Annotated in this window: 38 protein-coding genes and 1 other RNA gene; 22 read left to right on the forward strand and 17 right to left on the reverse strand. The window is 38.7% G+C overall.

From position 1 onward, the window contains the following. Positions 1 to 127: 127 nt before the first annotated feature. Positions 128 to 528: a transfer-messenger RNA gene (gene ssrA / locus K8F54_RS12320) on the reverse strand. Positions 529 to 698: 170 nt separating this feature from the next. Here ssrA and K8F54_RS12325 point away from each other — a divergent pair. Continuing rightward, positions 699 to 1,910, forward strand: coding sequence for an NAD(P)-dependent oxidoreductase (locus K8F54_RS12325; protein WP_290791469.1), 1,212 nt, complete (start codon positions 699 to 701; stop codon positions 1,908 to 1,910). Here the strand turns inward: K8F54_RS12325 and K8F54_RS12330 are convergent. The 3 genes from K8F54_RS12330 to K8F54_RS12340 all read right to left on the reverse strand — a co-directional run bounded on the left by K8F54_RS12330 (position 1,907) and on the right by K8F54_RS12340 (position 6,643). After that, positions 1,907 to 3,883, reverse strand: a complete 1,977-nt coding sequence (locus K8F54_RS12330) for a DUF3857 domain-containing protein (protein WP_290791400.1) — start codon at positions 3,881 to 3,883, stop codon at positions 1,907 to 1,909. The two genes, K8F54_RS12325 and K8F54_RS12330, sit on opposite strands and share 4 nt — an antisense overlap. Before the next feature lie 63 nt (positions 3,884 to 3,946). Next, on the reverse strand, positions 3,947 to 4,321 hold the full coding sequence (locus K8F54_RS12335; protein WP_290791402.1) for a DUF2809 domain-containing protein: 375 nt from the start codon (positions 4,319 to 4,321) through the stop codon (positions 3,947 to 3,949). Positions 4,322 to 4,372: 51 nt separating this feature from the next. Then, positions 4,373 to 6,643 carry a CRTAC1 family protein gene (locus K8F54_RS12340; protein ID WP_290791404.1) on the reverse strand — a complete coding sequence of 757 codons (2,271 nt, stop codon included), beginning with the start codon at positions 6,641 to 6,643 and terminating at the stop codon, positions 4,373 to 4,375. A 708-nt stretch (positions 6,644 to 7,351) separates the two neighbouring features. Between K8F54_RS12340 and K8F54_RS12345 the strand changes: the two genes are divergently transcribed. Next, positions 7,352 to 7,711: a DUF1801 domain-containing protein gene (locus tag K8F54_RS12345; protein ID WP_290791406.1), complete on the forward strand. Its 360-nt coding sequence runs from the start codon at positions 7,352 to 7,354 to the stop codon at positions 7,709 to 7,711. Here K8F54_RS12345 and kdsA read toward each other — a convergent pair. Beyond that, positions 7,702 to 8,520, reverse strand: coding sequence for a 3-deoxy-8-phosphooctulonate synthase (gene kdsA / locus K8F54_RS12350; RefSeq protein WP_290791408.1), 819 nt, complete (start codon positions 8,518 to 8,520; stop codon positions 7,702 to 7,704). The two genes, K8F54_RS12345 and kdsA, sit on opposite strands and share 10 nt — an antisense overlap. 253 nt (positions 8,521 to 8,773) lie before the next feature. Here kdsA and typA point away from each other — a divergent pair, with 253 nt between their 5' ends. The 4 genes from typA to K8F54_RS12370 all read left to right on the forward strand — a co-directional run bounded on the left by typA (position 8,774) and on the right by K8F54_RS12370 (position 13,721). Beyond that, positions 8,774 to 10,567 carry a translational GTPase TypA gene (typA, locus tag K8F54_RS12355; protein ID WP_290791410.1) on the forward strand — a complete coding sequence of 598 codons (1,794 nt, stop codon included), beginning with the start codon at positions 8,774 to 8,776 and terminating at the stop codon, positions 10,565 to 10,567. Positions 10,568 to 10,661: 94 nt separating this feature from the next. Then, positions 10,662 to 10,871 (forward strand): hypothetical protein, encoded by a 210-nt coding sequence (locus K8F54_RS12360; RefSeq protein WP_290791413.1) that lies wholly within the window; start codon positions 10,662 to 10,664, stop codon positions 10,869 to 10,871. Then, positions 10,852 to 12,240: a class I SAM-dependent methyltransferase gene (locus K8F54_RS12365; protein ID WP_290791414.1), complete on the forward strand. Its 1,389-nt coding sequence runs from the start codon at positions 10,852 to 10,854 to the stop codon at positions 12,238 to 12,240. Before K8F54_RS12360 ends, K8F54_RS12365 begins: the two co-directional genes overlap by 20 nt. Continuing rightward, positions 12,237 to 13,721 carry a sulfatase-like hydrolase/transferase gene (locus tag K8F54_RS12370; RefSeq protein ID WP_290791416.1) on the forward strand — a complete coding sequence of 495 codons (1,485 nt, stop codon included), beginning with the start codon at positions 12,237 to 12,239 and terminating at the stop codon, positions 13,719 to 13,721. The genes K8F54_RS12365 and K8F54_RS12370 overlap by 4 nt, the downstream gene beginning before the upstream one ends. A gap of 15 nt (positions 13,722 to 13,736) precedes the next feature. On the opposite strand, the gene K8F54_RS12375 is transcribed toward K8F54_RS12370, so the two are convergent. Next, positions 13,737 to 14,468, reverse strand: a complete 732-nt coding sequence (locus K8F54_RS12375; protein WP_290791418.1) for a glycosyltransferase family 2 protein — start codon at positions 14,466 to 14,468, stop codon at positions 13,737 to 13,739. Positions 14,469 to 15,308: 840 nt separating this feature from the next. On the opposite strand from K8F54_RS12375, the gene K8F54_RS12380 reads away from it, so the two are divergent. The 3 genes from K8F54_RS12380 (at position 15,309) to K8F54_RS12390 (ending at position 19,139) form a co-directional block, all read left to right on the forward strand. Beyond that, positions 15,309 to 16,163 carry a hypothetical protein gene (locus K8F54_RS12380; RefSeq protein ID WP_290791420.1) on the forward strand — a complete coding sequence of 285 codons (855 nt, stop codon included), beginning with the start codon at positions 15,309 to 15,311 and terminating at the stop codon, positions 16,161 to 16,163. Between the two features lie 377 nt (positions 16,164 to 16,540). Further along, positions 16,541 to 17,656 (forward strand): sulfatase-like hydrolase/transferase, encoded by a 1,116-nt coding sequence (locus K8F54_RS12385; RefSeq protein ID WP_290791422.1) that lies wholly within the window; start codon positions 16,541 to 16,543, stop codon positions 17,654 to 17,656. Positions 17,657 to 18,074: 418 nt separating this feature from the next. Beyond that, the gene (locus K8F54_RS12390) at positions 18,075 to 19,139 is read left to right on the forward strand and encodes a sulfatase-like hydrolase/transferase (RefSeq protein WP_290791423.1); all 1,065 of its coding nucleotides are present in this window, start codon (positions 18,075 to 18,077) and stop codon (positions 19,137 to 19,139) included. Between the two features lie 3 nt (positions 19,140 to 19,142). Here the strand turns inward: K8F54_RS12390 and K8F54_RS12395 are convergent, their stop codons facing one another. Both K8F54_RS12395 and K8F54_RS12400 read right to left on the reverse strand, forming a co-directional pair. Next, on the reverse strand, positions 19,143 to 20,288 hold the full coding sequence (locus tag K8F54_RS12395; RefSeq protein ID WP_290791425.1) for a glycosyltransferase family 2 protein: 1,146 nt from the start codon (positions 20,286 to 20,288) through the stop codon (positions 19,143 to 19,145). Beyond that, positions 20,278 to 21,573, reverse strand: coding sequence for a hypothetical protein (locus K8F54_RS12400; protein ID WP_290791426.1), 1,296 nt, complete (start codon positions 21,571 to 21,573; stop codon positions 20,278 to 20,280). Before K8F54_RS12400 ends, K8F54_RS12395 begins: the two co-directional genes overlap by 11 nt. Positions 21,574 to 21,657: 84 nt before the next feature. Here K8F54_RS12400 and K8F54_RS12405 point away from each other — a divergent pair, with 84 nt between their 5' ends. From K8F54_RS12405 to K8F54_RS12415, 3 genes are read left to right on the forward strand one after another with little or no spacing between them, the layout of a single operon-like run. Next, the gene (locus K8F54_RS12405; RefSeq protein ID WP_290791428.1) at positions 21,658 to 22,659 is read left to right on the forward strand and encodes a GNAT family N-acetyltransferase; all 1,002 of its coding nucleotides are present in this window, start codon (positions 21,658 to 21,660) and stop codon (positions 22,657 to 22,659) included. Next, complete coding sequence (locus tag K8F54_RS12410; RefSeq protein ID WP_290791430.1) at positions 22,656 to 23,756, forward strand: DegT/DnrJ/EryC1/StrS family aminotransferase; 1,101 nt, start codon at positions 22,656 to 22,658, stop codon at positions 23,754 to 23,756. Before K8F54_RS12405 ends, K8F54_RS12410 begins: the two co-directional genes overlap by 4 nt. Further along, entirely contained in the window at positions 23,757 to 25,064 is a 1,308-nt protein-coding gene (locus tag K8F54_RS12415) for an O-antigen translocase (protein ID WP_290791432.1), read from the forward strand. Here the strand turns inward: K8F54_RS12415 and K8F54_RS12420 are convergent. Continuing rightward, positions 25,045 to 26,181 (reverse strand): glycosyltransferase, encoded by a 1,137-nt coding sequence (locus K8F54_RS12420; protein WP_290791434.1) that lies wholly within the window; start codon positions 26,179 to 26,181, stop codon positions 25,045 to 25,047. The two genes, K8F54_RS12415 and K8F54_RS12420, sit on opposite strands and share 20 nt — an antisense overlap. Positions 26,182 to 26,231: 50 nt before the next feature. On the opposite strand from K8F54_RS12420, the gene K8F54_RS12425 reads away from it, so the two are divergent. Then, the gene (locus K8F54_RS12425) at positions 26,232 to 27,350 is read left to right on the forward strand and encodes a glycosyltransferase (RefSeq protein WP_290791436.1); all 1,119 of its coding nucleotides are present in this window, start codon (positions 26,232 to 26,234) and stop codon (positions 27,348 to 27,350) included. Further along, positions 27,337 to 27,768 (forward strand): FdtA/QdtA family cupin domain-containing protein, encoded by a 432-nt coding sequence (locus tag K8F54_RS12430; protein ID WP_290791470.1) that lies wholly within the window; start codon positions 27,337 to 27,339, stop codon positions 27,766 to 27,768. The genes K8F54_RS12425 and K8F54_RS12430 overlap by 14 nt, the downstream gene beginning before the upstream one ends. Here K8F54_RS12430 and K8F54_RS12435 read toward each other — a convergent pair. Both K8F54_RS12435 and K8F54_RS12440 read right to left on the reverse strand, forming a co-directional pair. Next, positions 27,739 to 28,686: a glycosyltransferase family A protein gene (locus K8F54_RS12435; RefSeq protein ID WP_290791439.1), complete on the reverse strand. Its 948-nt coding sequence runs from the start codon at positions 28,684 to 28,686 to the stop codon at positions 27,739 to 27,741. The genes K8F54_RS12430 and K8F54_RS12435 overlap by 30 nt on opposite strands. Continuing rightward, entirely contained in the window at positions 28,679 to 29,578 is a 900-nt protein-coding gene (locus K8F54_RS12440; protein WP_290791441.1) for a glycosyltransferase, read from the reverse strand. The genes K8F54_RS12435 and K8F54_RS12440 overlap by 8 nt, the downstream gene beginning before the upstream one ends. Positions 29,579 to 29,730: 152 nt before the next feature. Between K8F54_RS12440 and K8F54_RS12445 the strand changes: the two genes are divergently transcribed. After that, positions 29,731 to 31,152, forward strand: coding sequence for an MBOAT family O-acyltransferase (locus K8F54_RS12445; protein WP_290791443.1), 1,422 nt, complete (start codon positions 29,731 to 29,733; stop codon positions 31,150 to 31,152). A 2-nt stretch (positions 31,153 to 31,154) separates the two neighbouring features. After that, a complete protein-coding gene (locus tag K8F54_RS12450; protein WP_290791445.1) occupies positions 31,155 to 32,084 on the forward strand; it encodes a hypothetical protein in 930 nt (309 codons plus the stop codon). Here K8F54_RS12450 and K8F54_RS12455 read toward each other — a convergent pair. From K8F54_RS12455 to K8F54_RS12465, 3 genes are all read right to left on the reverse strand, one after another. Next, complete coding sequence (locus K8F54_RS12455) at positions 32,081 to 32,764, reverse strand: ATP-binding cassette domain-containing protein (RefSeq protein WP_290791447.1); 684 nt, start codon at positions 32,762 to 32,764, stop codon at positions 32,081 to 32,083. The two genes, K8F54_RS12450 and K8F54_RS12455, sit on opposite strands and share 4 nt — an antisense overlap. Before the next feature lie 67 nt (positions 32,765 to 32,831). Beyond that, complete coding sequence (locus K8F54_RS12460) at positions 32,832 to 34,766, reverse strand: S8 family serine peptidase (protein WP_290791449.1); 1,935 nt, start codon at positions 34,764 to 34,766, stop codon at positions 32,832 to 32,834. Further along, positions 34,766 to 35,239: a tail fiber protein gene (locus tag K8F54_RS12465; protein WP_290791451.1), complete on the reverse strand. Its 474-nt coding sequence runs from the start codon at positions 35,237 to 35,239 to the stop codon at positions 34,766 to 34,768. The genes K8F54_RS12460 and K8F54_RS12465 overlap by 1 nt, the downstream gene beginning before the upstream one ends. Positions 35,240 to 35,528: 289 nt before the next feature. Here K8F54_RS12465 and K8F54_RS12470 point away from each other — a divergent pair, with 289 nt between their 5' ends. The 3 genes from K8F54_RS12470 to K8F54_RS12480 all read left to right on the forward strand — a co-directional run bounded on the left by K8F54_RS12470 (position 35,529) and on the right by K8F54_RS12480 (position 42,026). Beyond that, positions 35,529 to 38,549 carry a tetratricopeptide repeat protein gene (locus K8F54_RS12470; protein ID WP_290791453.1) on the forward strand — a complete coding sequence of 1,007 codons (3,021 nt, stop codon included), beginning with the start codon at positions 35,529 to 35,531 and terminating at the stop codon, positions 38,547 to 38,549. Positions 38,550 to 38,581: 32 nt separating this feature from the next. After that, positions 38,582 to 40,315, forward strand: coding sequence for a TonB-dependent receptor (locus tag K8F54_RS12475; protein WP_290791455.1), 1,734 nt, complete (start codon positions 38,582 to 38,584; stop codon positions 40,313 to 40,315). A gap of 76 nt (positions 40,316 to 40,391) precedes the next feature. Next, positions 40,392 to 42,026: an amidohydrolase gene (locus tag K8F54_RS12480; protein WP_290791457.1), complete on the forward strand. Its 1,635-nt coding sequence runs from the start codon at positions 40,392 to 40,394 to the stop codon at positions 42,024 to 42,026. Positions 42,027 to 42,112: 86 nt separating this feature from the next. Here K8F54_RS12480 and K8F54_RS12485 read toward each other — a convergent pair whose 3' ends face one another. Then, positions 42,113 to 42,892, reverse strand: a complete 780-nt coding sequence (locus K8F54_RS12485) for a membrane metalloprotease (RefSeq protein WP_290791459.1) — start codon at positions 42,890 to 42,892, stop codon at positions 42,113 to 42,115. Between the two features lie 47 nt (positions 42,893 to 42,939). On the opposite strand from K8F54_RS12485, the gene K8F54_RS12490 reads away from it, so the two are divergent. Further along, positions 42,940 to 43,482 carry a DUF2059 domain-containing protein gene (locus K8F54_RS12490; RefSeq protein ID WP_290791461.1) on the forward strand — a complete coding sequence of 181 codons (543 nt, stop codon included), beginning with the start codon at positions 42,940 to 42,942 and terminating at the stop codon, positions 43,480 to 43,482. Here K8F54_RS12490 and K8F54_RS12495 read toward each other — a convergent pair. Next, the gene (locus K8F54_RS12495) at positions 43,472 to 44,173 is read right to left on the reverse strand and encodes a class I SAM-dependent methyltransferase (RefSeq protein WP_290791463.1); all 702 of its coding nucleotides are present in this window, start codon (positions 44,171 to 44,173) and stop codon (positions 43,472 to 43,474) included. The genes K8F54_RS12490 and K8F54_RS12495 overlap by 11 nt on opposite strands. A gap of 29 nt (positions 44,174 to 44,202) precedes the next feature. Here K8F54_RS12495 and K8F54_RS12500 point away from each other — a divergent pair, with 29 nt between their 5' ends. After that, the gene (locus tag K8F54_RS12500) at positions 44,203 to 44,697 is read left to right on the forward strand and encodes a YkgJ family cysteine cluster protein (RefSeq protein ID WP_290791465.1); all 495 of its coding nucleotides are present in this window, start codon (positions 44,203 to 44,205) and stop codon (positions 44,695 to 44,697) included. Here K8F54_RS12500 and K8F54_RS12505 read toward each other — a convergent pair whose 3' ends face one another. Continuing rightward, positions 44,698 to 45,984 (reverse strand): DUF1343 domain-containing protein, encoded by a 1,287-nt coding sequence (locus K8F54_RS12505; RefSeq protein ID WP_290791467.1) that lies wholly within the window; start codon positions 45,982 to 45,984, stop codon positions 44,698 to 44,700. It lies immediately after the preceding gene. A gap of 151 nt (positions 45,985 to 46,135) precedes the next feature. Between K8F54_RS12505 and K8F54_RS12510 the strand changes: the two genes are divergently transcribed. Beyond that, the coding region (locus tag K8F54_RS12510; protein WP_290791468.1) for an ABC transporter permease at positions 46,136 to 46,803 on the forward strand (668 nt) is incomplete at its 3' end.

Consider the following 46,803-nt stretch of genomic DNA (forward strand, 5'->3'; position numbering starts at 1 on the left):
TGGAGCCGGAGAGGACCGAGCGTTAAAAAAATACCCGGTGGGTATTTTTAGCGAAGGGGCCAGCTTGCCGCGTTGGCTTTCGAATCCCGAAGGCGGAATGCAAAAAACCACCCGTGGGTGGTTTTTAAAGTGGAGCCGGAGGGAGTCGAACCCTCGTCCAAACGCGTAACAATACTACTTTCTACATGTTTAGTTTTCATTTCGGTTTTCGTGGATTTGCCGGTCGAAAACTACCAACGCACCCCTTAGCTTCAATTTGGGTTTCGCAAGTGTATCAAAGCCCTACACAAGCTAGGTTTACTTTTACGAAGTCACTATATCAAAAACCGCAAACCAAGGTGTTTGAGTGACTTCCTGCTTGTCCGCCTTGCGGACCGAGGCATTATCCTACTGTAATTCGGATTATGCAGCTAGGGCGTAGTTATTCTCGCCGTTTAAAAAGTGTGAATCATGAGATTTACGAGCTGTGTTCCAGCGCTCGACATGCTTACAGTACCATTAGACCCGCTGTCAAAACCAGTCGGCCCCTGTATTTTCAAAGATCATTTGGCGGGTTCTCGTTGCTTTCGCAACGCGACCGGGCTTTCGGCTTTACACGGTAAATTGCCTCAATCCCTACCCGAAATGGAACGCAAAGATACACTAAAAACACTATCTTTGCCGCCAATAAAAAGCAACAAAAAGTATTCCAAATGGCTATCACCTTCGCAATTATCAAAGAACGTAAGAATCCGCCCGACCGTCGTGTCGTTTTTTCACCCGAAAAGTGTCAAGAAGTCATACATCAATTCCCCAATGCCAGAATCATTGTGGAAGCTTCAGATATTCGGGTTTTTTCGGATGAAGCCTATCGAGCAGCCGGATTTGAAGTGAAGGAAGATGTTTCGGAAGCCGATGTAATGCTAGGTGTTAAAGAAGTGCCCGTTGAGGCACTAATTCCGAATAAAAAATATTTCTTCTTCAGCCATACCATTAAAAAGCAACCCTATAATCGAAAATTGCTAAAGGCAATTCTCGAGAAAAAAATTGAATTGTTCGATCACGAAACCATCGTTAAGCAGAATAATTCTCGTTTAATAGGTTTTGGTCGCTATGCCGGATTGGTAGGAGCCTATAACGCCTTTAGAGCACTGGGCTTACGGGATACGCTTTTTACCCTGCCTAAAGTAGAAACGCTAAGCGATTTGGATGCTGTTAAAACACAATTAGATAATATTGAGTTGCCAAAAGGATTGAGGATTATTTTATCGGGAACAGGAAAAGTGGCCAAAGGAGCGAAAGAAATTCTGGACCATTTAAAGATTAGAGAAGTTACCGATGCAAACTATCTTTCAAAAACTTTCGATGAACCCGTGTATTGTCTTATCGATGTGACCGAATACAATCGCAGAAAAGACGGCGGAAAGATGGTCAAGCAGGAATTCTACAAAGACCCGTCGGGGTATGAAAGTGATTTTATGCGTTATGCCAAAGTGAGCGATGTATTTATCGCCGGACATTTCTACGGAAATGGAGCACCTTATTTGTTCACGCGAGAAGATGCCAGACATCCCGATTTCAATATAAATTTGGTGGCCGATATTTCTTGCGACGTAGACGGACCTGTGGCGAGTACGATACGTGCCTCAACCATCGCCGATCCCTTTTATGGATACGACCCAAAAACTGAAACAGAAACGAAATTCAATACTCCGGGAGCTATTGCAGTAATGGCGGTGGATAACCTTCCCTGCGAGTTGCCAAAAGATGCTAGCGAAGGCTTTGGAAATATGTTTTTGGAAAATGTGATCCCGGCTTTCTTTGATGGGGATAAACGCGGTATCCTTGAACGCGCCAAAATGACAACCAGTGATGGAACGCTTACCGAGCGGTTTGCCTATTTACAGGATTATGTGAATCAGGGAAATTAACCTGCTTTCTTTTTTAACACTATAGGTTCCTTGGTTTGAATATCAATAATATTTGAAAAGTACGATTTTAAAAGATCGTAGCTAGCTGCGGTGAATCGACATTCGGACAATTTAATATTTAAACGAATATTTATTTTTCCATCTACTTGCGAATACGCTATAGAATATTCGCCGGTCTCTTCGGGGAGTTTTAATACCCTACTCTGAGGCAGTTCTAATACCTCGTAAACTTCAGCCAAATCGATTGATACCAAATAAGTATTCGTAAGCGGGAATCCAAAATCCAGGGGATACTTTCGCTCTTTTAATGTAAACGGATTTTCAGTAAAATAGGTGGGCATAAAAAAGGGGTATAAAAATGTTTTTCCGCCCACAACTTCGGTTTCTACTAAAACATCATAAGATTCTTTTAAGGAGGCATCTATATCATCTCTATTTTCAAGCATTAAATTACTAATTTCTATATTGGTTTTTGAGTTGTGCTTAGCGTTGGCATAGTTTTCTAATGATTGGTCTATAAGCCTTTTTCTTGTATTCATGGAAATATAACCGGTGGATACTTCATTCACTTTTCCATTGAAATCACCATTTGAATCGGCCGCAATCTGTGCATTGATATAATAAATGTTTTTATTAAAAGGATCGATAGGGTGCCAGTAGCTACCTTCTTTAAAGTCCATAACCCTTCCCTGTACGTTTAGCACTTTAAACGGAACCATGCCAAAAGGAACCAGCTTGTCCGTCGCATCCAAAATGATTTTGACTCCACCAATAGTCACGACCGCCACTATATAATCAAAGTCAGTCAAAACAGGATATAACAAAGTTGGGAGTCCGTTCTCTCTTGTGGACAGCAGCATCATTTTAGCATCGAGTTGGGCTGCTTCCATAGCATTTATTAAGGCAAGGTTAATTTCGGAAATCGTGCCGGTTTTCTCTTCAAAAGCTTCCTTAACCCGGGCTTCCGAATACATTCTGTAGCTTCCATTCCAGGTAAAATGTTTTTGAATAAATGTATAGACGGCTTTGGCGCGTTCTAATGGATCTGGAATTAAGAGTATGGCACTTGGAAGATGTTCCTCGAAAAAGTTTGCATACTTCAATTGACGCCCAATGTCCTTGTCGTATCGAAATTCCTTATCCACATCTTCCCATTTCTTAGTAAAACTTTCCCTTTGTCCATCGAAGCTTGTCCAGTCCCTCAATTCATAGGCCACCCTAGCCAGGTAATTTTTCTTTGCAAGCATATAACTTTCTTCTTTAAAGGCTGGGACATCTTTCATCGCATATTGCGCTACTTCACAATCGGCCATGCCTGAAGAAGCACTCACCGAAAAACAATTGGGTTTGATATACACATCACTTTTATCCAGCGTTTCATAGCCGTAAAGTGCTCGGTTATATTTAAAATTTCCCGGGAGTTCAGAATTAAATTCAGAATATATTTTTGGTAAATTCCCTTGAAATTCCCAACCTCCAAAAGTGAAAAAGTACGGAGAGACTATACGATAGGTATATTCTAAAATACTTCCTTCTTTAATGTTGGGGAACGTAAATTTTTTTACGGAAAGATTTGCGTTTAAATTCACATCGAAAACAGATTCTTCAAGCACATAGGTCTTCAAACTTCCATTGTGGGTTAATGCCTGTAGGTGTTCAATACGTTCACTTCTATTGTTTTCACGGTAGTAATAAATTTCTACAGTGCCATTGTTAAACGTTGCCGGATCAAAGACCTTGATTTTCCGGTGCACCTCTTTAATTAACCGTATGTTATTGTCTACCAACTCAACATAATTTTTACCGCGCTCATATAATACTACACCGTTGGCCAGAGGGTCTTTCGGATAGTTTTTGAGCGCTAGCTCTGATTGGGAGGGTTTTCCAAATTCGGCCTTTTTCTTATGTTGTGCGTTAAGTGTAGCAATAGAAATTAAACACAGTCCTAAGGTGATTTTTTTAAGCGTATTCATACAAATGCTGTTATCTATATTGACGATCCCAAAATACATTAATTTGTGAGAAACTGGAAGCGTTTAGAAATCATTATTTTGAAACATACGCTCAAAAAGAATTATTAAAAGAAAGCCAATAATATAGGCAACTATGTCCCACCAATCGAATACTGAACCAATAACGGTACGAAGTATTTTAGATTGAATTTCAAACAACTCAACTGGTTTAAAAAGTTGTAGGACTTCAATAAAAAATGCAAATCCCAGTACATATAAGGCGATTTTAGTCGAGTTCGTTTTTAAGAATATTTTCAGGAAGCTATAAATTAAAAGGATGACGAGCACATCCCCTACAAAGCCTCTAATGACAGGATGAAAGTTGAAAACAGCAATACCGATTTCTAAAGTGAGAAGTAAAATAAAGGCTGTAGCATACCTAATTGAGCAGTTTCTCATAAACAGATAAGAAGTTCGGTTAGCGTTTGCATTTAGTTTCCATTTATTATACTAATGCGACATGGAGTGCTGCATTTTCGGAAAGGAAAAAGACTTCCTTTCTTGTTCTAAAAAATTGGGTTGTCCTTCAACAATTTTGATAAAGACTCCTGTTTTTGAACTGCCGTAATCAATAAATTCAAATATTCCATTGGGCCAGTTTACCGCAATGCTGGTAATGGATTTACAATTACCTAATCCAATTTCAGCCTGTAAACTATTGGCGCCGAAACTCCCTCCCGAATTCAGGGTATTGTAAATATGTCTTGTGGCTCCGTTCTCGTCTTTCACAGTGACCCTAATGCGCGCTCCAATGGCCGATCGATTTGAAGCAGTTCCTTGTAATTGGATGGTGATCCACTGATTGTTATTTCCGGGGTTCTCGAATAATGCATTCTGAAAAATATCCCCTGAAACCGAACCGCCCATGACGGCATAAATATCCTGGTCACCATCGTTGTCCAGATCGGAAAACCCAATCCCGTGCCCTTTTTGGATATGGCCAAAATTACCTGCATAGGTAACATCTTGAAATGTTTTTCCCGCATTGTTTCGAAACATACGGTTGGGAACAATAGCCCTGTAATCGGGTGCTCCGGTTCCAATATAAAAATCTAAATATCCGTCATTATCCAGATCGCCATAATTACAACCCATGGCGGGTAGGATATGGTTTAACTGTGTGCTTGCAGTTACATTGGTGAAGTTTCCGGCACCTGTATTCTTGTACAAACGAGGAAGATCTGCCTTTGGTTGCTGACCAAGATAGTCTGCGGCAACTTCAAAGGCTTGTTGTCCTAAGGAATATCCATCAAAACAGGTCACAAAAATATCTTCCCAACCGTCGTTGTCATAATCGAAGAACCAAGTTGGAAAACTTTCCAAGGGTTCTGCGACGCCTGCTTTTTGTGTTATATCTTCAAACTTCCAGCTTTCTATGGATGTCCCACCTCGATTGACCAATAGTTTATTGGGACCATTGAGAATTGAAATGTACAAATCCATCAACCCATCATTATTTATATCACCGCTGTTTACTCCTTTGATATATTCCGTAAAATTGAGTCCTAGTTGTGGTGCTATATCTTGGAAGGTTCCATCTTTTTTGTTCAGAAAAAATTGCGCCGGATTTAGTTCTTTTTGGGAATGCGTTTCATTACCGACAAATAAATCAAGCCAACCGTCGTTGTTAAAATCAACCCAAACTGCCGACTGAGTTGGGTTAGGGGCATACATACCGGATGCTATCGTAACATCGGTGAATGTGCCATCTCCGTTATTCTTTACCAGCGAATTAGGTAGTTGACCCATCCAATCAAATCCGCTCCACGCACTGCGAAGAATATAGAAATCTAGAAACCCATCATTGTTATAATCGGCTTGAATTAAATTCAATCCCCCGGTCAAATCTTGTAATCCCGAAGGCTCTGTTTTTTCCGTGAAAGTACCATTGCCGTTATTTTCGAAAAAATGTAGTTTTCCATATAGCCCCCAGGAGGAGACCAAAATATCTAAAAATGAATCGTTGTTGAAATCGTCAACGATCACGCCTCCGGCCAATTCATTTACGTCCAATCCTACATTCATAGAAATATTTTCGAAAACCGGTAAATCGTATTCTGGTTTAAACACGTTGGGTGAAATCAGTTGCCCGGCTGGGACGCCTTTGGGGTATTCATCCAGCGTCATATAGGCCAGGTTTAACAACCACCGGCTTTGCAGGTCGTCCGGAAAAACTTTTAAGATTTCTTTATAAATGGCGATCGCTTTTTCTGAACCCTGTCTGTCGGTGTGTATTCCCGATCCTTTTATGGGAAACAGACAAGATTCGGACGAGTGATTATCACGACAATTGACTTGTTCCCCTAATCGCATATAGGAAATTGCCAATGCATCGTGCAACCCCTTGGTGGTTGGAGTGATCACTTTATTTTCGGGCAATTTGTCGAGTAAGGTTTCAAAGACATCGATGGCATCTTGAGATCGCCCTGCATTCAGTAAGGTCTTGCCGTATTCAATATAAAGTGCGATCGTTATTTGATTATTTGTTTTTGCCAAGGTAACTTCTTGTTCGACACGCTTCAATTTTTCGGCGCTTTCGTAGGGATGGTTTCTGAAATTGACAGCTCCTTTGATGGCTCGTATGCTATCCATCATTTGAAGCGTCTCCATCCTAAAAGGCTTTTCCTCGGAAGAAATTTCAGAAATATTTATTTCTTTTGAAGGATTATTACAGGCCCATAAAAGCAGGAGAATTATGCTATATCTTATGTTTAATGCCATTTAGATAAATTGAAGAATTGATATATGACAATGTAAAACTAAATATACAGGATTTCAAAACGAAATATAAAAGAATGGACGGGTATTTTGAAAACAAAGAAACCCCCTTCTAAAAAACAGGGTTTTCCCCCTTGTACGTTGTTTATTTCTATCGCATCTTTGTTTAGCTTAATTAATTGAGGAGTTAAAAAGCAAATAAAGGGGTTGTTCATTTTTGAGCAACCCTTTTAGTTTTTAACAACGAAAAGGCACTGTAGTGAACAAATAGGAAAAACCCCGTTTTAATTACAGGAAAAATCCTGTTGTATTACATATTGGATAAGTTGCATCTTTGAGTGTCTTACGGAAATGATCTATTCCGGCCATAAGGCACTACAATTAATCGTTATATAAATTAATTGGGGAGTTAATGAAAAACGATTGTATAAAAGTTGCTCGTTAAGGGCAACTTTTTTTTACAGCCATTTGTAAATACAGGAAAAAACCTATTCAGAAAGGGTGATATGCCCCTTGTTTTGAGCCCTGATTCTTTTCATCTTTGTATAGCTTAATTAATTGGGGAGTTAAACAAAGCGATTATAAAGGACTATTCTTGATTGAGTAGTCCTTTCATTTAAAAATCTAATTGAATGTAGCCAAGTTCTCATTAGTAAAAAGCCTTGTCAACAATATTGACAAGGCTTTTTTTATTTATGTATTTTAGCCGTGATGAAACCTGCCGAAGCCTACATATTAAAACAATCCGAACCTTTTCGATCTATCTTATTGCAGCTACAGCTTATCATTGAATCGACAGTGGATGATGCCGAATTGCTGTATAAATGGGGGCTCCCTTTTTATTATATCGATGGGAAGCAACCTTTCTGTTATATGAATTGTTCAAAAGGCTATGTGGATCTGGTGTTTTGGCATGGCGCGCATCTTACACTACATCTGGATTCGCTGGTAGGTGGTCGCAAGCATTTCAAATCGTTGCGCTACACCTCTTCGGAAGCATTGGATGAAGAAATAGTAATTGAACTTTTACAAGAGGCCTATTCGGTACGAGATAGAGAGTACTACAAATGATTGATCGCCTTTCGAATCGCAACCAGATCGGTGAGTAATTTTTCCAGTTTTTTTAGATCCAACATATTGGCGCCATCACTTTTGGCATTGGCAGGATCGAAGTGTGTTTCTATAAAAAGGCCGTCTACCCCGGTGGCAATTCCTGCACGGGCAATGGTACTGATCATTTCGGGTCGTCCACCGGTAACTCCCACCGATTGATTGGGTTGTTGTAAACTGTGGGTGACATCGAGTACCACAGGGGCGTATTGCTTCATGGTAGGGATGCCTCTAAAGTCCACAATCATATCTTGGTAGCCAAACATGGTTCCTCTGTCGGTAATCATTACCTGATCATTTTTACAGTCGGTCACCTTTTTTACGGCGTGTTGCATGCTTTCCGGACTCATAAACTGTCCTTTTTTAAGATTGACCACCTTGCCCGTATTTGCCGCTGCCACCACCAAATCGGTTTGACGTACTAAAAAAGCCGGGATCTGTAGGACATCGACATACTCGGCAGCCATGGCGGCGTCACTTACTTCGTGAATATCGGTCACCGTAGGAACATCGAAGGTCTCTGAAACCTTTCTAAGAATCTTCAAGGCTTTTTCATCCCCAATTCCTGTAAAGCTGTCTATCCGACTTCGGTTTGCCTTCTTAAAACTTCCCTTAAACACATATGGGATTTGAAGTCGGTTAGTAATGGCCACAATCTTTTCGGCAATGAGCATCGCCATATCTTCGCCTTCAATGGCACAGGGGCCTGCGAGCAGAAAGAAGTTGTTGGACTGCGTGTGTTTTATCTTTGGAATTAATTCTAATTGCATACCGTTATGTTAAGAATACAAAGATATGGAATTAAAATGGTGGAGGAATTTTATTTGGGATTCCTATAACTATGCTTTCGTTTTAAAATCTTTGCGTTAGGGATAGTAGCGGCATCCCCCAATTGGATTGGGGATACAGCGGATAGCCCGCCCCGCCATTGGCGGGAACGCCCAAAAAATAATTAACGCTTTGTTATGCTTTAATCGGTTGAGAAACACTACTTTTGCACCCGCCTTAAGAAAGAGCACTATTATGAAGATTAAAAACATCGCTATCATAGCACACGTTGACCACGGAAAAACCACCTTAGTGGATAAGATCATGCACCATTGCAGTCTGTTTCGTGCCAATGAACATACCGGAGACCTTATTTTGGACAATAACGATCTGGAACGTGAGCGAGGTATTACCATTACGTCTAAGAACGTTTCGGTGGTGTATAAGGATACGAAGATCAATATCATCGATACGCCAGGTCACGCCGATTTTGGAGGTGAGGTAGAGCGTGTATTGAACATGGCCGATGGTGTGTTGTTGTTGGTAGATGCTTTTGAAGGGCCTATGCCGCAGACACGTTTTGTATTGCAAAAGGCGATTGACTTAGGATTGAAACCTTGCGTGGTCATCAATAAGGTAGATAAGGAAAATTGTACTCCCGATGAGGTACACGAAGGTGTTTTCGACTTGATGTTTGAATTGGGCGCTGAAGAATGGCAGTTGGATTTTCCTACGGTATACGGATCGGCAAAGCACAATTGGATGAGCGAGGACTGGAAAAATCCTACCGACTCTATAGAACCGTTGTTGGATATGGTGTTGGAACACGTTCCGTCCCCAAAAGTTTCGGAAGGTAACGTACAGATGTTGATTACTTCTTTGGATTATTCATCGTTTACGGGTCGTATCGCGATAGGACGTTTGCAACGAGGAGTGCTAAAGGAAAATATGCAGGTGACCTTGGTAAAGCGTGATGGCAGTACTACAAAATCGAAAATTAAAGAATTACATACGTTTGAAGGTCTTGGCCGTTTAAAAGTGAGTGAGGTACATGCAGGAGATATTTGTGCTTTGGTAGGTTTGGAAGGTTTTGAAATTGGCGATACTGTTGCCGATATTGAAAACCCGGAGGCCTTGAAAACCATTGCTATCGATGAGCCTACCATGAGTATGTTGTTTACGATTAACGATTCGCCTTTCTTTGGAAAAGATGGAAAGTTCGTTACGTCAAGACATATCAGAGAGCGTTTGGAGCGTGAACTAGAAAAAAACCTAGCGTTGCGTATGCAGCCTACCGATAGTGCCGATAAGTTTATGGTGTTTGGTCGTGGGGTACTGCATTTATCGGTTTTGATAGAAACTATGCGTCGTGAAGGGTACGAGTTACAAATAGGTCAGCCACAGGTAATCATCAAGGAAATTGATGGTGTAAAGTGCGAGCCGGTAGAAGAAATGACCATTGACCTCCCTGAGGAAGTAAGCGGAAGAGCCATTGATATGGTGACGCTTCGAAAAGGGGAGATGTTGAGTATGGAGGCCAAAGGAGATAGAATGATCTGTAAATTCAATATTCCGTCACGCGGAATTATTGGGTTGCGAAATCAGTTGTTGACAGCAACGGCCGGGGAAGCTATAATGACGCATCGATTTTTAGAATACCAACCTTTAAAGGGAGGAATTCCTGAACGACAAAACGGAAGTTTGGTCTCTATGGAAAATGGTGCTGCCATTCCGTATTCGATTGATAAATTACAGGACAGAGGACGTTTCTTTGTACACCCTAACGAAGCTATCTACGAAGGGCAGGTAATTGGAGAGAATACGAGACAGGATGATATGACGGTGAACATCACCAAAACCAAAAAATTGTCGAATGTACGTTCTTCGGGAGCCGATGATAAGGCGCGGATTATTCCGGCCATTAAATTCTCCTTGGAAGAAGCCTTGGAATATATTCAAAAGGATGAATATGTGGAGGTAACTCCTAACCATTTGCGATTGCGTAAAGTATTCTTAAAAGAAGTAGACCGCAAGCGTAATAAACTATAAATATTATTGATGATTGTTTCAATAAACTCTGTGTTTTTTAGTTTATTTGTAACTGTTTTGTAAAGAAATCATCATTTTAAAGTAATATAGCGACATGAACTATTTTTTGTATTTCGACCCGGGTTTAGGAGCCATGATCGTTCAGGCTGTTGTGGCTGTGGCGGCAGGGGTGTTATTATTTTCGAAAAATGTGATGTATAAGGTGAAAGCTTTTTTTGGATTACTGAAAAAAGATGATGATACTTACGATTCAATTGATATTGAAGAGCAAGACACCGACACACATGACCAACCACAAAAATAACATACATCAAGCTTCTTTTAGGGATCCTTCCGGATATATGTTTCACGATGGGAAAACCCTTCGTAGGTGTATCAATCCCATTTATTTTCCGCAGTATAAAAAACTAACCGAAAGCGGTTTTTTTAAAACCCTTATCGATAATGGATTGTTGATTCCTCATGTTGAGACTTCCGCTTCAGAAGAAAAAATTGTAATCACTCCCGAAGAAATCCCGTTTATCACCAATCCCTACGAGTGGAGTTTCGAACAATTTAAACATGCAGCCTTACATACCTTAAAAATTCAGAAATACGCCTTGTCCAAAGGATTTATCCTGAAGGATGCTTCGGCCTATAATGTAACTTTTCACAAAGGGAAACCTATTTTTATCGATACGCTTTCCTTCGACTTTTACGAAGAGGGTACTCCTTGGCGAGCTTACAAACAATTCATAACTCACTTTTTTGGACCTTTGGTATTGGCGAAATATCACGGCACCGAAGTCTTTAAAATGTTGCAAACACATATAGATGGGATACCGGTAAAACTCATCGCTTCCATGCTTCCGGGCAAGTCCAAATTAAGTTCTACGCTGTTCACCAATATACATCTTCTGGCGAAGATGGAAAGCAAGCACAGCGAAGACTATAAGGCCGAAACCAAGGTGGCAAAACTTTCCAAAAAGGCACAGAACAATATTCTGGAAAGTTTGTTCGATTATATCAAAAAACTGGAAATCAAAGAAGCTTCGGAGTGGGGAGATTATTATAACAAAACGAACTACGAGACAGCAGCATTTCAGGCTAAAAAAGAATTGATAAAGGCTTGGGTAGCACCATTGCAACCACAGAAACTGATTGATGTAGGGGGAAACGACGGAACTTTTGCAAGAACCGTTTTAGACAAAGTACCGCATATAATTGTAACCGATATTGACAGTAATGCGGTGGATTATAATTACAAACAAATTCAACAGAACAAGGAGACGAATATGCTGCCCTTTGTCTGTGATGTTTTGCAGCCCGCACCCGGAATTGGCTTTAATAATACCGAACGTAGCTCGCTTATTGAACGCCTTCAGGAGTATGCACCCGATGTGACCATGGCACTGGCTTTGATACATCATATTACACTTTCGGGAAATGTCCCTTTTGAAAAATCGGCTGAGTTTTTCGCCAAATTTTCTGAAAATCTAATTATCGAATTTCCCACTCGGGAAGATTCTTGGGTAGTATCGTTATTGGTTCGGAAACGGGAATTTATAAATCATTTCGATTTTTACAATGAGGCTAATTTTGAAGCAGGGTATAAAAAATTCTTTCATTTAGAAAAGAAAGAAGCGGTTTCCGGAACAAAGCGAGTGCTGTATTTGTTTAAAAAGATGAAATGATGTCAACGCAAAAAAAAAACGTCCGTCATTCATTTTTTATCAGGTATAAGGCCACACTGATTGCGGCTATCGCTTCGGGACTCTATCCTGTGCTATTTTATTACACCAATAATTTTTCGTTAATCAACTCGTGGAAGCATTTGGGCTTCTTTATTTGTTTTTTTCTTTTAGCGCCTATAATCACCTTTATAGGAGCCGATATGCTGTTTAAAAGGCCATCACTGCAAAAATGGAATAAACATATCGTTCCCTTTTTAAATGTCTTTGCTTTTTTACTTTTTATACAGTTGTGCATATATGCCAAGCTACAAGTATGGTTTACTCTTGGGATTATATTGATTTCCTTACTGTTTGCTAGATTCCTGTATCGTCTTTTAAGCAAGCTAGTTGTTATTCAGTTTTTGTTGGCAATCATTAGTTTATTCTGGTTGTTTCCAATCGTCAAAAATCAACTCATGTATTCAAGTACTTGGATGCAGCAACCCGATAATATTGAGGCAGTTGTATTTAAAAAACGCCCCAATATCTATTATATTCAACCGGATGGATATGTCAATTTTTCAGAAATTGACAAAGGGTATTATCGACTAGATGACGATGATTTTAAAAATTATTTATTGGAAAGTAAGTTCACTTTGTACCCAGGTGTTCGGAGTAATTATACTTCTACATTGGTGTCAAACAGTGCAACGTTCGCTATGAAGCATCATTATTATAATAATGGATTTAATTTTAGCGAAATCGCCAATGCAAGAGAGGTGATTGTTTCGGATAATCCCGTCTTACGGATTTTTAATAATAATAATTACAAAACGCATTTTTTGGCTGAATGGGGATATATTCTTACCAACTTCCCAAAGATGGGGTATGATGTTTGTAATTTCGATTACAAGGAAATGTCTTTTATTTCTGAAGGGTTTGAGACGGAACAAGATGTGATGGCACCGCTAGAAACCTATATTCAGGAAGATCCGGATCGTCAGAAATTCTTCTTCATCGAAATCTTTAAACCTGGACATGTAGAGTCGAAAAAGCATAAAACGACAGGGATTGTTGCCGAAAAAGAACTTTATATAAGTAATTTAAAAATGGCGCATGAAAAATTGAAGAATGTTATAAACCTAATTCAGGAAAAGGATCCCGACGCTTTGATTATGATTATGGCAGATCACGGCGGCTATGTTGGATTTGAATACATGCTCGAAATACGAAAAAACACGACTGATCGGGATAAATTATATTCTGCATTCAGCACCAATCTCGCCATTAAATGGCCTGAGGGAATGCCACTTGAATTTGACCCTAATTTCCAAACAGGAGTGAATGTGTTTAGAACTCTTTTTTCATATTTAAGTGAGGATACAAGCTATTTAGAACACCTACAAGATGATGGAAGTTATACCATTATTAACGAAGGGGCTCCGAAAGGCATATATAAGGTTATAGATAGTAATGGAAATATCACATTTAAAAAACAATAATCGTCGCTTAGATTTTTATTTTTTGGAAAAATAATTAAGAAGATTATATTTAAGGATACACCAGAGTGCCCAAACGCCGTCTTTCCAGTTTATTTTTTTTCCTTCAGCATAGGTGCGGCCATAATAAGAGATTCCCACTTCATAAATTCTAATGTTAGGTATTCTTGAGATTTTGGCAGTCACCTCGGGCTCAAAACCAAATTGTTTTTCTTTTAAATTAATCCCTTTTAAAATCTCCGCCCTGAATAGTTTATAACAGGTTTCCATATCGGTAAGATTGAGATTGGTGAATAGATTGCTTAGAAATGTTAGAAATTTATTCCCTATAGTATGCCAAAAAAATAAGACGCGATGAGGGTTTCCTCCCATAAATCGGGAGCCGTAAACTACATCTGCTTTTCCGTCGAGCATTGGTCTTAATAATAATCTATATTCATTAGGGTCGTATTCAAGATCTGCATCTTGAACAATAATAAAATCCCCGGTCGCCATCGCAAATCCCTTATGCAATGCGGCTCCCTTACCTTGATTTTTAGTAAGTGAAAATAGTTTAATATCTATGTCTTTATGTTTTTCAATAAATCCCTCAATTAAACTTAGGGTATTGTCTCTAGAACAATCATTTACAACAACGATTTCTTTAGCCATGTCATTTGGTAAAATAACCTGATCAAGTGTTGTCAATATTTCGATGATCGTATTTTCCTCATTATACGCCGGAATTACTATAGAAAGAGTCTGTTTCATACAAAATAATTGGCCGTAAATATAAGTATATCTATTAAAAGGACTCTTGTCAATTTATTAATAGCCGAAAATATTGTTGTCGCTTCTATTATTCTGAACATTTGTATTCGTCCAAAAATGAAAATTGCCTAATCTTTCTAGTTTTATAAGAATTACAATTTGTTAAAAAAGGCTATTTTTGAAGGACGTACAATGAAGGAAAAATTGTTAAATTTCGTGATTGCCTTACTAGGTTTTTTGCCATTGGCAATATGGAGTTGTCATTATATTAACTTCGATTTGTGGTACGATGAAGTGTATTCTTTAGAACACTTTACCTTGACTGATTTTAAAACAACCTTGTTTTATTATCCAGCACCTAACAACCATATTTTTTTTAATTTAACGAGTCAATTAATTTCAAGAGTGATTGGTATGCGGGACATTTTTGTGATCGCAGACCATGTGTATATTTTTAGGTTGTTCCAGTTGCTAATAACACTACTTACTGCTTATTTTTCTATGCGAATTGTAAAGCGGTATTTTAATTGTAACAGCAGTATATTGATTTTTGTGGTTTTGTTTACTACAATTCCATTACTTAATTTTTCATTACAATTGCGAGGATACAACATGAGCTCTTTGTTTTTGGTTATGCTAATCTATTTTTCATGGAATTATATTGAGAACAAGAAGCGATTGTCGGGAATTGTAGTGCTAATTTCAAGTTTTTTACTTTTATATACCATTCCTTCCAATGTTTATTTTTTAGCGACTTTTTGGATAGTGATATTTATTTTTTGGGTCTATTATTATAAAAGGAAACAGGGAGTTCTCGCAAAAAAATTCAGAAACATTTTAATGTTCATTGCCGCAGGTAGCTTGCTATCAATGGCATTGTACTTGCCAATAATTGACGATGTTATTTTTAATAAATTTTCGAATAGAGAGGCTCAAGGGGCCTTTTATTCATTTAAAATTCTCTTTGAAGTGATCCCAGCATTTTTAACGAAAAGATATTTGTTATTGCCTTTCATGGCACTAGGGCTTTTTGTTTTGTATAAAACTACAGATACAAAAGAGAAGCTATATTTTGTTTCGTTAATTACTTTATTTTTTATCCCTTTCATACTTTCTTTTTTGCATCAAAAGGCACCTTTTTCAAGAGTGTTTATAACACTCGCGCCTGTTTTTGGAATTTTGACAACTATCCTAATTGCCAAGTTTATTGACGCACAAGTACATTTTAAATACACTCGAATAATTCAAATTGTCATTACTGTATACTGTGTTTTTATTTTTGTAAACGAATCGGAAAGGAATCATTTTATCATTGCAGAAAATTTAGTAGAAAAAGGCAAAGTGGATCAAGGACTTTACAGGAATTATTATTTAGGAAATTTCTATGCGCAAGACAGTACGATGAAATACTTGAAATCTGTCTATAGGGGCGATCCTGTTTTTAAATTAAATCAGTTAGATCAGCCATCCACCGATATGTATCTAAATAAATATCAAATTCCTTTCACAACCGTTGATTCTATTGGCAATATTACATCCCAGCTAATAGCGCAAAGGCCTGTTTATATTCTTACTACTTTTAGAAAAAACACCCTTGACGATTTAGAAAAGCTATCAGGGATAACCTTCGAAGTTTTAACAAACGATTATACATTTACTAATATCATTCGAGTCATACAGACTCCTGTTAGGTAGCATAATAAAAATTAAAATATCCTTATATGAAACGTCTTTTGCAGAAAACTAATCGTCGATGTTGGTTTTTTGGTATAGCTGCAGGATTATATCCGATGCTTTATTTTTTTTCGAGAAGACCGGATATTCTTACTTCTTGGGATCATTACCTTTTCTTCGTACTCGCATTTATTTTGTTGCCAACTGGGACATTTTTTATTCTTGAAAAATATATTAAGTTTAAAACCGAGGTGAAGAAACAAAGGACCATATCATTTGTTTGCGTTTTTTATTTTCTTTTTTTTCTTCAACAAATAATCTTTGTTCAACATCATAAGAAATTAATATTTGGGGCAATAATAGTTGCTATTTTAATAGGCTATTTTCTATACCAACATTTGGCTAAGATAGTACTGCTTCAGTTATTTTTGGCGATAATTACAATGCCTCTTTTGGTCGAAACCATTTTGATAAGAAGTTCATATTCTAATTCATGGACAACTCAGAATGATACAATAGAAGAGGTGCTATTTCAGAAAAAACCAAATGTATATTTTATTGAACCTGACGGCTATTCAAATTTTTCTGAATTAAAAAAACCAACCTATGATATTGATATCAGCAGTTTTGAAAATTTTCTACAGAAAAGAGGATTTTCCAATTATCCAGAATTCAGGAGTAATTATACATCAACCTTAGCATCGAACGCCTCTTTTTTTTCGATGAAGCATCACTATTTTAATAATGATTTAAAAAGTGACGAGGTTCAGAATGCACGGGATATAATAATGTACGATAATCCGGTGCTTCGAATTTTTAAGAACAATGGGTACAAAAACTACTTTGTATCGGATTCTCCATACCTATTGGCAAATAGACCAAAAACGCTCTTCGACGAAACAAATTTTAAATTTTGGGATTTGTCCTATATCGATAATGGGATTAGAAAAAACAGAAAGGATGTGGTGTCCTCGTTTAAAGAAGTTTTTAATAAACAAGACAGCGAACCTCGATTTTTCTTTATTCAATTTATCAAGCCGTGGCATATTAGCGGCAAGGAGGGAGGTTCAAAAGGAGTGGATCGAGAACGCGAATTGTGGACAGAACGTTTGTTCGAAGCCAATAAAATCCTACGCCAGATTATCGATGAAATCTTGGCAAAAGACCCACAGGGACTCATTGTAATAATGGCAGACCATGGAGGATATGTTGGCTATAATTATAGCGATGAAAGTCGGACAAAGACATCAGATCCCAATTTAATTACTACCATTTTTAGCAGTAATTTATCAATCCATTGGCCGGATGGAATTGCACCAAGTTTTGAAAACGAATTAGACTCCTCGGTGAATATATTTAGAATTTTATTTTCTTATTTGTCCAATAACGAAGCGTATTTATTACATATGGAAGACGATAGTAGTTATATTCTTTTGCGAAAAGGGACCGAAGAAGGAATCTATTCATATATTGACGATAGCGGCAACCTTGTTTTTAAAAAGCTTCAATTATAATCCTTATCTCTTGAAAATATTTGCAAAATACAGTTTAAAACTACCAGTCATAGCAGGGATTGCTTCTGGACTATACCCTGCATTATTTTATAACTATAAGAATTATACCTTAGTTAATTCTTGGGAACACCATCTTTACTTTTTATTTGTTTTTATTTTACTCCCTATTGCTGTATTTACAGTGGCCGTTAACCTATTTAATAATAAAAAATTAGTTAAATATAAAAAGTACGTGCTGCCTTTTTTGAACATCACTTTCTTCTTATTTTTTCTAAAAATTTGTCTGTATGCAGGTGTTCAAAGAAAAATTATTGTCGGAATTTTATTAATAGCAGTCATCGTCGCTTATTTTTTATACCATCATCTCAAAAAAATACTTGTTTTACAGTTTTTAATCGCTTTGGTTGGCTTAGTATCTTTGCTATTTAAACTCTACAGTTATAGTACTATTTCGAATGATTGGAAAATACAGCCCGACGCAATCGCTGAAGTACAATTTAAAAAAACCCCTAATGTATATTACATCCAGGCCGATGGCTATGTGAATTTTTCTGAAATGGACAAGGGTTTTTATCAGTACGATAACTCACCATTTAAGTCGTATCTTGAACAGAACGGTTTTAAAAATTATGCAAACTTCCGAAGCAATTACCCAACCACGCTTGAGTCGAATGCCTCTACCTTTATGATGAAGCATCATTTTTTTAACAATTCACTAATTACAGGAGAAATCTATAATTCCCGAAATACAATTATATCAAAAAACACAGTATTGGATGTGTTCAATAATAATGGATATAAAACCTATTTTGTTTCAGAAACCCCTTATATGTTGCTAAATCGACCCAAGATGGGATACGACGTAAGCAATATTGCATATAGTGAAATTGCCTATTTGAATAACGGAATAGGCAAAAGAAGGGATATTGTTGAACCTGTATTGAATCTAGTTTCTCAAGAAATAAATTCGCCTAAGTTCTTCTTTGTTCAAATCTTAAAACCATGGCATATTCACAGTAGAAAACGACATACCTTATACAAAGAAAAGGAACGACTTGCTTGGCTTGAAAGTTTAGAAGAAGCCAATGTAATTTTAAAGGAATTAGTTTCAGAAATACTAAAAAAGGATCCTGATGCTTTGCTCATTATTACGGCAGATCACGGGGGATATGTTGGAATGGACTATACAGATCAAACGATTGCCAAATCTCAAAACCGAGATTTTATTTACTCTATTTTTAGTAGTCAACTATCTATAAGATGGCCAAATAATGAAGCACCTACGTACGATGCTCACTTCGCATCTTCGGTGAATCTCTTTCGAATTCTTTTTTCATATTTATCGAATAATGAAGCGTATTTGGAATACCTACAAGAAGATAGCAGTTATACCATAATTAGAGAAGGTGCACCCGAAGGGATTTATAAATATATTGATCACGATGGGCATATAGTGTTTGAAGGTATAAATGCGACCGACTAGCTATTATTTTTTCAACCCAAGTATGCTAAAGAAAATGCTAAACAAAATAATTTGAACCCCTAATAACATGCTTGTAATCGCAGGAATCACAACGCGTAGTGTGTTCGAATTATTGATATCCCCAAAGTTAAGTTCTTGCCAATAACTATAAGCAACTACACTAAGCACAATTCCAATAATTACAAACAATGCGCCAACGATTAAACCTTTTTCCAAATTCAGTAATTTAAATTGCTTGTCGTAATTTCTCGACTTTGGAAGCAATCCGTTTTCCACGGTAAATACCTTTGTCAATCCGTAAAAGAGTATAAATTGAAATCCAATAAGTAGACAGGCTGTTGTAAATAATAGGGTATGGACATCAAAAGTGATTGTATTGATAGTCACAGGTTGTGCAATCAATATGATTGAAGTAATTAAACCAAAGAGCATTAGAATTAATCCAGGAATAAAAAACAACCATTTGGGGCTGTACAATAGTAAAAATCGTAAATGTCTCCATCCGTCACGCCACGTATTCAAATGAGGCGGTCGTGTTCTTCCGTCTGGGGAAAGAATGGTAGGCACTTCTGTAATCTTAAGGTTGTTCAAGCTTGCCTTTACGATCATTTCACTGGCAAATTCCATTCCCGTTGTTTTCAGATCCATCTTAAAAAAAGCTTCCTTACTAAACCCTCTAAGACCGCAATGGAAATCACCAATTTTTACTTTAAAGAACAGTCTACCAATAAAGGACAAAACGGGGTTGCCTAAGTATTTATGTAAAAAAGGCATAGCACCTTTTTTAATGCCACCTTTAAACCGATTCCCCATAACAAGATCAAAGCCTTCCCGTAATTTTAAAAGATACGGCATCATATTGCTGAAATCGTAACTATCGTCTGCATCGCCCATCATAATGTAGGTCCCTTTGGCTGCTGTTATGCCACCAATAAGGGCATTCCCGTATCCTTTATCAACCACATGTACAACTCTGGCGTCGAGGTTTTCTGCAATTTTTTGAGACCCGTCTGTGCTACCGTTGTCGGCTATTACTACTTCTCCGTGTACCCCTTCCCTTTTAAAGAAAGCCTGTGCTTTTTCTATGCATACCGCGAGGGTTTCGGCTTCGTTGAGACAGGGCATTACGACGGATAATTCAGGTTTCATTTTTCGGAATAAATTTTTTCAAAAGTATAATTAATATTAAGAGCCCGAAGAAATAATTGTAAAATAAATACCGCATAATGGAATGTGAAGCAATCGCAACCACCATTGCATTAGACAGAATGAGTAATGTGGCAAGTAGTACAAAGCCATTCCGAATGCTGAACTCCCGCAAGGTTTTCCGGAAACTAAGTAGTGCCACTACCATAACAAAGCACAAGATAAAAACCGATTTAAAGCCATGAATAACTCCGGTTATATAGAGAGAAAGCCATTCGTAAAAATTCTTAGAAATGAGCGTAGGAAACATCTCCTTACAGGCCGCTTCTATTTTAAAGGTTTCGTTGGGTGGGCTAACTCCCTGGTCTCTATAATATGCCATACCATATTGGTGTATGTTCTGGTTACAAATTTTCGGAAAATTATCATGGAATACCTTGTATTTATCTTTGTAGCTACCCTCAATCTTTGAACTAAGTAAATTCATACTATCCAGTCGACGATAGGAAGATTTATAGATTTCCTTGTGATCTTTATCTGTTAGAAAGTGAAAATCATTGGCTCCTGAAACAAATAGGGGTAAAGTAATCGCATTCACATAACTGTATGGTGTTGATTCAAAAAAGCCGTAGAAAATAAACCGATAAGTTTTATCCAGTGTGCCAGCGATAATGGGCAGCATCAGTAATAGTATCAAATACATAAAGCGTCCTTTCTTCAGAAGCTCCTTTTTCATCTTCAAAAAATATAAAAATGCTATGATGGGTGCAAAAATTATAAATTGCCCTCGTGTAAGTGCCAATAATAGAAATGTGAAAGATAGGTGCACAATTTTTATTTGTTGATTTCTGAATAGAAAATCGATCCCAAACGAAATTGCAAATAAGTACAAAGGATATGCAATACCTTCGGAAGTAAGGTTCACCGCAATTTCTATTGGGTAGAAATAGGGGAAGAGCAATACTACTATTAAAAGAATCTTAAAACCTGCCGAAAGTGAAAATAAGGTGCTGCAATTTTTAAAAATTACATAAATTGCACTGAAACCAAAGACCAAATGACCGGCTATCGCCATAATATCGAAGAGATCCCCAAAGACAAACTTGAGTGATCTTAAATAGATAATATACCCGGGAAATCTGGTGATATCAGCACGTAGATAGCTATACGTATCGGGAGAATAAACTGGCTCCTGAAAGATAAAAAATAGGAACGAAAGTGTAAATGCAACTAAGAGAAACTTGTTTTCAAGTGGTATTTTTCTTGGTAATGAAAAAAGTTTACTCAATTTAGAATATTTTTAAACGTTATAGTATTCCAGATAAATGTAAAAATAATTTTAGTTTTACACTTGGGAACCAACAACTGTTTTTTGAAAAACACAACCGCCAAAAGCACACCTGAAATTCAGGTTCGAAAATATACTCCACAAGATAGATCAGCTTGGGATAACTTTATAAATCAGGCTAAGAATGCCACCTTCTTGTTTCAACGCAGATTTATGGAATATCACAGCGATCGTTTTGAGGATCTTTCCTTATTGGTTTTAAAAAACAACAAGCTCGTGGCCTTACTTCCTGCCAATTGCAGTGGTGATATATGTTATTCACATCAAGGACTTTCTTATGGAGGTCTGGTATTAACCAAAAAAGCCAAGTTCAAAGAGTCACTAGATTATTTTAAGGCAGTACTCACTTTTTTGGCTGCTGAAGGCATTTCAATATTGCAGTTGAAGTTGTTGCCGAAAATATATCACTCACTACCTGCAGAGGAACTGGAATACCTTCTCTTTTTAACAGAAGCCAAGTGTGTGCGGACCGATATTTCGAGTACAATCGACTTGAATAGCCCAATAAAAATTCAATCCAATAGGCTGGAAGGAGTAAAAAAAGCTCAAAAAAATAGATTGACCATTGAAGAAGGAACAAATTTTGAAGTTTTTTGGAACGAGATTTTAATTCCGAATTTACAGGAACGACACGGCGCCTTGCCTGTACATTCATTGGATGAAATTACTCAGCTTACCAATTATTTTCCGGAGAACATCGTACAATTTAATGTCTTCAAAGGAGACAAAATCGTTGCCGGAGCTACGATTTTTGAAACCGAGCAAGTAGCGCATGTACAGTATATTTCGGCGAATGCCCAAAAACAACAATTGGGAAGTTTAGACTTTTTGTTTCATGAACTAATTACCCAGAGGTATAGACATAAGCGTTATTTCGATTTTGGTATCTCAAATACCAACCAAGGGAAAAATGTGAATGAAGGTTTGTTGTACTGGAAGGAATGTTTTGGAGCACGGAGTACGGTCCATCAATTTTATTCCATCGAAACATCGAAGTATTCCAACCTTGAAAATGTATTTATATGATCCCTTTTCTTGATTTACATAAAATTAATCAGCGTTTTGAAGCCTCCTTTAAAGCACGTTTTCAAGAATTTTTAGATTCGGGCTATTATATTTTGGGGAATCAAGTAAGTGCGTTTGAATCTGCTTTTGCAAATTATTGTGAAGTAAAACACTGCATTGGTGTGGGAAATGGTTTGGATGCCCTGCGATTGATACTGGAAGGATATAAGGTACTAGGGAAGTTGGCTGAAGGTGATGAAGTGTTAGTAGCCTCGAACACGTTTATTGCAACCATACTCGCCATCAAACAGGCTGGATTGGTCCCGGTACTGGTGGAAGCAGAGGCCGAAACCTTTAACTTCGATATTGAAAAACTGGAGAAGGCCGTCACGAGCCAAACCAAGGCCGTCATGCCGGTTCACCTTTATGGGCAACTAGCTCCGATGAATGCAATACATACAATTGCTTCTAAGTTTGATCTTTTGGTTATTGAAGATGCGGCGCAAGCGCATGGCGCCAAAGACGAAAATGGAACAAAAGCCGGAAATTTGGCGGATGCAGCAGGCTTTAGCTTTTATCCTACAAAAAATTTAGGTGCTCTGGGAGATGGTGGAGCTGTCACGACCAATGATGATGCATTGGCAACGGCAATTAGAAAGCTTCGAAATTATGGAACTACTTCAAAATATGTAAATGAGTTGGTTGGCTTTAATTCCCGACTTGATGAAATACAAGCCATATTTTTGATCTGTAAACTCCCCACATTAGATTCAGACAACGCGATTCGTAGGGAAATAGCGAGGCGTTATATTTCAGAAATAAAAAATAATAAGATCGTATTGCCAAGATGGCGAGTTTTAGAAGACCCTGTTTTTCATTTGTTTGTGGTCCGAGTGAAGGACCGATTGAAATTTTTGAAATATTTAAAGGAAAACAAAATAGGCTGTTTGATTCATTACCCCATCGCGCCACATCAACAGGAGGCACTTGTTGAATTTTCGGGAGTCACTTTTCCGGTTTCAGAACAGATTCACCAAGAAGTGGTGAGTATACCTATGAGTCCGGTGATGACTGAAGATGAGGTAACGACTGTCATTTCGGTCTTAAACGCATATTAATTGAAGCTACCTGAATTTATACGGTCGAATGTCCTGCTAAAGATGACCTCTTTGAATGCTGTTGTGATTAGTATTCGGCTGGTAATTGGACTATTCATTCAAAGATTGATGGCCGAATTGTTAGGAGAGGTAGGATATGCTCGCACAGGGCAAATACGTAGCCTATTGCAGATGCTTACCTCTATTACATCGCTGGGGGTATTCAATGGTGTGGTAAAATATGTTTCCGAATTTAAGGAAGATCGGGAACAACTTCAAAAATTATTTTCCACATCCTTTGTCTTTGTAGCAATAGGCTCTGTTTCTTCATGGGTCGTACTCTTCTTTTGGTCCAATACCATTAGTGAGTATCTATTCAACACCATCGAGTTTGGCTATATTATAAAGCTGATGGCTTTTGTGGCACCTATTATTGGTTTTCAAAGGATATTTAACGGCGTAGTAAACGGGCTGTCCCAATATAAGAAATTTGCCAAGATCGAATTAGGCGCCTATCTGGTGAGTGCCGTTGTGATGGTGGTTTTGTTATACAAGCACAATATTGATGGGGCTTTAATCGCCATTGCTGTTACGCCTGTGATTCAGTTTTTAGTACTGTTATTTATCTTTATCAAAGTACTTCGTGAATATGTTCAATTCTCAAAGATTTCTTTTCGAATACCTATGTCGAAGGAGCTACTTGCTTTTTCATTGATGTCTTTTGTATCTACTATTTTATTAGGGTATGTTGAAATAGACATCCGAAATATGATTACCGATCGTATTACCGAAGCCGACTCGGGTATCTGGACAGCCATGACGACACTTTCTCAAAATTACATGGTATTTTCTGGTGCTATTTTCACCCTATATGTAATTCCGAAGTTCGCTACAATTTATACCAGAGAAGCTTTTCAGAAGGAAGTTTTCTCAATTTATAAAACGATCTTACCCTTATTTGCTATAGGAATGATCGCTGTATTCTTTTTACGCTATCTTATTATCGATATAATTTATCCGGGTTTTGATGAAATGGCGCCACTGTTTAAATGGCAGTTGATGGGTGATTTTGTTCGGCTAGCCTCGCTGGTTTTGGCATATCAATTTTTGGCGAAGAAAATGGTGCGAAACTTTATCTTTTCAGAAATCCTGTCACTTGGTTTGTTTTATGGATTGGCCTATTATTTTACCGATATCTATGGTTTGGAGGGAGTAGTACTAGCGCATTTTGTACGTTACATCATCTACTTTATGGTAGTGATTTTCTTGCTTTGGAGATACTTCAATAATAAAAAAGATAAGCCGGAAGCTACGCCTTCTGCCACGTAGTAATAAAGGAATTTGCAATCGTTCTAGCATCGTGGTGTTTTTCTACGAATGCCCTCGCTTTTCTTCCAATTTGAGTGATACGATTCGGCTGTAACAGTAACTTCTCGAGTTCGTGCGCGATCAATGCTGCATCCGGAAGTGCGTTGATGGCAACTGGATCCTGCAATTTATAAAAATCCATAAAAACCCTTTCGGCTCCTGTAAAAACTACTTTGCCCTTGGCCATCGCTTCCAAGGCGTTGTAACCTTGATCATAACTCAGTACTTGATCCAATACAATATGCGCCTTGTTATAGGACTCTATATACTCTGCATAGGGAATGTTTTCAGCGACAGTAAGATTAATTCTTTCGGGATATTTTTGCTGAATTATAGCCAAGGCTTTTTCAAAATAGGCGATACCCTTGGTGTGATAATTACTCCTGTTAATCCCTAAAAAAACCTCTATTTCACCATTTATGGGAACTTCTTTGTACTCTAAGGAGTCAAGGACAACGGGGTTTGGAATCAATCCGAGATATTTTGGATGTCCTTTAAGCGGAAGATGATAATCCACATCGGATGCGATAACTCCGTCTATTTGTGTGTATAAAAATTCGTGTAATTCTTTAAATGGCTGACTTACATATTTCAATGCAAAATCGAAATGGGATGCCGGGACAAGCCCGTCTTTATATGCTTTTAAAAGTGAGTAAGGGAGTGCATCACTTAGGGCATAGGAAACACTTTTAAAATCAGCTCCACAAGAAAGCAAAAACAGCTTTTGATTGTATTTTTTTAAAAATGAAATTACTTTTTTTTCATCCTTCGGTTCTATTCCAAATGGACTTTCATTGATGAGCTGGACGATGTCGTAGCCTTTGAGTTGTTCGCTATAACTAAAGAACTGTCTCAGGATAGAAATAGAAGCAATATGCACACCAAAAAGCCTATACATACCAACCAGAATTTTTCTGCCAATTCCGGTGTAGAATTTTCTTTTAAGCTTAATATCTGCAGGATAGTCTTTAAAATAGTCCCCGGTAGAGATCAGGGTAACACTATGGCCAATAATTTGCAGACCTTCCTTTAAAGAATTGTGCAGTCTACTGTATTCTCCCACTAAGAGTATCTTCATAATTATACTATATTTGGCACTAATCTTCAGCTCAAAAATACTATTTATTGATGACGCAGCATGCACCCGATAAAAGATTTAAAGTCTGTCTGGTTTCTATTTCACTGGCCAGAGGTGGGGCAGAACGATCGTGTGCACTACTTTCCCAGATGTTGTCGAATGAAGGTCACGATGTACATATTGCACTGTTAAATGATGAAATTGATTTTCCTTATTCAGGAACCATATTCAATTTAGGGCTTTTAAAGGATAAGAAGGATACGGCATTAAGGCGTTTCCTCCGCATTAAAAAACTGAGGCGTTATTTACGTCTACATCAATTCGATTTAATCATTGACCATCGCGGTAAAAATGAATACCGTCGAGAACTTTTTTATGCAAAATATATTTATAAAGGAATTAAACGAATGTATGTGGTACACAGTGCAAATTCCGCCTTGTATTTTACACAGTTTCCTAAAAAGATGGCAAAAATATATCGTCAAAATACCCGTACAATTTGCGTTTCGAAGTTCATTAAAAATAATGTAGAAGTTAGGCTAGGAATTAATAACTGCACCACTGTTTACAACGCGTATGATCCTAATTGGGGTAAGAATGAGGAGAAGGTACCTGAAACACTTATAAATAAGGATTATATTTTAAGCTATGGGCGCCTGGATGACAGCGTAAAGGATTTTAGCTTTTTATTGCATTCCTTTTCGGTTTCAAAGGTATGGGAGCAAGGAATTTATTTGGTTATTTTGGGCGATGGCCCCCATAAGGAAGCTCTTATAAAACTAAGTACTCAGCTGGCAGGTGCCGATCACATTCTGTTTTTACCGTTTACCAATGCTCCATTCTCAATTATAGCAAACGCCAGATTTGTAACACTTACTAGTTATTTTGAAGGCTTCCCCATGGTGTTGGTCGAATCACTATCGCTAGGAACTCCCGTTGTGTCTTTGGACATAGAATCGGGGCCGTCTGAAGTAATTGTTCACCAAAAAAATGGCTTGTTAATTCCAAAAAGAAGTATACCTTTATTTGCCGAAGCTATCTCGACCATGAGTTTTGATGAAGTGCTTTATAAAAAGTGCAAGCACAATGCAAAAGCTTCGGTGGGGGATTTTTCGACAGTGATAATTTCTCAACAATGGAACCAATTATTACATGATGCGTTATCCTAATTTAGAAGACATAGAGCTAATAGATATCCCAAAGATTAGTGATCCCGATGGAAGAGGGAATCTTTCGGTCATTGAAAAAGAATTACTTCCTTTTCCCATAAAAAGAGTGTATTACTTATACGATGTACCCAGTGATTCTTCAAGGGGCGGACATGCACATCTAGAGCTTCAGCAATTTTTAGTTGCTTTGAGCGGTAGTTTCGATGTGGTATTAGACAACGGAGTGGATAAAAGAATAATTACCCTCAACAGACCTAATAAGGGGTTAATAATTCCGAACGGGATATGGCGTGAGTTGGAAAGTTTTTCGGCGGGCGCGGTATGTCTTTCTTTGGTAAGTGATGTCTATAAGGAGGAGGATTATATACGCGAATACGATGCGTTTCTCTCATTTAAACGAGGTCAATCTAATCCCTAATTTTTCAGCAAAACCCTTACTTTTAATTAAGAGTCGTAAGAAATTTCTTGGTTGTCTAAGTAAGTAACGTTGTCTTCCCGAGAGATTGTCCCGATCAATTTTTTCTGAATATTTTTGAAAAGCAATCTTGTCGTTCGCTAATTTATGTTGAATGGCGAATGAATAGCTATTGAGGTCTAAATATTTTTTTAAATATATATTGTCTTTGGCTATCGCTTCATATTTCGAAATATCCATATAGTTCCTTGTTAGCGTTGGCGTATGTGAGATACGATTGCTTCCGTCCAAATTATGCCTTGCCGAGACAGTTGTTGAAAAGACCAAAGGTGCCTTTAGTGCAGCCCGAATCCACAGATCGGTGTCTTCGCCGGCGCCATGTGTAATAGCAGCATCGAACCCGTTTAATTCCTTAAAAAATGTAGTTTTAAAACAAACTGCAGAGGTCCATGCCAACGAATTAATCAGACTATTTTGAAAGTATTCATCTACAACCCCTTTCCAGCCCTTTGGTTTTTGCATAATGGGCGAAATCATTGGAGCAATGAGCCTTTCATTCGATTTACGTTCATAGGCCGTTGCATACCATTGTTGATCGGGGAATTTTTCGGTTAGGGAATTTAAATTTTCGAGATGGTGCGGATACCAGTAATCATCGGCATCTAGAAATGCGACAAATGGCGAATTGGCTTTTGCCACCCCAAAGTTTCGGGTTTTTGCAACGCCCTCATTTTTTTTACTGAAATAGGAAATGCGGGGGTCTTCTAATTTTTTAACAACAGCCTCACTGCCATCCGTAGAACCATCATTAACCAACACAATCTCAAAGTCGGAAAAAGTCTGTAAAAACACACTGTTCAAGGTGTTTAGAATATCTCTTTCCTTATTATAGAGCGGTATGATCACCGAAAACTTAGACACGATGCTTATTTTTTAGTTGTATATAATAATGGAGTCGGTACAGATCGAACCAAAACAAATTTGGATGGGTTGAGTTGAAATTCCGTTCCATCATTTTTTTAAAAGGGGCAATCATTAATCCGAATAATGACAGAAGCCGCCACTTTTTTAACCGAAGATACGATTTCTGAATGGGCCGAATCCCAGGTTGCAGAAGCTTACTATTTTCTAAACGAACGGTAGTTTCTACTGCTTCCAGAGCCTTTTGCACAAATTGTTTGTTCGATTCCAAGCCTAGATGATACACCGGATTATCTATGTGTGTAATAGCTATCTTATGCTTCTTCAGCAATTGTTTAAAAAGTAGATCCATGCCGTAGGATTGCTGTTGTAGCTGTTCATTGAGTGCAATGAAAATTTCTTTTTTAATTAAAAGACAACCCGAATTTACGGTTTCATATATATTTTTCTCTCTTTCTGTCACCGTTAAACTTTCTCGCGAATGCCCATATTTCCAGCGTAGTAATTTATCAGCTTCAGGAACATCATCAGCATATATTATACCTCCAAATAGTAATCCAGCAGCAGGTAATATATCGACAAACCGTTTTAGAAAATCGTCGTATTTTGGGAATACATCGGCATCAAGAAATAATAGGTTTTCATAGCTTGCATTTTCAGCGAGTTGATGACGGGTAGCAGTCCTGCCCAAGTTAATTTCTGAACGTATAAATTGCGTATTGCCAAATTGCGCTATTTTTTCATTTTCCAAAATACAGGAATCCGATGCATCATCCAGAACGATAATTTCATAAGCAATCTCTAGGTTGGCGGCCTGTCGATGCACTTCCGTCACTAATGTGAATACATTATAGTTGAAGGTAGGAATCAAAATAGAAATAGCCTCACTCATTGTTACAAAAATAACGAAAGTACATTGGGTTATAACTGGCAGAGTTCACTTTTTATTATTAAAATCTAAATATTATAAAATTGGATGTAAGTTCTGGCTAATTAGGGGGATTGTTTGTAGATTGCCATTCACAAACATGCTTATCCAATTTCATGCTTTTTAACACACTGGACTTTGCGTTATTCCTGCCTTTGGTGTTGCTTTTGTATTGGACGCTATTTCGGCGCGACTTACGTTGGCAAAATATTTTTTTGGTCCTTGTAAGCTATATCTTCTATGCGTTCTGGGATTGGCGTTTTTTGTCGCTTATTTTTCTGAGTTCCTTGGTCGATTATTTAGTAGGTCGACAATTAGGAAAAAGTGGTTCACCGCTAAAGCGAAGGCTTTTATTATGTATAAGTTTATTCTTTAATTTGGGCCTGTTGGTGGTCTTCAAATATTTTAACTTCTTTGTTGATACTTTCGTAGATACATTTGCCTTATTTGGAACAAAGTTCAACCGAAGCAGTTGGAATATATTATTACCGGTTGGGATTAGCTTTTATACCTTTCAAACCCTAAGTTATACAATCGACATTTACAGAAAAAGAATACAACCGACCAGTGATCCCATTGCTTTTTTTGCCTTTGTATCATTCTTTCCACAGCTAGTGGCCGGACCCATTGAAAGAGCTTCCAATTTACTGACTCAATTTGAAACCAAACGTTTGTTTCATTATAAAAAAAATGTTTCAGGGTTGCGGTTGATCCTGGGCGGATTATTTAAAAAAATGGTGATCGCAGACAATTGTGCGCTGGTTGTGAATACAATTTTCGAAAACTATCAAGATCAATCCGGCAGTACTTTATTTTTTGGAGCGGTGTTTTTTGCATTCCAGATTTATGGCGATTTTTCAGGTTATAGCGATATCGCAATTGGAGTTTCAAGATTATTGGGCTTCGATCTTATGCGAAATTTCAACTACCCGTATTTGGCGCAAAACATGTCAGATTTTTGGAGGAGATGGCATATTTCCCTTTCAACCTGGTTTAGAGATTATGTGTATATTCCATTAGGTGGAAGTAGAGTTTCTCGGACTCGACTAATTGTTAATATTCTAATTGTTTTTTTGGTGAGTGGCCTTTGGCATGGAGCCAACCTAACCTTCGTGTTTTGGGGTTTTGTTCATGCGTTGTTTGTTATTCCTGTGGTGCTGTTTTTTAAGAAGGAGGCGGCTTTTAATGCATCAAGGAAATGGCCAACCCTAAGAGAAATTATTAACATTGGATCCACTTTTTTTGTTGTGGTTATTGCATGGGTCTTTTTTAGAGCCGAAACCATCACAGATGCTTTTCAGTATCTAGAAATTGTTTTTTCAAAATCACTGTTTACAAAACCCTATATCCCTCGTATTGGTATCTTGTTGCTTTTCTTGTATATGGTGTTTGAATGGATGCAACGAGATAGAGAGCATGTGTTGGATATAGGATATATCGATTCAAAATTGCTACGGTATAGTATTTATTATTTGGTGGTGTTTGGTATATTTTATTATGCAGGTAATTTGCAACCATTTATCTATTTTCAATTTTAAAAATGAGGGGACTTTATAAAAAAATAATACTTTTTCTTATCCCGGTGCTTCTGGTCTGGGGAGGGGTGGAGTATTTTTATCGTACCACAGAAACCAACTATACTTTTAAACACGAGCAAATTGTTGGTGACTATAAAGAGTCCGCTGTCTTGCTCTTTGGCAATTCTCACGCCTTATACGGTTTAAACCCGGATTATTTCTCGCCAAAAACATTCAATATCGCTAATGTGAGTCAGAGTCTTTATTTCGATGAACTACTTTTCAATAAACATGTAGATAGGCTGCCAAACCTTAAGGCTGTTGTACTCACTATAAGTTATTTTAGCCTCTCACAAGAAGACAATACCTCAGAAGATTTATGGCGAAAGTATTTTTATCAGAACCAAATGCAATTGAAAGTTCCTATTGTTTCAAATTACGATGTAAAAAAATACAGCCTGGCATTGGCGAGACGATTCAATAAATCTGTTGAAATGATTCATGAATATATTGAGAATGGAACGAATGTCACTTGTCACGAAAATGGATACGGATTTCAGGACGCTTCAGATATAGTTGAAGACAAAGAGCAGATTACACCCATCATAGTGAATAAACACGAAGACGGACTTATAGATTTCGAAACCAATACCCAACGACTTCAGAGAATAATAACGGCCTGTAAACAACGTAATATAATGGTCTTTTTAGTGGAAATGCCTGTGTATAAGGCCTATTATGAAGCACTTAATTCAGATAAAAAGGAAAAGATAGTTACAACGCTCGCTAAACTTCAATCGGAGAATGAAGATGTTATCTATATTAAATTGTCTCAAGACCCGCGTTTTAATAGTGATGATCTACGAGATGCAGATCACTTAACAAATGAAGGTGCTAAAAAATGTAGTCAACTCTTAAATAAAATTATAATGGAAAAAATACAGTGGGATTAAACAGTTTTCTGAACGACTTCGAATATCTGACTCTCATCACATTTGAGCGTTTTGGACGGATACTTCAGTAATAAGGCATAGTCGTGTGTTGCCATAAGTATAGTATTTCCGTTTCTGTTTATTTCCTGAAGGACTTCCATAACTTCTACACTTGTTTGAGGATCTAAATTCCCGGTGGGTTCATCTGCCAATATGAGTTCGGGGTTATTTAACAGAGCCCTTGCAATGGCTACTCGTTGTTGTTCTCCTCCCGAAAGTTGATAGGGATACTTAAAGCTCTTGGTTTTCATACCAACTTTATCCAAAACTTCATCAATGCGACTGCTCATTGCCGCTTTGTCTGTCCACCCTGTAGCATTTAACACAAAAAGTAAATTATCCTTGACGGTTCGCTCGTTTAATAGCTTAAAATCTTGAAATACAACACCTAATTTTCTTCGGAGAAAGGGGATATCCTTTTCTTTAAGCGTAGACAGATTATATCCCACAATTTCACCTTCGCCCTTTTGAAGTGGAAGATCTCCATAGAGCGTTTTCATAAAACTGCTTTTTCCCGTCCCGGTTTTCCCAATTAGATACACAAATTCACCTTTTTCCACCGAAATCGTCACATCGGAAAGTATCAAATTCTCTCCTTGAAAAATAGAAGCTTCTTTTAAGAATAAAACAGGTTGGGACATATATTAAGTTTTTTAATATGCAAAACAAAGGTATTATAATGCAATTGCTATTCAATAAAAAGAGTCCTTAAATTTTCAGCGAATGGTTTTCATTTTTATGCCTGAATGAAATTTTGACAACGATCACTTGCCCCGAGGGTATATTTAATTTAATTGAGCCCGCTTCAGGGTATTTAAATTGTTCACTTTTAATTATCTTATTTGACGAATTCAGTACTTGAACAAAATAATTTTCATTACTTTTTTTGTCGTTTATAAGAGGCCTAATATATATGGCCTTTTCTTCCTTTTTATAGGCTACCTCAAATTTTATATCGGATTCTAATGAATCGGAAGTATCGCGCTTTTTATATATATCGACATATTGTTTTGGTGGTTTTGGAAAACACTCTTCTGTTGGGATATCCGGGTCAATACTTAGTTTCATAAATCCTAATTTATCGGGTCTAAGAGCAGTGTTAGGCTTTAATACAATAGAATTCCTCGCTTTAAAATCCACGGTAGATGAATCTCTAAAAGTTTGATTCCGAAGTGTAATATTATAGGGAGCGTTTTCTATTTTAAAATTAAAACGGTAAAAGTCTCTATTTTCGATTTCTAAATTTCCAAACAACGCTTTCGTTTCTCTGGCCATCTTAACGGCTCGATATGCATCTACTCGGCCACTCCCTAGACCGCCTATAAATCTCTCATTTCCCGGCAAGACTTCAATATCTTCTGAAGATAGCTTTAATATACTTTCCGCTTCATACGATGACAAACAGTAATTCACCGACCATATAAGTCCAAGTACACCTGTAATGTATGGCGCTGCAGCCGAAGTTGCCCCTCCCACTACAAAGTCATATCCGCAAAGTTCATGGCCAATTAAATAGGTGCGTGCAGGTGCCGAGATATCAATTGAGGGATTGTAGCGCATCACCCATTGAACATATTTTGCCGTAATATTTTGATCTTTATCAACAGAAAATTCTCGCGCATGCCGGTCTTTAAGATAGGCGGTCGCTTCAGTACCTTCTTTTCCAATAAATATATTTTCAGAAGGTGCTGAGAATTCTGAAAAAACACCTGTTACAGAAATTACTTTTTCAAAGGAAGCCGGATATCCATTGTCGTGAAGAACCACTCCATTTCTTTTACAATCATTAGTGTTTCCTGCGGCAGCAACAATAATTATTCCGTCATCATAAAATTCATTAATTCTTGCCTCAATATTTTCGTGATAGGTTCCCATATGACATAACACCCAACTTGTATTGATCACTTTCGCACCGGCTTCCACTAATTCTTCAATTTGTTTGAAACTTCCATAACTTGTCGCAACCACATCGCATTCGGCACATATTCCCGGTCTTCCAACAGCATTATCCATTCTTGCCACTGCGATCCCGGCGACGTTTGACCCGTGTGCGCATGTAAGTCCTTTACTTGAGTTGGAATATTTAATATAATTTGAAATTCGTCCGGCAAAATCCTGATGCATAGAATCAATTCTGGCATCCGAGATACCAATAACTACCTTTTTCGAACCTTTAGTAATACCCCAGGCCTGCGGTGCCTTTATAAGGTCCAAATCGTACAATGCGCTTGTAGTTCCTAAATTTTTCACAGGACTGGTAGCGCCGTAATCATTGGGATAATAAGGACCTTCGTTAGGGTAATATTGGTCAATTCTAGTGTATTTCTTTGGGAAATTATACTGTAAGGAACCTAGTAATTCTACGCGGTTCGTTACGATATTGTAAACCGTTTTTAGTAAAGAGTCTTTGGTATTTGGAAATGCCTTTTGAAGTTCAAATACTTTATATTCTGAATAGATGTTGGTTTCTAGATTATTTTCTCGACTTACTACTTTTAGCGTACCGTCCTCGTTTTGGGATACCGTAAGAAGATCCCCCTTATCTATATTCGAGTGAAAATAGTACCTGTCTTCCATTTCGTTTTGAGACAAAAGGCCATAGGAAATACAAAAAGTAAATACATAAAAGAAGATCCTTTTCATCAATCTTTGAGTGAATTTAATTTTTCAAGCTCTTCCATTATAGTGTCCAACTGTATTTGCTGCTCCAGGGTATACAGCGTCAGTTCTTCTATTTTCTGAAGCAACAACAGATTCATTTCTTTTAATGAAATCCCGTTCGCTTCAAGTTGTTGTGCCGAAGGGATTCCGGGTAAATGATGCGCTTTTTCAATATAAGCGGCCACTTCTTCCAAGCTGAGCAGCGCATAGGTAGGATTCAATTTCGAAGCACCTTCAAAATAATGCTCAAATACATAATCTGGGGCTACAGCACCGTTGAGGTCCACCAGCACTTCCTGCGTATGGATTTTGCCTTTTACGGTGAGTAATTCATCGGGCTTTTCAGTGCCAATTCCAATCTTGCCATCCTTTTCGGTTAGATTTTTAAACGTATTTCGCTGAGCAAACAACGAAACGGAACAAAGCATCAAACAAATAATTACAATATTTTTCATAGACTAACACGGTATTAATTCAATTCAGCTTAAAAGTACTGCATTTTTTTAAGAAGCCATATCTCTGCTAAAAACTCATCCTCCTTTTGTATACTTATCGCCCAATTGAAACGTTATAATCAAGGCTAGAGAAAGGAAATAGTATATTGAAATCTTGTAAAGGAGTATGTTTCAAATAGTTGAAACCACAGCTCAAATTGTTCATTTAATTGTTAAAAAACTTCAAGATTTTAGTATCGCTCTTCTCGCCTAACTTGTACTTTTGAACGCCTTAAATAAAGTAAATAAAATGCTTAGAAACCTCATAGCTGTTTTTCTTTTCCTACTTATTTCCGTTACTTCCTTTTCGCAGCAAACCGCCGTATTTACCAACGAGTTGGTCGATTACAATAAAGCCCTGGAGTTGTACCGGAATAATCAGTTTCTCGCCTCCCAAAATCTATTTACCAAGGTAAAGCATAGTGTAAAAGACGAAACCATTCAGGGTGATTGTGCTTATTATATCGCCAATTGTGCTGTTCGCCTCAACCAACAGGATGCCGATGCCCTGATGGAAGAATTTGTCACCGAATATCCCACCAGTATCAAACGCAACGAAGCCTATATCAATGTGGCCAATTATTATTTTGAAAATGGCAAATACTCCTATGCTCGAAAATGGTACGATAAGGTGGATGAGTCTAGTGTCCCCCGAAGTGAAAGGGACCGTTTCTATTTTAACAATGGCTATGCCTATTTTAAGAACAAGCGCTATAGTGAAGCCAAGAAGTATTTCAATCGTGTAAATACTTCACAAAAGTACGGGTCGCAGGCGAAGTATTACCTCGGTTTTATTGCGTATGAAGGCGATGATTATCAAGAAGCCAACGAACTTTTCGAAGAAGTAAAGAACGAAGAGCGCTATGCCGAAGGACTTTCCTATTACCAGGCCGATATGAATTTCAAATTGGGAAATTTCCAAAAGGCAATTGATATGGGCAAGGAACAGTACGACCAATCAAATCCGGTAGAGAAAAGTGAGCTTTCCAAGATTATAGGGGAGAGTTATTTCAACCTGGAAAAATATGCTGAAGCCATACCGTATTTAAGGGAATACAAAGGAAAACGCGGTAAGTGGAACAATACCGATTACTACCAGTTGGGCTATGCCTATTACAAACAAGGGGACTTTCAAAGTGCCATAGGGGAATTTAATAAGATCGTGGATGGGCGTAATTCGGTAGCGCAAAATGCCTACTATCACTTGGCCGAATCCTATCTGAAACTCGATCAGAAGCAACAGGCTTTAAACGCTTTTAAAAATGCTTCCGAAATGGATTTCTCTCCCGAAATTCAGGAGGACGCCTGGCTCAATTATGCCAAACTCAGTTACGAGATAGGAAATAGTTACCAGAGTACGCCACAGGTGCTTCTTTCATTTATGGAGGCCTATCCGAACAACAAGAACAACGAACAACTGAAGGACCTGTTGATCGATTCCTACCTCACTTCTAAAAATTATAAAGCGGCCATCGAATTGTTGGAGAATAACAAATCCTTTGAAAACAAATTGGCCTATCAAAAAGTAACCTTCTTTAGAGCCACCGAGCTATATAATGAAGGAAATTATCGCGAAGCGATTTCCTACTTAGACAAATCCTTAAACGAACCCCGCGATCCACTGTATACAGCTCGAGCCACCTTTTGGAAAGCCGAATGTGACTATCAACTCAATAATTTTGATGAAGCACTTATTGGGTATAAACAGTTCCTTCAGTTACCCGGAGCGGCCAAGGCGCCCGAAATGGAAAATAGTCACTACAATCTCGCGTATAACTATTTTAAGCTGAAGAACTATTCCGAAGCGATCAACCAGTTCAAAATATACGTGGAATCCTCCTCTTCAAATGGAGCTCGTAAAAAAGACGCCTACCTTCGCTTGGGGGACAGTTATTTTGTAAGCAGCCAGTATTGGCCGGCAATGGACAATTACAACAAGGCCATCGAACTTGACACCCCAGATGAAGACTATGCCGCGTTCCAGAAGGCAATTAGTTACGGATTTGTAGATCGCGTGCAGAGTAAGATCGACGGACTGCAAGAGTTTTCAAGAAAATACCCCAGATCGGTATACCGCGATGATGCCCTATACGAATTGGGTAATACCTATGTTTCTCAAGACAAGACAAACGATGCAATTGCCACCTATGACAAACTCTTAAAGGAACAACCCACCAGTAGCTATGTATCGCGCACCTTGCTGAAAAAGGCGCTGATCTACGACAATACCGGAAAAAGCAATGAGGCGCTCAATCTCTTTAAACGTGTGGCCAAGGATTTTCCGTCTACTACCGAAGCCTTGCAAGCCGTGGCTTCCGCCAAGATTATTTATATCGACCAGGGACGGGTGGACGAATATGCCAACTGGGTAAAGTCATTGGATTTTGTCGATATTGAAGATGCCGAAGTAGATGATGCGACCTATCTGGCTGCCGAACAACCTTATTTAGAAAACAAGCCGAAGCAGGCATTGCCACGGTTCGAGGCGTATTTGAAGCAATTTCCAAACGGCCAACACGCCTTAAAAGCCCATTTTTATGCAGGACAGTTGTATTTTGCTGAAAATGCTTCGGAAAAAGCCATTCCGCATTATGCCTTTGTGGCGGGGAAGGAGCGTAGTGAGTTCAGCGAGCAGGCCTTGGCGCGTATTTCAGAATTGTATTTGGGCAAAAAGGACTATCAAAATGCACTGAAATATCTGAAACAATTGGAGGTTGAAGCCGATTTCCCCCAAAACATCATTTTTGCACAAACCAACAGCATGAAGGCGAGTTATGAGCTCAAGCTATATCCCGAAGCGGTTGCCTATGCAGAGAAGGTACTTCAGAATTCCAAGATCGATAACGCCATTAAAAGTGATGCACAAATCATCATTGCTCGTGCTGCCATGAAAACCGGGGACGAAAGCAAGGCAAAAATGGCCTATGCTGAGGTTTCAAAAATTGCTACAGGACAGCTGGCTGCAGAAGCCCTGTTTTACGATGCCTATTTTAAGAATAAGGATAGCAACTACGAAGCCTCGAATGCTTCGATCCAAAAATTAGCCAAAGATTATAGCGGATTTAAATACTACGGTGCAAAAGGGCTGGTGCTTATGGCAAAGAATTTTTACGCCTTGGAAGATGCCTATCAGGCCTCTTATATTTTGGAAAGTGTAATTAAAAATTTCACCGAATATCAGGATGTCGTAGACGAAGCAAAGGCCGAATTGGCCGTTGTAAAAGCTTCCGAAGCAAAAACCAATGCCTCTGTAGAAACAGACGGAAACTAAAGTCATTTCAGAAATAAATTTATCCAGACAACATGTTAGAAAAACGTTTAGCCTCACTTTTAGTTATAGTTGTTAGTTTTTGTACGGCACCCTTTTATGCTCAGGAAGGCGATCTGGGGACCGAAGTGGTTAATATTGTAAAACCCTATACGCCTACCATCTCCGATGCCTTTAAGGTAAAGGAAACACCGGTGCTAAATGATTCGGTCAACGCCCAAAAAAAGGAGGTGAATTACAGCATTTTTTCGGTGCCTGTGGCCTCTACTTTTACCCCCGCCAAAGGGAAGGCGGCCACTGTGGAAAAAGCGAAGCCCATAAAATTATACGATAATTATGCGACCCTTGGTTTTGGGAATTATACCAGTATTCTAGGTGAACTGTATAGCAACTTCGAGCTAAGTAGAACCGACAATGCCGGTTTCTTTTTTCGGCATAACTCATCACAGGGCGATATCGATGGCGTACTGCTAGAGAACAAATTTTACAACACCAGTTTGGATGGAAATTATTCCAGCAGACAGCGCGATGCGTCGTATCGTCTGGATGCAGGTGTCAAACATCAATTATTCAATTGGTATGGGTTGCCCGATAGTTTTGAAGAGCAATTAATTTTGTTAAATGAAACCTTCGATGTACAACAAACCTATTTCAGCGGATATGTAGGTGGAAGCATTGCTGTGGATGAAAGCTTTTTCGATAAGATTTCGGCCAAGGTGCAATTCTTGAGTGATGCCTACGGCTCTTCCGAATTCAATATCAACACACAACCTGAGTTTTCCTTTCCATTGACCGATTTCACCCTAAAAATTGATGGCGATGTAGATTATCTTTCGGGCAGTTTCGATCGCATATATTTTGCCGAAATACCAATAGACTATAGTTTTTTAAATGCGGGAATCGCGCCGTCTTTGGTGTATATCAATAACGATCTCACACTTTCGCTTGGAGTAGCGGCCTACCTAAGTATGGATTCCGAAGCCAGCGATACCAATTTTTCTATCTATCCGCGGATCAATGCCTCCTACCGCTTGGTGGATGAACTCCTCATTGTCTATGGCGGTACCGAAGGCGGTCTCGAGCAAAATACCTATTACGATCTAAAAGAGATAAATCCGTATGTTTCGCCCACCTTATTCATCATGCCTACCAAGAATTTGTACAATGCCTTTGGAGGATTGAAAGGGAAACTGTCCAATTCGGTAGGATATAACCTTCGAGCTTCCTATGGCAAAGCCGAAAACAAAGCACTTTTTCAAATCAATCCCATCAACGATATAGCCCCTACCGAAACCTATCAGTACGGAAATTCATTTCAAGTGGTCTACGATGCTATCAATACATTGTCGGTGTTTGGCGCGTTACAAGTGGAAATTTCCGAAGCCTTTTCACTGGGGATCAATGGAGAATATTTTAGTTATAACACTACCAACCAAGCCGAAGCCTGGAATTTACCCGATTTAAAAGCAACCATCTTTTCCAATTTCAACATTACCGAGCAGATGTATGGAGGTGCCTCATTATTTTATGTAGGTGAAAGAAAAGACCAAATCGTGGCGTATAGCCCGTTGATAGACCCGTTTCCAACCGTAGTTACCTTAGACGGCTATGTAGATCTGAATGCACATTTTGGATATAATGTAAACGACCGACTTTCAATCTTTCTGAAGGGAAGTAATTTGTTGAGCGATAATTATTTGAAATGGTACAATTATCCGGTACAGGGAATACAGGGATTGTTGGGAGCCACCTATAAGTTCGACTGGTAGCCGCATAAAAATTTTAATTGCTAATAGCATTCTATAAATCGGGATGCTTTTTCTATTTTTACTAAAAACCAATCCGATGAAAAACATACTTTTCCTTTTTGTACTCATATTTTTTTCCTGTGCTCCCGAAAAAATTCCGGCAGATCTCCTCGTTAAAAATGCGACCATCTACACGGTCAATGACAATTTTGATACGGCAAAGGCCTTTGTGGTAAAAGATGGAAAGATTCTGGAAATAGGTAAAAAACCCGAATTAGAATTGAAATACAAAATCGCCGAAGTATACGACGCGCAGGGACAGACAATTATCCCCGGACTCATAGATGCCCATGCCCATTTATTAAATTTGGGGATGGCACTTCAAAATGTAGATCTGGTGGATACCAAAAGCTATAGTGAAGTCTTGGAACGTGTGGTAGCCTTTCAAAAGGAGAAAAATGTAGAATATATCACGGGACGCGGTTGGGATCAAAACGATTGGGATATAAAGGAGTTCCCTACAAAAAAGGAGTTGGATTCCCTGTTCCCCAATACACCTGTCGCCTTACGGCGCATAGATGGACATGCCATGATTGTAAACAGTAAAGCCTTAGAATTGGCAGGAATCACGGGAAAAACCAAAGTTGATGGAGGCGAAGTAGTCTTGAAGGATGGCAAGCCTACCGGCATTTTGGTGGATGCAGCCATGTCTGCGGTGAGAGCTACTATTCCAAGGGCAAGTCGTGAAACTATGGTGACTGCTTTAAAAGAGGCTGAACAAGTCTGTTTAGAACTTGGGTTAACCACCATTGACGAGGCCGGCACATCGAGAGAGGTTATTGAAATCATGAGGGACCTTCACGAAAAAAATGAGCTGTCCCTACGCATATATGCGATGGTCGCAGGAAGATCAAGTGACTTGGATTACTTTTTAGAGAATGGGATTATTAAAACAGATCGACTGAATGTACGTTCGGTAAAAGTGTGGAGTGATGGTGCCTTAGGATCACGTGGTGCGGCCATGCGACAGGAATATAGCGATCAACCGGGTCAGTTTGGGCTGATGATCACTACCGAAGCAGCCTTAGACTCATTGGCCAGGAAAATTGCGGCAGCTGGTTATCAAATGAACACGCATGCCATTGGAGATTCGGCAAATATTTCTGTGCTTCGGGTGTATTCCAATGTGTTGAAAGATGAAAAAGACCCTCGCTGGAAAGTGGAACACGCACAGATTATCACACCATCCGATTTCGACTATTTTTCAGAAAAGATATTACCATCCATTCAGCCTACACATGCGACCAGCGATATGTATTGGGCAGAGGATAGAGTGGGGGCCGAGCGTATAAAAGGAGCCTATTCGTATAAAACCTTGCTTGAGAAGTCGGGAATGGTAGCCTTGGGAACCGACTTTCCGGTAGAAAAGGTAAACCCTATGTATACCTTCTATGCCGCTGTGGCCCGAAAGGATTTAAAGCAATATCCTGAAGGTGGCTATCGTATGGAAGAAGGATTGACCCGGGAAGAAACACTAAAAGGGATGACTATCTGGGCGGCCTATTCTAATTTTGAAGAAGACGAAAAAGGAAGTATCGAAGCCGGTAAATTTGCCGATTTCACCGTGCTCGAACAAGACATTATGACCATCCCCCTAGATAGCATACCCAATGTTAAGGTGAGTGCTACATTTATCAATGGGAAAAAGGTGTATGAAAAAAGTAGTGAGTAGCGATCGAAAATCTAATTTTACACTAATCACTAATCACTAATCACTAATCACTAATCACTAATCACTAATCACTAATTACTAATCATCTATTTCCCTCCTTTCGCCTGTAGGTCGGCTATACAAAGGGGATCAAAGGATGGTATCACGCCTCGTTTCGCTAAACGCTCTGCCAATCGGAGTCCGTCGGTGCTTTCAAAATACATAAGACAATCTTCTACAACACAATGCTTCAGATGGGCAGCATCTTCGTGGTTGGTATGAATATCATCGTCCTGAATATTTACCAAACCGAGGATATGACCAAATTCGTGTTCCAGCGTGTTAATTTCTAAATCGTGCAGTTCAATATTCGGATTGTTCAAGGCGATATCTCGGACGGTCTTCTCATAGACCACAATGGAGGTATTTCTGTACGCAGTTCCAAGGGTTACAGACGTATTCGTGTCGTTGGTAGAAACACCATTTGAAAAGAATATATAAACGGCGATTGTATTATCGACCGTATAATGTACCCGATGCTCGTCTTCAATCGCTCTAATTTCCTCAATATTGAAGGGTGCCCCTGAAGGTGCTTCAATAACCGTTTCAATAATGTTAATGCCACCGGATTTATTCAGGCGAGCGTTCAGAAAATTTCGAAATTCATTGATGGCTATATCGGTGGGCCGGTAAGACGGAGCATATACTAATTCTATGGTGATTCGATCGTAAATATCTTCAGACAACAAATCTTCGGCCGAGACTCCGAGGCTTTTTCGATTTTCAGCTTTGGGATCTATGGGCGGTTCTCCGTCATCTTTCTTACAAGAGATTACAGCGAAAAATGCAACAACTACCAATAACAATTTAATCCAAGGCCCCTTCATTCCTATATTTTTGTATTTTTAACAAACATAACTTTTAATTGCCCATTATGAAAATGAGCTACTCGTTTTTAACGCTTTTTTTAACGATTTGTTTTTCTGTTTCTGCACAGGGGGATGTCTTTCAGCTGGAAATCATGGAGCTCTTACAATGCAATGGAACGCAAGAGGAATACAGCAAGGCCTATGATGATGTGTTCGTCTTGTTAAAAAAGAATTTTGAAACCGCCGATGTACCGGATCCATTTTGGACCGACTTAAAAAAAGGAAAAGAAAAGAGTTTGGCTGAAGTCACTCAATTTCTAACATTTGCCTACCGCAATCACTTTTCGAGACCAGAAATTGCCGAAATGACCGTTTTCTATCAAACCGAAGCTGCGCAAAAGATGCTAAAAATAAATACCGGTATGCTCACCGAAACAGAAAATACGTTGATCGCCGTATTCCAAAACGGTAACGTAGGAAAAAAGCTGGCGGCAAATCGGCAAGGGCTTACAGCCGATATCAACGAAATTGCAGGGCATTGGAGTAGAGATCTATTTGCAGCGAATATGAGTGCGCTGATCAAGGCCGGCTATTCGCCTAAGCAGTAATTCGGGCGAGATAATCATAATTTTCACCACGAGCCACTACTTCAAAAGTCAGATTATTGGTCAAACAGGCATCTTCGAATAAATGCTCATCCAAATACAACCAATCAAATGGCTTTCCACTTTTTCCCTTATAGCGAACGGTAAAAGTCAATTCGCCATAGTATCGGTCGCCCGGTACCCAAATGCCACCGTCGGCTTCTTGATCGTACATATATTTTAAATCGCTTGTATCGACCAGAATTTGTCCCTTTGTGGCCAAAAGTGATTTCAAATGCTTCAAATAGTTGGATATGTGTTTTACCTTCTGAAAGATACCGGCACCGTTCATTAGCAGCAGGATGGTATCGAATTTTTCGTCTTTCAATTCAAGTAAAGGTAGCTGTCGTACATTTTTCACACCCCGAAGCGCACTTACTTTTACCGCACCTTCAGAAGTGTCGATAGCGGTGACTTCGAGCCCTTTTTCCTGTAGATACAAGGCGTGACTTCCGGCACCACAACCCACATCCAAGACGTGCCCAACGGAAAGTTGCAAAGCCTGCTGTTCGATGGAGGGCATTTCAGCAAAATTTCGGAATAAATAGGGTAGCGGTAATTCGTCTTCCTCACTGATGTTTGTTTCGGTGATGAGGTCTTCGGTATAATTTCCGTGGTAATAATCCAACAGTGCTGTGCCAAAAATATCTTTCATAAAGTTGAATTGTTTATTTTTGAATTGCTATGGACGATATTCTGAAACAACTCCCGCAGCGTGCCAAAGATACGCATAACGAGAACAAAAAATTCTTCGCGAAACTGAAGAAGAAACCACCAAAACATTTGGATGCATTGATGGCCGAGTTGCACGAAAATGAATTCAGTCGCACCGATTGCCTCAGCTGTGCCAACTGTTGTAAAACAACAGGCCCCCTGTTCACCGATAGGGATGTTGCGCGTATTGCCAAGCACTTCAGATTAAAACCACAACAATTTATTGAGAAGTATTTGCGTATTGATGAAGAAAACGATTTTGTCTTACAATCGGTTCCTTGTACGTTTTTGGGTGCCGATAATTACTGTAGTATCTATGAGGTACGTCCAAAAGCTTGTCGGGAATTTCCACATACCGACCGGAAGAAATTCCAGCAGATTTCCAATCTAACCTTAAAGAATGTAGCGATTTGTCCTGCTGCCTTTAACATCGTGGAGGAAATGAAGAAGCGATTACCCCAATAGTTAGCGTTGGTATAATAAATATTTTTCCCGCATTTGGTCATAGGCTTTTAAGTCGGGAAGCCAAGTGGCTCTTATCTCCCGAAATGTATATCCCTGTTCAATTTGCTGTTGTAATACTTCAGTCCCGGCATGGGTGGTAAAATTCTTTGTGTTGAAAAAAGCCTCCTTCTTTTCATAGTTCCGGTAGGCATCCATGATCCACGTGAGATCCACCCGACTCATTCTAGGCGTTTCCCTAAGATCCAGGCCGTTACATAGCACTCCGTTGAACTTCGGACTTTTAGATCCGAAGTTAGGCTGTGGCGTATACGAAAAAGGATATTTGTCCTGTGGCAAATACGGAGATCCAATAAGTTGAAATTGCATTTCGGTACCACGCCCTGCGTTGAGGTTGGTTCCTTCTAATAACCCTAGACTGGGGTATAAATTAATAGCAACATCATTCGGTAAATTTGGCGAAGGCCGTACCGGAACGGAATAGGGCGTTTGATGTGTATAGTGAAGCAGCTCGATGATGTGAAGTGTACATTGACCACCATGCCTCAGCCATCTTTGTCCGTTGATCATTTGCGCGAATTCCCCCACGGTCATACCATGCACCAACGGCACCGGATGCATCCCTAAAAAGCTTTTGTATTTAATATCGAGTACAGGTCCGTCAATATAGTGCCCGTTGGGATTGGGGCGATCTAAAATAACTAGTGGAATATTTGCTTCGGCACATGCCTCCATCACATAATGCAGCGTAGAAATATAGGTGTAAAACCGAACGCCAACATCCTGAATATCAAATACCATCATATCAATGCCTTGAAGCATTTCGGCATGAAGTTCCTTGTTTTTTCCATACAACGAGATAATGGGCAAATCGGTCTTCGTATCCAAACCATTTTTAACGAATTCGCCTGCATCGGCCGTGCCGCGAAATCCATGTTCGGGAGAAAACACTTTTTTTAGTAAAAAATTATTGTCCAATAAAAGATCTACCAAATGTTGTTCTTTTTCAACGGAAATCGCCTCGCCATTGGGCGGATATATGGTTTCGGCAAAATGCACCACCGAAGTATGATTGGCAACCAATCCTATATTTTTGCCCTTCAGCAGTGGAAAATATGCCGAAAAACGCTCCGCACCAATAACTATATCTTTGGTGTCGGTTGAAGTAGTACTTCCCACACGCACCGTATCGTGAATAACAATTTCTTCGGAAGTGGTAGCGTTTGTTTCTTTGTTCTGACTTCCACAGGAAAAACATGGAATAATAAAAAATAAAATCCCAAATTTCATTAAAAATACCAACTTGCTGGTGGAGACCCCGTAAAAAAACGGGGTTAGTTCAGCGAATGGTTTTAAATTCACTGAACCTTTCAGCTCATTAAAGCCAAGCTTCACTAAGAAAAATGTATTTTTGAAAAAAGATAATCGCATACGTTAACCCGTGAATTTCGAATTTTTCATCGCCAAGCGCATCATTGCTGCCAAGGATTATAAAAGTAGTATTTCGGCACCAATAATAAAAATTGCCATTACTGCGATCGCCCTTGGTATTATTATGATGCTAATCTCCATTGCCACAGGGATTGGGCTTCAGAAAAAAATACGAGAAAAGGTCTCCGCTTTTAACGGAGATATCATCATTACCAACTTCGACACCAATTTTTCGAACGATTCGCAGATTCCCATTTCAAAAACGCAGGATTTTTACCCCGAATTTAAAAGCGTAGAGGGAATTAAACACATCCAGGTTACCGCTTCAAAAGGGGGTGTGATCCGAACCGAAACCGATTTTGAAGGCATTGTGGTAAAAGGGGTGGGCAACGACTACGATTGGACCTATTTTAAAGACTTTTTGGTGGAAGGAAGGTTGCCAAATTTTACAGGCGATTTAAATGCTGAAATTCTTTTATCATCCTATCTCGCAAATCGATTACAGCTCAAACTGAATGACAAGATCGTTACCTTCTTCCTAAACAACGACAGCGCCAAGGCACCCAGAAGTAGAGGTTTTACGATTGTAGGAATTTACAACAGCGGCTTTCAACAATTTGACGAACAATTTGTCATCGCAGATATTCGGCATATCCAACAACTCAATAAATGGTCCGA

Source organism: Altibacter sp. (genome assembly GCF_019913785.1).
GTDB lineage: Bacteria > Bacteroidota > Bacteroidia > Flavobacteriales > Flavobacteriaceae > Altibacter.

What these genes read in the sequence shown, in the direction of transcription:
- K8F54_RS12330 (WP_290791400.1), bottom strand. Translation starts at nt 3,883, where the DNA reads ATGAATACGCTTAAAAAAATCACCTTAGGACTGTGTTTAATTTCTATT.
- K8F54_RS12335 (WP_290791402.1), bottom strand. Translation starts at nt 4,321, where the DNA reads ATGAGAAACTGCTCAATTAGGTATGCTACAGCCTTTATTTTACTTCTC.
- K8F54_RS12340 (WP_290791404.1), bottom strand. Translation starts at nt 6,643, where the DNA reads ATGGCATTAAACATAAGATATAGCATAATTCTCCTGCTTTTATGGGCC.
- K8F54_RS12345 (WP_290791406.1), top strand. Translation starts at nt 7,352, where the DNA reads ATGAAACCTGCCGAAGCCTACATATTAAAACAATCCGAACCTTTTCGA.
- kdsA (WP_290791408.1), bottom strand. Translation starts at nt 8,520, where the DNA reads ATGCAATTAGAATTAATTCCAAAGATAAAACACACGCAGTCCAACAAC.
- typA (WP_290791410.1), top strand. Translation starts at nt 8,774, where the DNA reads ATGAAGATTAAAAACATCGCTATCATAGCACACGTTGACCACGGAAAA.
- K8F54_RS12360 (WP_290791413.1), top strand. Translation starts at nt 10,662, where the DNA reads ATGAACTATTTTTTGTATTTCGACCCGGGTTTAGGAGCCATGATCGTT.
- K8F54_RS12365 (WP_290791414.1), top strand. Translation starts at nt 10,852, where the DNA reads ATGACCAACCACAAAAATAACATACATCAAGCTTCTTTTAGGGATCCT.
- K8F54_RS12370 (WP_290791416.1), top strand. Translation starts at nt 12,237, where the DNA reads ATGATGTCAACGCAAAAAAAAAACGTCCGTCATTCATTTTTTATCAGG.
- K8F54_RS12375 (WP_290791418.1), bottom strand. Translation starts at nt 14,468, where the DNA reads ATGAAACAGACTCTTTCTATAGTAATTCCGGCGTATAATGAGGAAAAT.
- K8F54_RS12380 (WP_290791420.1), top strand. Translation starts at nt 15,309, where the DNA reads ATGTTCATTGCCGCAGGTAGCTTGCTATCAATGGCATTGTACTTGCCA.
- K8F54_RS12395 (WP_290791425.1), bottom strand. Translation starts at nt 20,288, where the DNA reads ATGAAACCTGAATTATCCGTCGTAATGCCCTGTCTCAACGAAGCCGAA.
- K8F54_RS12410 (WP_290791430.1), top strand. Translation starts at nt 22,656, where the DNA reads ATGATCCCTTTTCTTGATTTACATAAAATTAATCAGCGTTTTGAAGCC.
- K8F54_RS12420 (WP_290791434.1), bottom strand. Translation starts at nt 26,181, where the DNA reads ATGAAGATACTCTTAGTGGGAGAATACAGTAGACTGCACAATTCTTTA.
- K8F54_RS12425 (WP_290791436.1), top strand. Translation starts at nt 26,232, where the DNA reads ATGACGCAGCATGCACCCGATAAAAGATTTAAAGTCTGTCTGGTTTCT.
- K8F54_RS12430 (WP_290791470.1), top strand. Translation starts at nt 27,337, where the DNA reads ATGCGTTATCCTAATTTAGAAGACATAGAGCTAATAGATATCCCAAAG.
- K8F54_RS12440 (WP_290791441.1), bottom strand. Translation starts at nt 29,578, where the DNA reads ATGAGTGAGGCTATTTCTATTTTGATTCCTACCTTCAACTATAATGTA.
- K8F54_RS12445 (WP_290791443.1), top strand. Translation starts at nt 29,731, where the DNA reads ATGCTTTTTAACACACTGGACTTTGCGTTATTCCTGCCTTTGGTGTTG.
- K8F54_RS12450 (WP_290791445.1), top strand. Translation starts at nt 31,155, where the DNA reads ATGAGGGGACTTTATAAAAAAATAATACTTTTTCTTATCCCGGTGCTT.
- K8F54_RS12455 (WP_290791447.1), bottom strand. Translation starts at nt 32,764, where the DNA reads ATGTCCCAACCTGTTTTATTCTTAAAAGAAGCTTCTATTTTTCAAGGA.
- K8F54_RS12460 (WP_290791449.1), bottom strand. Translation starts at nt 34,766, where the DNA reads ATGAAAAGGATCTTCTTTTATGTATTTACTTTTTGTATTTCCTATGGC.
- K8F54_RS12465 (WP_290791451.1), bottom strand. Translation starts at nt 35,239, where the DNA reads ATGAAAAATATTGTAATTATTTGTTTGATGCTTTGTTCCGTTTCGTTG.
- K8F54_RS12470 (WP_290791453.1), top strand. Translation starts at nt 35,529, where the DNA reads ATGCTTAGAAACCTCATAGCTGTTTTTCTTTTCCTACTTATTTCCGTT.
- K8F54_RS12475 (WP_290791455.1), top strand. Translation starts at nt 38,582, where the DNA reads ATGTTAGAAAAACGTTTAGCCTCACTTTTAGTTATAGTTGTTAGTTTT.
- K8F54_RS12480 (WP_290791457.1), top strand. Translation starts at nt 40,392, where the DNA reads ATGAAAAACATACTTTTCCTTTTTGTACTCATATTTTTTTCCTGTGCT.
- K8F54_RS12485 (WP_290791459.1), bottom strand. Translation starts at nt 42,892, where the DNA reads ATGAAGGGGCCTTGGATTAAATTGTTATTGGTAGTTGTTGCATTTTTC.
- K8F54_RS12490 (WP_290791461.1), top strand. Translation starts at nt 42,940, where the DNA reads ATGAAAATGAGCTACTCGTTTTTAACGCTTTTTTTAACGATTTGTTTT.
- K8F54_RS12495 (WP_290791463.1), bottom strand. Translation starts at nt 44,173, where the DNA reads ATGAAAGATATTTTTGGCACAGCACTGTTGGATTATTACCACGGAAAT.
- K8F54_RS12500 (WP_290791465.1), top strand. Translation starts at nt 44,203, where the DNA reads ATGGACGATATTCTGAAACAACTCCCGCAGCGTGCCAAAGATACGCAT.
- K8F54_RS12505 (WP_290791467.1), bottom strand. Translation starts at nt 45,984, where the DNA reads ATGAAATTTGGGATTTTATTTTTTATTATTCCATGTTTTTCCTGTGGA.